At 67.2% G+C, this 41,953-nt stretch carries 31 protein-coding genes and 1 tRNA gene (1 of these 32 running past the window's edge); 17 read left to right on the top strand and 15 right to left on the bottom strand.

The window, feature by feature from the left end; translation table 11 throughout:
* Positions 1 to 488 (top strand): C40 family peptidase (locus IEY84_RS23870; protein ID WP_189129320.1); only part of this gene is annotated, 488 nt, incomplete at its 5' end.
* Between the two features lie 50 nt (positions 489 to 538).
* On the opposite strand, the gene acs is transcribed toward IEY84_RS23870, so the two are convergent.
* The 3 genes from acs to IEY84_RS23855 form a co-directional block, all read right to left on the bottom strand.
* Positions 539 to 2,509 (bottom strand): acetate--CoA ligase, encoded by a 1,971-nt coding sequence (gene acs / locus IEY84_RS23865; RefSeq protein ID WP_183543109.1) that lies wholly within the window; start codon positions 2,507 to 2,509, stop codon positions 539 to 541.
* Positions 2,510 to 2,633: 124 nt separating this feature from the next.
* A complete protein-coding gene (locus IEY84_RS23860; RefSeq protein WP_183543111.1) occupies positions 2,634 to 4,253 on the bottom strand; it encodes a monocarboxylic acid transporter in 1,620 nt (539 codons plus the stop codon).
* Positions 4,253 to 4,603: a DUF485 domain-containing protein gene (locus tag IEY84_RS23855; protein WP_183543113.1), complete on the bottom strand. Its 351-nt coding sequence runs from the start codon at positions 4,601 to 4,603 to the stop codon at positions 4,253 to 4,255. Before IEY84_RS23855 ends, IEY84_RS23860 begins: the two co-directional genes overlap by 1 nt.
* A 347-nt stretch (positions 4,604 to 4,950) precedes the next feature.
* Here IEY84_RS23855 and IEY84_RS23850 point away from each other — a divergent pair, with 347 nt between their 5' ends.
* Positions 4,951 to 5,454 carry a hypothetical protein gene (locus IEY84_RS23850; RefSeq protein ID WP_183543115.1) on the top strand — a complete coding sequence of 168 codons (504 nt, stop codon included), beginning with the start codon at positions 4,951 to 4,953 and terminating at the stop codon, positions 5,452 to 5,454.
* A 3-nt stretch (positions 5,455 to 5,457) separates the two neighbouring features.
* On the opposite strand, the gene IEY84_RS23845 is transcribed toward IEY84_RS23850, so the two are convergent.
* From IEY84_RS23845 to IEY84_RS23830, 4 genes are read right to left on the bottom strand one after another with little or no spacing between them, the layout of a single operon-like run.
* Positions 5,458 to 6,987 (bottom strand): sodium/solute symporter, encoded by a 1,530-nt coding sequence (locus tag IEY84_RS23845; protein ID WP_183543117.1) that lies wholly within the window; start codon positions 6,985 to 6,987, stop codon positions 5,458 to 5,460.
* Positions 6,984 to 7,352, bottom strand: coding sequence for a DUF485 domain-containing protein (locus tag IEY84_RS23840; RefSeq protein ID WP_183543119.1), 369 nt, complete (start codon positions 7,350 to 7,352; stop codon positions 6,984 to 6,986). The genes IEY84_RS23845 and IEY84_RS23840 overlap by 4 nt, the downstream gene beginning before the upstream one ends.
* A gap of 23 nt (positions 7,353 to 7,375) precedes the next feature.
* On the bottom strand, positions 7,376 to 8,158 hold the full coding sequence (locus tag IEY84_RS23835; RefSeq protein WP_308424466.1) for a LytR/AlgR family response regulator transcription factor: 783 nt from the start codon (positions 8,156 to 8,158) through the stop codon (positions 7,376 to 7,378).
* Entirely contained in the window at positions 8,155 to 9,303 is a 1,149-nt protein-coding gene (locus IEY84_RS23830; RefSeq protein ID WP_183543121.1) for a sensor histidine kinase, read from the bottom strand. The genes IEY84_RS23835 and IEY84_RS23830 overlap by 4 nt, the downstream gene beginning before the upstream one ends.
* Positions 9,304 to 9,401: 98 nt before the next feature.
* On the opposite strand from IEY84_RS23830, the gene IEY84_RS23825 reads away from it, so the two are divergent.
* The gene (locus IEY84_RS23825; RefSeq protein ID WP_183543123.1) at positions 9,402 to 9,875 is read left to right on the top strand and encodes a PNPOx family protein; all 474 of its coding nucleotides are present in this window, start codon (positions 9,402 to 9,404) and stop codon (positions 9,873 to 9,875) included.
* Between the two features lie 8 nt (positions 9,876 to 9,883).
* Here the strand turns inward: IEY84_RS23825 and IEY84_RS23820 are convergent.
* Positions 9,884 to 9,956: transfer RNA gene (locus IEY84_RS23820), tRNA-Pro, on the bottom strand.
* Between the two features lie 123 nt (positions 9,957 to 10,079).
* A complete protein-coding gene (locus tag IEY84_RS23815; protein WP_183543125.1) occupies positions 10,080 to 11,525 on the bottom strand; it encodes a glucose/sorbosone family PQQ-dependent dehydrogenase in 1,446 nt (481 codons plus the stop codon).
* 161 nt (positions 11,526 to 11,686) lie between these two features.
* Between IEY84_RS23815 and IEY84_RS23810 the strand changes: the two genes are divergently transcribed.
* On the top strand, positions 11,687 to 12,637 hold the full coding sequence (locus IEY84_RS23810) for a 5'-nucleotidase (RefSeq protein ID WP_183543127.1): 951 nt from the start codon (positions 11,687 to 11,689) through the stop codon (positions 12,635 to 12,637).
* A 115-nt stretch (positions 12,638 to 12,752) separates the two neighbouring features.
* A complete protein-coding gene (locus IEY84_RS23805) occupies positions 12,753 to 12,980 on the top strand; it encodes a hypothetical protein (RefSeq protein ID WP_183543129.1) in 228 nt (75 codons plus the stop codon).
* A gap of 24 nt (positions 12,981 to 13,004) precedes the next feature.
* On the opposite strand, the gene IEY84_RS23800 is transcribed toward IEY84_RS23805, so the two are convergent.
* Together IEY84_RS23800 and IEY84_RS23795 are read right to left on the bottom strand one after the other, a co-directional pair.
* Positions 13,005 to 13,604 carry a hypothetical protein gene (locus tag IEY84_RS23800; protein ID WP_183543130.1) on the bottom strand — a complete coding sequence of 200 codons (600 nt, stop codon included), beginning with the start codon at positions 13,602 to 13,604 and terminating at the stop codon, positions 13,005 to 13,007.
* Between the two features lie 79 nt (positions 13,605 to 13,683).
* Positions 13,684 to 14,553 (bottom strand): DUF4352 domain-containing protein, encoded by an 870-nt coding sequence (locus IEY84_RS23795; RefSeq protein WP_183543131.1) that lies wholly within the window; start codon positions 14,551 to 14,553, stop codon positions 13,684 to 13,686.
* A gap of 180 nt (positions 14,554 to 14,733) precedes the next feature.
* On the opposite strand from IEY84_RS23795, the gene IEY84_RS23790 reads away from it, so the two are divergent.
* The 4 genes from IEY84_RS23790 to IEY84_RS23775 all read left to right on the top strand — a co-directional run bounded on the left by IEY84_RS23790 (position 14,734) and on the right by IEY84_RS23775 (position 21,347).
* Entirely contained in the window at positions 14,734 to 16,629 is a 1,896-nt protein-coding gene (locus IEY84_RS23790; RefSeq protein ID WP_183543132.1) for a helix-turn-helix transcriptional regulator, read from the top strand.
* Complete coding sequence (locus IEY84_RS23785) at positions 16,629 to 18,296, top strand: class I SAM-dependent DNA methyltransferase (protein WP_183543133.1); 1,668 nt, start codon at positions 16,629 to 16,631, stop codon at positions 18,294 to 18,296. Before IEY84_RS23790 ends, IEY84_RS23785 begins: the two co-directional genes overlap by 1 nt.
* A complete protein-coding gene (locus tag IEY84_RS23780; RefSeq protein ID WP_183543134.1) occupies positions 18,289 to 19,353 on the top strand; it encodes a restriction endonuclease subunit S in 1,065 nt (354 codons plus the stop codon). The genes IEY84_RS23785 and IEY84_RS23780 overlap by 8 nt, the downstream gene beginning before the upstream one ends.
* Positions 19,354 to 19,592: 239 nt before the next feature.
* Positions 19,593 to 21,347, top strand: coding sequence for an ATP-binding protein (locus IEY84_RS23775; protein WP_221208554.1), 1,755 nt, complete (start codon positions 19,593 to 19,595; stop codon positions 21,345 to 21,347).
* 44 nt (positions 21,348 to 21,391) lie between these two features.
* On the opposite strand, the gene IEY84_RS26845 is transcribed toward IEY84_RS23775, so the two are convergent.
* Positions 21,392 to 22,735, bottom strand: coding sequence for a DUF2510 domain-containing protein (locus IEY84_RS26845; RefSeq protein ID WP_221208555.1), 1,344 nt, complete (start codon positions 22,733 to 22,735; stop codon positions 21,392 to 21,394).
* A gap of 39 nt (positions 22,736 to 22,774) precedes the next feature.
* Positions 22,775 to 29,209 (bottom strand): anti-phage protein ProA, encoded by a 6,435-nt coding sequence (gene proA, locus IEY84_RS23765; RefSeq protein WP_183543136.1) that lies wholly within the window; start codon positions 29,207 to 29,209, stop codon positions 22,775 to 22,777.
* Between the two features lie 304 nt (positions 29,210 to 29,513).
* Between proA and IEY84_RS23760 the strand changes: the two genes are divergently transcribed.
* Positions 29,514 to 32,693: a type I restriction endonuclease subunit R gene (locus tag IEY84_RS23760; protein ID WP_183543138.1), complete on the top strand. Its 3,180-nt coding sequence runs from the start codon at positions 29,514 to 29,516 to the stop codon at positions 32,691 to 32,693.
* Positions 32,694 to 32,817: 124 nt separating this feature from the next.
* Entirely contained in the window at positions 32,818 to 34,275 is a 1,458-nt protein-coding gene (locus IEY84_RS23755) for an alkaline phosphatase PhoX (RefSeq protein ID WP_183543140.1), read from the top strand.
* Between the two features lie 56 nt (positions 34,276 to 34,331).
* Here the strand turns inward: IEY84_RS23755 and IEY84_RS23750 are convergent, their stop codons facing one another.
* A complete protein-coding gene (locus IEY84_RS23750; RefSeq protein WP_183543142.1) occupies positions 34,332 to 35,441 on the bottom strand; it encodes a ScyD/ScyE family protein in 1,110 nt (369 codons plus the stop codon).
* 255 nt (positions 35,442 to 35,696) lie between these two features.
* Between IEY84_RS23750 and IEY84_RS23745 the strand changes: the two genes are divergently transcribed.
* A complete protein-coding gene (locus IEY84_RS23745; RefSeq protein WP_183543144.1) occupies positions 35,697 to 37,148 on the top strand; it encodes an MFS transporter in 1,452 nt (483 codons plus the stop codon).
* A gap of 100 nt (positions 37,149 to 37,248) precedes the next feature.
* Here IEY84_RS23745 and trpS read toward each other — a convergent pair whose 3' ends face one another.
* Positions 37,249 to 38,202 (bottom strand): tryptophan--tRNA ligase, encoded by a 954-nt coding sequence (gene trpS, locus IEY84_RS23740; protein WP_183543146.1) that lies wholly within the window; start codon positions 38,200 to 38,202, stop codon positions 37,249 to 37,251.
* A gap of 185 nt (positions 38,203 to 38,387) precedes the next feature.
* Between trpS and IEY84_RS23735 the strand changes: the two genes are divergently transcribed.
* The 5 genes from IEY84_RS23735 to IEY84_RS23715 form a co-directional block, all read left to right on the top strand.
* Positions 38,388 to 39,605: an acetoin utilization protein AcuC gene (locus IEY84_RS23735; protein ID WP_183543148.1), complete on the top strand. Its 1,218-nt coding sequence runs from the start codon at positions 38,388 to 38,390 to the stop codon at positions 39,603 to 39,605.
* A gap of 209 nt (positions 39,606 to 39,814) precedes the next feature.
* Positions 39,815 to 40,018, top strand: coding sequence for a helix-turn-helix domain-containing protein (locus IEY84_RS23730; protein WP_008356311.1), 204 nt, complete (start codon positions 39,815 to 39,817; stop codon positions 40,016 to 40,018).
* 186 nt (positions 40,019 to 40,204) lie between these two features.
* Positions 40,205 to 40,306 carry a 30S ribosomal protein bS22 gene (locus tag IEY84_RS23725; RefSeq protein ID WP_008356322.1) on the top strand — a complete coding sequence of 34 codons (102 nt, stop codon included), beginning with the start codon at positions 40,205 to 40,207 and terminating at the stop codon, positions 40,304 to 40,306.
* Positions 40,307 to 40,320: 14 nt separating this feature from the next.
* Positions 40,321 to 41,337 carry an NAD-dependent epimerase/dehydratase family protein gene (locus IEY84_RS23720; protein ID WP_183543150.1) on the top strand — a complete coding sequence of 339 codons (1,017 nt, stop codon included), beginning with the start codon at positions 40,321 to 40,323 and terminating at the stop codon, positions 41,335 to 41,337.
* On the top strand, positions 41,334 to 41,953 hold the 5' portion of the coding sequence (locus tag IEY84_RS23715; RefSeq protein WP_183543152.1) for a lysophospholipid acyltransferase family protein. It continues 337 nt past the right edge of the window; 620 of the gene's 957 nt are visible here — the first part of the coding sequence; its start codon is at positions 41,334 to 41,336; its stop codon lies off the right edge, out of view. The genes IEY84_RS23720 and IEY84_RS23715 overlap by 4 nt, the downstream gene beginning before the upstream one ends.

Genomic DNA, 41,953 nt, shown 5'->3' with positions numbered 1-41,953 from the left:
CCGCGACGGCTCCGCCTGGCACCAGCGCCCAGACGGGCGCCCACCCGGCCTCCATCATCAAGACCATCTCGGCCACCACGGCGACCACCGAGAAGAAGGCCAAGAAAAAGAAGAAGTCGCGCGGCATCAAGGCCCTGCGTCGCGCCAAGAGCCGCGCCGGCGCGCCCTACTCCTACGGCGGCGACGGCCCGCACTCCTTCGACTGCTCCGGCCTGACCCAGTGGGTCTACAAGAAGCTCGGCCGCAAGCTCCCGCACAGCTCGTCGGGGCAGGTCGGTCACACGTTCAAGGTCAAGAAGCCCCGCAAGGGCGACCTGGTCTTCTTCTACGGCAGCGGCGGCGTCTATCACGTCGGCATCTACGCCGGTAAGTACGACGGGCGCCGCTGGATCTGGCACGCGCCCCGGTCCGGCGAGACGGTCCAGAAGGACCCGATCTGGACCGACAGCCACTTCATCCGGCGGGTGAAGTACAGCAAGAAGCACTAGTACGTAGCGGCCCGGTCACCCGCGTGGGGCGACCGGGCCGCGGCGACCCGTCACTCGTCAGTCGACGTGGTCTTCCCGGCGGCGATCAGCTCCATGATCGTCTGGTCCGCCAGCGTCGTGGTGTCGCCGACGCCACGACCCTCGGCGAGGTCGCGAAGCAGCCGCCGCATGATCTTCCCCGAGCGGGTCTTGGGGAGCTCGGGCACGATCATGATCTGGCGCGGCTTGGCGATCGGGCCGATCTCCTTGCGGACGTGGTCGGAGAGCTCCTTGTGGCAATCCTCCGGCGATCCGTCACGCAGGATGACGTACGCCACCACTGCCTGCCCCGTGTCGGGGTCGGTCGCACCGACGACCGCCGCCTCGGCGACGTAGTGGTGCGAGACCAGCGCCGACTCGATCTCCGTCGTGGACAGCCGGTGGCCGGACACGTTCATCACGTCGTCGACCCGGCCCAGGACCCAGACGTCGCCGTCCTCGTCCTTCTTGGCGCCGTCGCCGGCGAAGTAGTAGCCACGGTCCTTGAAGCGCGACCAGTAGGTGTCGATGTAGCGCTGGTCGTCCCCCCAGATCGTACGCAGCATCGACGGCCACGGCTCGGTGAGCACCAGGTAGCCCCCGGCGCCGTCCGGCACGGACTCGCCGTTGTCGTCCACCACGTCGGCCGAGACGCCCGGCAGACCCTTCATCGCCGATCCCGGCTTCCCGTGAGTCACGCCCGGCAGCGGCGAGATCATGATCGCGCCGGTCTCGGTCTGCCACCAGGTGTCCACCACGGGCACCGAGGAGCCACCGATGACGTCGCGGTACCAGATGTAGGCCTCGGGGTTGATCGGCTCACCGACGGACCCGAGCAGGCGGACCGACGAGAGGTCGCGGCCGTCCGGGATGGCGCGACCCTGCTTCATGAACGTCCGGATCGCGGTCGGCGCCGTGTAGAAGAGCGTGACGCCGTACTCCTCGATGATCTGCCACCAGCGACCCTTCTCCGGGAAGTCGGGGGTGCCTTCGTAGAGCACCTGGGTCGCGCCGTTGGCCAGCGGTCCGTAGACGATGTAGGAGTGGCCGGTGATCCAGCCGATGTCGGCGGTGCACCAGTAGACGTCGGTCTCGGGCTTGAGGTCGAAGACCTCCCAGTGCGTGAACGCCGCCTGGGTGAGGTAGCCGCCGGTGGTGTGCAGGATGCCCTTCGGCTTCCCGGTGGTGCCGGAGGTGTACATGACGAAGAGCGGGTGCTCGGCGTCGTGGCCGACCGGGGTGTGCTCGGTCGACGCGGTCGAGACGACGTCGCCCCACCACTTGTCGACCGAGTCGTTCCACTCGACGTCCTGGCCGGTGCGCTTGACCACGAGCACGTTCTCGACCAGGCCGGGCTGGGTCGCCTCGACCTTCGTGACCGCCTCGTCCACCGCGGGCTTGAGCGCCGAGGGTGCGCCACGGCGGTAGCCGCCGTCAGAGGTGACGATCAGCTTCGCGCCGCAGTCGACGACACGGGTTGCGAGAGCGTCCGCGGAGAAGCCGCCGAAGATCACGGTGTGGATCGCACCGATCCGCGCGCAGGCCAGCATCGCGAAGACGGCCTCGGGGATCATCGGCATGTAGATCGCGACCCGGTCGCCCTTCGACACCCCCAGCGCCTCGAACGCGTTGGCCGCCCGGGAGACCTCGTCCTTGAGCTCGGCGTAGGTGATCGCCCTCTTGTCGTCGGCAGGCTCGCCCACCCAGTGGATCGCCACCCGGTCACCGAGCCCGGCCTCGACGTGACGGTCCACGGCGTTGTACGCCACGTTGATCTCGCCGCCCTCGAACCACTTCGCGAACGGCGGGTTGTCCCAGTTCAGGACACGATCGAACGGCTTCGACCAGGTCAGCCGCTCCGCGGCGGCGGCCCAGAAGGCGTCGCGGTCCGTGGCCGCGGCGTCGTACGCATCGGCCTTGACGTTGGCGGCGGCGGCGAGCTCAGCCGGGGGCTCGAACCGGCGCTTCTCGTGCAGCAGGTTGGACAGGGTCTCGTCGGTCACAGTGACTCCTACGTACGAAAAATTTTGTGGCTCAGGCCACAGGGTAGTGCGGGGGAAAGAACGATGGCGGGCCGTCGTACGACAAGACTCTTCAGTCAGGCGACGACGACCCGCCGTGGGTGGGTCAGTGCGTGATCGCCTTCTCGGAGCCGGCGCCGGTGAGGGCGCGCACCTCGAGCTCGATGTAGCGCTCAGCGGTCTCCGGCTCCTTCGACGTCACCGTGCCCAGCCAGCCCAGGAAGAAGCCGAGCGGGATGGAGATGATGCCCGGGTTCTCCAGGGGGAACCAGGAGAAGTCGATTCCGGCCGGGAACAGCGAGAGGCTGTCGCCGGTGGCGGGGTCGACCTTGCCGGAGACGACCGGGGAGAAGAAGACCAGGCCGACACACGAGATCAGGCCGCCGTAGATCGACCAGACCGCGCCGCGGGTGTTGAACCGCTTCCAGAACATGTTGTAGATGATCGCCGGCAGGTTCGCCGAGGCGGCGACCGCGAAGGCCAGCGCGACGAGGAACGCGATGTTCAGCGACTGCGCCGGGATGGCCAGCAGGATCGCGATCAGGCCGATGCCCGCCGCGGCCCAGCGAGAGACCTTCAGCTCGTCCTTCTCCGAGGCCTTGCCGTGCTTGATCACCGAGTTGTAGATGTCGTGGGCGACGGAGACCGACGAGGTCAGCGTCAGCCCCGCGACCACGGCGAGGATGGTGGCGAAGGCGACCGCGGAGATGAGCGCCAGCAGCACGGCACCACCGACCGAGCCCTCACCGCCACCGACTTCCTGGGCGAGCAGTGGCGCCGCCAGGTTGCCGGCCTTGTCCAGGGTCGCCGGGTCGACCAGGGCGGCCGCACCGAAGCCCAGGACCAGGGTGAACAGGTAGAAGACGCCGATCAGGCCGATCGCCCACAGCACCGACTTGCGAGCATCCGCCGAGGTCGGGACGGTGTAGAAGCGGATCAGGATGTGCGGCAGACCCGCGGTGCCGAGCACCAGGGCAAGGCCGAGGGAGACGAAGTCCATCTCGCTGGTGAAGCTCAGGCCGTACTTCAGACCCGGCTGGAGGAAGGCGTCGCCCTTGCCCGAGGCGTCGGCGGCGGATCCGAGCAGCTCGGAGAGGTTGAAGCCGAACTGGGCGAGCACCAGGATGACGATCAGCGCGGAGCCGGTCATCAGCAGGACGGCCTTGACGATCTGGACCCAGGTGGTGCCCTTCATCCCGCCGACGGTGACGTAGAAGATCATCAGCGCGCCGACGAACAGGATCACGATGTTCTTCACCGCCTGGTCCTCGACGCCGAGCAGGAGCGCTACCAGCGCGCCCGCACCGACCATCTGGGCCAGCAGGTAGAAGATGCTCACGACCACGGTGGACGTCGCCGCGGCCATGCGCACCGGACGCTGCTTCATGCGGTACGCCAGCTGGTCGGCCATCGTGTAGCGACCGGAGTTGCGCAGCACCTCCGCGACCAGCAGCAGCGCCACCAACCAGGCGACGAGGAAGCCGATCGAGTAGAGGAACCCGTCGTAGCCGGACAGGGCGATGGCGCCCGAGATGCCGAGGAACGACGCCGCCGACATGTAGTCGCCTCCGATCGCGAGACCGTTCTGGAAGCCGGAGAAGCCGCGGCCCCCGGCGTAGTAGTCGGCCGCGGTCTTCGTCTGCCGGCTCGCCCAGAAGGTGATACCGACCGTGATCGCGACGACCGCGAGGAAGAGGACAGTGGTGAGGATCTGGCTGCCGTCCATCAGAGCTGCCTCTTCTCGATCTCGTATTCCTCGTCGAGCTTCCGAGCCAGCGGGTCGAGGTTCTTGGTGGAGTAGTTGGCGTAGAGGTAGGCGATGCCGAAGGTGGTCACGAACTGCAGGAGCCCGAAGACCAGCGCGACGTTGATGTTGCCGAACAGCTTGTAGTTCATGAAGTCCTCGGCCCAGTTCGAGCAGAAGACATAGAGGAGGTACCAAGCCAGGAATGCCACCGTGGCCGGGAATACGAACTTCCGGTACGCCGACCGCAGAGCGCGAAACTCTGCCGTGGCGTGCAGTCTGTCGTAGACCGGGTCGTGCCGGTGGGCTTGGTCGTGCGCTTCGTCGCTCACGGTCTAACCCTTTCGTTGACGAGGCCGTCCTGATTTCTGGTGGTCGAGCCTGTCGAGACCAGGGACGGACGACGTGTGATCGCAGTCACATTAGGGGTCTGCTGGGTCGCCCGTCGCGGGGTAGCGGCCGGTCCCTCGGTAGACGGCATCGTCGCGCGACGAGCGGTCGATTTCGTACGTCGAGTGGCTGGTTCCCGTGGGGGTCTGCTCCTGCCGAGAGGGCGACCGATGGTCATGCGGTACGTCGCCCACCCCGCGGTTCCGAGAGCGAACGAACATTCGTTCGGCCCCGAAGTACGGCAGGGCGGCGGGCCCGTCGAGCCGACCAAGCGCTAACGTTCGCCGCCGTGATCTCCGACATTCCAGGCCTCGCCGCACGCTGGCTCCGGTGGGCAGCCTCGTCAGATGAAACGTCGTCGCCGATCGTGGATGCCACGGGAGCGTTCGCAGGGTCGAAGCAGCCGCCGGACGTCTGGTTCGTTGCGGGGAACTCCGGTGGGGTGTCATCCCGACGCTTCGACGTGCCGGTCGGCAGGCCTTTGTTCATGCCTGCCTTCTGTATGTGGTCGCGCAGCATGCTCACGAACGCGGACCTTCCCCGATCGTTCGGCTTCGTGAAGCTCGACGGCGAAGAGGTTCCAGTGTCTGCGAACTCTTCCGGACCGGTCAGAGTGCGAGGCGCACTTGGAAACCCGGTGAACGGGGTGTCGCTGTTCGGGACGAAGATGCAGGTCGCTGGCCATTGGGCCTATGTCGAGCCGATCGCCCCCGGACCGCACCTGTTGGAGATCCACGGCGGTGACGGTCACGGTTGGACCACGTCGGTTCGCGCCGAGATCACTGCCGTCTGAGAGTCAGCGCTGCGTCGAGGCCGCGACGGCGGGTTCGAGCGTCGGCTCGGGGGTGTGGAGGCGTACGAGCAGTCGGGTGGTGTGGGGCGGGACATGCTCTGCGGTGGCGAGGCTGACGAGGATCATCACGGCGAACGAGAGCGGGACCGCCCAGAGCGCGGGCTGGGTGAGGACGACGTCGGCCCAGGTGTCCGTACGCCACCCACTGATCGTGAAGACCACGGCGGAGCCCGTCGTGACCAACCCGGTGACCAGGCCCGCAGCGGCACCGTAGGCGGTCAGCCGGCGCGACCAGATGCCGAGCAGGAGGAGCGGGCAGAAGGTGGCGGCGGCCAGGGCGAAGGCGAGCGCGACGCCGCGGGCGACGCCGACGCTGGGGGTCAGCAGGGCGCCGGCGACGGGGACGATCACGGCGACCAGGGAGGCGATCCGGAAGGCGGCGACGCCGCCGTACCGACTGCCTCGGCGACGCAGCAGCGGCACGACCACGTCCTGGGAGAGCACGCCGGAGACGGCGATCGCGAGGCCGGACGACGTCGACAGGAAGGCCGCGAAGGCGCCCGCGCACACGAGTCCGGTCAGGACGTCACCCGCCCAGCCGGAGAGCATCAGCCGGGGCAGCTCGAGGACCAGGGTGTCGGCGGAGGCGGGGCGGGCGCCGTACACGCGACCGAGGACGCCGAGGATCGGTGGCAGCAGGTAGAAGACGCCGAGGAGAGCCAGCACGACCAGGGTGGTGCGGCGGGCGGCGCGGCCGTCGGGGTTGGTGTAGAAGCGGACCCCGACGTGCGGCAGCCCCATCGTCCCGAGGAATGTCGCTGCGATCAGCGAGTAGGTGGCGTAGAGGCCGGCAGGTCCGTCGGTGCCCATCGGCAGCGACCAGGTCTGACTGAGATCGTTGGCGCGGGGTGCGCCGTCGCTGCCCCAGACCGCGACCAGCACTCCGACCGGCACCAGCAGGGCGGTCAGCTTGAGCCAGTACTGGAAGGCCTGCACGAAGGTGATCGAGCGCATCCCGCCGGAGAAGACGCTGACCAGCACGACCGTCCCGACCAGCACCGGTCCCACCCAGCGAGGCGCACCTGCGACCAGCTCCAAGGTCAGGCCGGCGCCCTGCAGCTGCGGCAGCAGATAGAGCCAGCCGATGGACACGACCAGAAGCGAGCAGAGCCGCCGAACCCCGCGCGAGGCAAGCCGCTCCTCGGCGAAGTCAGGCAGCGTGTACGCCCCTGACCTGCGCAGAGGCGCCGCGACCAGGGTCAGCAGCACGAGATAGCCGGCGGTCCAGCCGATCGGGTACCAGAGCATCTCCGCGCCCGAGGTGAACACCAGCCCGGCGATGCCGAGGAAGGAGGCGGCGGAGAGATACTCCCCGCCGATTGCGCTCGCGTTGAGGCCGGGCCGCACCGACCGCGAGGCGACGTAGAAGTCGCTCGTGGTCCGGCTGAACCGCAGTCCCCAGGTGCCGATGGTCAGCGTCGCCAGGGTGACCAGGGTGACCGCGACGATCGCCGGGGCGGAGTCGAGCGTCATGGAGCCTCGTCGTCCGAACGGAGCAGGTCGGCGTAGCTGGCCTCGTTGCGTTCCGCGCCGCGCAGATACCAGCGGCCGAGGAGGAACAGGAACGGGTAGACCAGAACCCCGAGGAGCAGCCAGGGGAGCGGGATACCGAACGGCGCGGTGCGGACCAGCCCGGGGGCCAGCCAGAACAGCAGCGGGAGCGACCCGACGCCGAGGAAGAGCACCGCCAGGGTGCGGAGCGCGATCGAGAGCTGGGCGCGCATCAGCGAGCCGAGGTAGACCTCGCCGAGGCGGGTGTCCTCGTCGACGTCGACCCGACGGACGGCCGGGCGGCGTCGGGGCGGTCCGGTGACGCGTACGCGTTGTGGTTCTGTCATTGGGCTCTGCTGTCAGGAGGGGATCATGAGCGTCGGGCGAGCAGGTCCTTGAGCTGGCGCGTGTGCCGGCGGCTGACCTGCAGCTCGGTGCCGCGGGACGCGCCGCCGACGACGACCGAGCAGCGCCCGGCCTCCGAGCGGACCTCGGTGACGTGGGAGAGGTTGACGAGGAGCGAGCGGTGGATGCGTACGAACCGGGCGGAGGCCCATTCCTGCTCCAGCTGGGTCAGCGGGACCCGCACCAGATGAGACGCCCCGGCGGTGTGCAGCCGGGCGTAGTCGCCCTGCGCCTCCACGTGGGTGATCTGGGAGCGCCACACGAAACGGGTGACGCCGCCGAGCTCGACCGGGATCTGTACGTCGCCGCTCGGCTCCTCCTCCGGGACGCTGCCCATCAGCCGGGTGACGGTCTCGGCCAGACGTTCCGCGCGCACCGGCTTGAGGACGTAGTCGACCGCGCGCAGGTCGAAGGCCTCCAGCGCGTGCTCCTCGTGAGCGGTCACGAACACGACCGCCGGCGGTGTCTTGAAGCGGGCCAGCAGCCGCGCCACCTCGAGCCCGTTCAGGCCGGGCATCTGGATGTCGAGGAAGACCGCGTCCACGCCCGACCCCTGCAGCTGCTGCAGCCCGTCGGTCGCGTTCAGACAGGTGCGCACCTCTGCCACCCGAGCGTCCTGGGTGAGCAGGTAGGAGAGCTCGTCGGCGGCCGGCGGCTCGTCGTCGACGACCAGGACTCGCAGGCGCCCGCCCGGGGCTCCCTGTCTCGCGGCGAACGCCTGCGGCGTACGGCCGGTCATGCCGCTCATGTGTGCACTCCTGGGGCGAACTTCGGGATCCTGAGGATGACCTTCGTGCCGGCACCGGGGGCGGTCTCGACCACCAGGCCGTAGTCGTCGCCGTAGGCGTTGCGGAGCCGGGCGTCGACGTTGCCGAGCCCCATCGAATCGGTGGTCGGGGGCACGTCGCTCAGACCCGTCGGGAGCCCGCCGGCCAGCGCGTTGCGGACTTTCTCCGGATCCTCGCCGGCACCGTCGTCCTCGACCTCGATCACGCACTCGGTGCCGCTGTCGGCGGCTCGGATGGAGATGTGGCCGGTCTCTGCGTCAGCGAGGCCGTGGCGTACGGCGTTCTCGACCAACGGCTGCAAGCACAGGAACGGCACCGCGATCGGCAGCACCTCGGGAGCGACCGAGAGCCTGACCGAGAGTCGCTCGCCGAACCGGGCCTGCTCCAGGAGCAGATAGCGCTCGACCGAGCGGAGCTCCTCGGACAGCGTGGTGTATTCACCGTGGGTCCGGAACGAGTAGCGCGTGAAGTCCGCGAACTCCAGCAGCAGCTCCCGCGCTCGCTCCGGGTCGGTGCGTACGAAGCTGGCGATCGCCCCGAGCGAGTTGTAGATGAAGTGCGGGCTGATCTGGGCGCGCAGCGCGCGCACCTCGGCCTCCATCAGGCGCCGCCGCGACGCGTCGAGCTCGGCGAGCTCGAGCTGGCCGGAGACCCAGGTCGCGACCTCGTCGGTGGCGCGGATCATCATTGCCGAGGTGTCCGGGGCGTACGCCTGCAGCGTGCCGACCAGGTGGTCGTCGACGACCAGGGGGCTGACCACGGCGGAGTGCAGCGGGCATCCGGCCTGACCGCACTCCAGGTCGACCCGGTCGTAGAACCGGGTCGCACCGCGCTCCAGCGTCCCCTCGGCCAGCTTCGTCACGTGCTCCTGGTGGTGGGTGCCGATGCCTTCCCAGGCGAGCAGGCCGTCGGTATCGGTGATCGCGAGCGCGGGAGCGGCGAGAAGAGCCTGAAGATGAGGTGCGGCGCGCTCGGCGCTGTCCACGGTCAGGCCGCCGCGCAGCGCTGGGCTCGCCAGCGACGCGTTGTGGAGGGTGCGGAAGGTCGCCCGGTCGGCTTCGGTGCCCAGATGGGTCCCCGATGAAGTGCGTAGCCAGCGCCGCATCCGCCCTCCTCGGTGATCGAGATCCACTCTCCAGTGTGACGGCGCCCACGTTATCTGTCACCCGCGCCCTCTCTGGGGTGCGAGGGTAGGTTTGCCACATGCGACTGAGTCGAGTGATCCCGGGTCTGCTGGCTGCCGGAGTGGCGGGCGCGGGTGCCGCCTTCGTGATCGGGATGCGCAACAAGTCGCCCTGGCTGCAGGACCGCATCCGCATCTTCTCCAAGCGGTTCGCCTCCGAGGCGCTGAAGACCGCCGGCTCGACCGGCAACCTCAACGGCGTCGTCCTCCACGTCGGTCGCACGAGCGGCCGGGAGTACGCCACCCCGGTCACGCCGTTCCCGACGCCCGACGGCTTCGTCATCAACCTGCCCTACACCTCGAAGGTCGACTGGGCCCAGAACGTCCTGGCCGCCAACTCGGCCACGATCGTCCACGACGGCGTCGACCACCGCGTCACGGATCCGAGGATCGTCTCCTACGCCGAGGTCGCTCCCATGCTCCCCAAGGGCGCCGGGCTCTTCCGCGCCGTGTTCGACGTCCAGGAGTTCCTCCGCGTCACCAACGCGGACTGAGGTCAACGTCGGGTTGGCGGGACTCGAACCCGCGATCGCCTGGACCCAACCCAGGAGGGATAGCCGCTTCCCCACAACCCGTCTGTGCGTACACGTTCACGGGCGCGGTCGCTGCTGCATGACATCAACGGTAGACACGACCGGACCCCGGTCGCACACCATTTATCGGCGCACGCCCGGGGTCCGGGAGAGCAGGGACGTACGTCAGCTGCTGACCGGGAAGGCGAGCAGCGACCCCGGGTGGGTGAGGTCGGTCGTGGGGACGTCGCCCTCGCCGCGGACGAGGCCCGCGGTGTCGGTGATTGCGTAGACCGTCTTGCCGTCAGGGCTGACGATCGTGGCGCGGAACCGGTCCTGGTCGGTGTAGAGCGGCTCGACCGCGACCACGTCGGTCTCGGTCCAGTTGAGACCCAGGCGGTAGATCGTGCCGTCCTTGAGGCTGGTCATGATCACCGAGTTCTCCCAGCCCGGCATCGCCCGGCCGGAGGCCGGCTTGTAGTAGGTGAGGCTGGACGGCGCGATGGTCGGGTAGCAGATGTAGTAGAGACCGGACTCGTCGCACGGGGCGCCGGTGAAGTCGTGATCCCAGGTGACCGAGGTGCCGAAGGTGTCCAGGGGCTCGTTGAAGCGAGCCGTGAACTCCGACTCCTTCGTCGTCGGCACGTCCTCGTGGATCTCGAAGTCCGAGTGGGTCAACTCGGCGCACGGTGTCGGGGAGGAGGCGCTCCAGTCGGCGTAGACGTAGGCGGAGTCGTCGTCCTGGTAACCGGCGACGTTCGGCCAGCCGTAGTTGCCGCCAGGGCGGAGCAGGTTGATCTCGTCGTCGGTCTTCGGGCCGTGCTCGGCCTCGAGGAGCTGCCCGGAGGGGGTGAACGTGAAGCCCTGCGGGTTGCGGTGTCCGTAGGTCCAGATGTGGCTGCGTACGCCGCTGATCGTCGGGTTGTCGGTCGGGATGGAGCCGTCGCGGTTCAGCCGCAGGGTCTTGCCCTGGTAGGCGAACCAGTCCTTCGCCGCGACCTCGGCCGCGGTAGGCAGGGTCTGGGCCTGGTTCTGACGGCAGGCGAGGGAGTACTGGTTGGTGCCCTGGTCGCCGATCGCGTAGTAGAGCTTCCCGTCGGGACCGATCAGCAGCCGGCCACCCTGGTGGTCGATGCTCGCCGGCAGTCCGTCGATGATCGTGGTCGGGCTGACCAGCTTCTTCCGGTAGTCGTCGTAGCTGTAGCGCACGATCTTGGTGCGCCGGGTCTCGCCCGTGGACTCCTCGGCCTGGCCGGAGTCATAGGTGAACGAGACGTACGCATAGCCGCGGGCCCTGCTGACGATCGACGGCTCCACGGCAAGTCCGAGCACTCCGTCCTGGCCGCTGGAGACGGCCTGGTTGGAGAGATCGAGAAGGGTGCTCTTCGCGCCGGTCGCGGGGTTCACGCTGAGGACGGACTTGCCGCTCTTCTCGGTGAGCCACAGCTTGCCGTGGGCTCCCCAGGCGAGCGAGTAGGGGTTGTCGAGACCGTCGGCGACCACGTTCGGTGTGCCCAGCGCGGGCGCGGGCCCGGTGGTCCCGGTCGCCGCAGGTGCCGAGATGGTGGTCGCGGTCAGGGCTGCGAGAGCGGCGGATCCGGCGGCGAGACTCAGGCTTCGTTTGATGCTCATGAGACGTACTTCTCCTCCAGAGGAAGGGGGATCGAAGGAAAATGCAGCAGCGATCCTCCCCGAGAGGTGGCCGGTGCCACGAGGACGCTGGCCGGAACTATGGCGGAAGTGAGTTGATCTGGCAACGACCCCGTTCCGGCGAAGACCGGTAGGTTCCAGGGGTGGGATATGAGTTGGGGGACCGGTTGGTCGTCGGGATCGCGTCGAGCGCGCTCTTCGACCTGTCCGAGTCGGATGCGTACTTCCGAGAGCACGGCGAAGGGGCCTACCGCCGCTACCAGGACGAACGCATCGACGACCCGCTCCGGCCCGGTGTCGCGTTCCCGTTCATCAAGCGGCTGCTGAGCCTCAACGACCTGGTCGACGACGCCGACGACGGCCTCGTCGAGGTGATCGTGGTCTCCCGCAACGATCCCAACACCGGACTGCGGGTGATGCGCTCGATCGAGCGCCACGGCCTGCCGATGACCCGCGCGGTGTTCACTCAGGGTCGCTCGCCGCATCCCTACATCGGGGCACTCGGGATGTCGCTGTTCCTCAGTGGCAACCGCTCGGACGTGGTCGCGGCCAGCCGCGAAGGCTTCCCCGCCGGTCACGTGCTTCCGTCGGCCGCGACGTACGACGATTCTGATCGCTCCGTCGTGGTGGCCTTCGACTTCGACGGCGTGCTCGCCGACGACGGTTCCGAGCGGGTCTACCGCGAGGAGGGGATCGAGAGATACCAGGCGCACGAGGCGAGCCGGAAGGCCGAGCCGCTCGAGCCCGGACCGCTGCAGCCGCTGCTACGCGATCTCAACCGGATCCAGCAGGTCGAGGAGCAGCGCCGCCTGGAGGACCCGTCCTATGAGCCACGGCTGCGGATCGCGCTGGTCACCGCCCGTGGCGCCCCGGCGCACGAGCGGGCGATCCGGTCGCTGCAGTCCTGGGACGTCCACGTCAACGAGGCGTTCTTCCTGGGCGGGGTGGAGAAGGTACGCGTCCTCGAGGTGCTCCGACCACTGATCTTCTTCGACGACCAGACGACCCATCTGGACCCCGCGGTCGGCTCGATCGCCGGGGTGCACATCCCCTACGGCGTCGCCAACACGGACGACATCCCTGCTGGTCAATAGAGCCTTCACAGTTCACCCACAGGTCGTGCTCAACTGTGGGACGGGCCTGTGCCTGTGTCACCCTGGACGGCGTTGTACAGATTCTGTTCATGTAGAAGTGCGAGGAGTTCACTCGATGGCTTCGGCTATGTGTGCCAAGTGCACCGAAGACGAGGAGATCCGGGTTCTCTCGCGTACGGCGGGGGGCCGCCGGCGACTGATGTGCTGCAGGTGTGGGTTCGCGTGGGAAGGCGGGAGCTCCGGCTCCGCCCGGGGTGCCGGCCTGGCCGGCCTGTTCGGCGCTGCCACGGTGGGGATGATCGTCCTCGTCGCCTGCAGCGTCCGATTCGTGGCCGAGGTCTGAGCCGCTGTCGGCAGAGCGAGCGCGTCAGCTGTTGACGGCGTCGACCGAGATGCCAGCGAGCATGGCATCGTACGCCGCCTGGGCTTTGTCCTGAGCCGTGGACCAGTCGGAGTTGTCAAAGTCCGTGTCCGGGTCGCAGGTGTATTCCCAGATGCAGTCCTCCCACGTGCTCGCGGAAAGCGCATAGATGGTCTGGGCCTCGTCCGCAGCCTGATAGGCCGAGTCGCACTCGGGGCTGAGGGAGCTGGCATCGATCCGATTGCCGAGGACGGCTGCGTCGGAGATTGCCTCTGAGAGGTCGGCCTGGACGATGCCGACCTCCGCGCGCGACGAGGCGTCGAGAACGGCTTCGACGAACTCGCCGATCTCCGCTCTGCAGGTCTCGATCGCCTTGGCCTCTGCCGCATTCTCTCGCGCGGCGTCTGCCTGCTCGGCGCGATAGCTGAGCAGCAGGCCCGCGCCGAGCAGCGCGACGAGAGAAAGGACGACGGCGACGACGGCGCCGAGCACCCAGGGCCACCGCGGCCGAGGAGACTCCGAGGTGGGGGTGGGTGCTGCGTACGTGGGGTGTGCTGACCAATCGAGCTGGTCGTTCCAGTTGGGGCCTTCAGGACCGGTGGACATGAGAATCTCCTTCTGAGCTGATGTCTGATGCCGAGACGTGTCCGGGGCAGCGACGAGTCGCTGCCCCGGATGAGATGCGCTACTTCAGGCCGAGCGCGAAGTGGGTCTCGCCGCGGCCGAAGAGGTCGGAGACCTGGAGGATGCCGCCGGCGGCCTTTGCCGGAGGAACGTCGAAGACGAGTTTGCCCTTGGTGGCGAGGTCGGGCTGCATGTCGCGCAGGAAGAGCGACTCTTCGCCGAGGTAGAGCGCGGCGTCGGAACCCTCGTACTTCGTGCCGTCCTTGGCGATGAACACCGCGGCGGTGTCCATGAAGGTCTTGGTCTCGTTCTTGGTGTTCTCGACGGTGAGGTCGACCACCACGAAGACACCGTCGGCCTGCTCGCCGAACTCACCGCCGACGTTGCTCTGCGTGCTCGCGCCGGCCACCGTGTATGCGGTGCCCTCCAGCTTGGCGGTCTGACCGACCTTGAACGGGCGCTTGGCTGATCCCTGCTCCGGCTTGTCCGCCTTCGGCTTGTCGCCAGCGGCGCCGCTGGACGCGGCGTCAGTTGTGGCGTCGGTGGCGGTGCCGGCGGAGTCATCTGCGCCGCCACCGCCGCTGGCCGCACCGACGATGCCGCCGATGAGCAGCACGCCGGCGACTACGCAGGCGCCGATCAGGGCGCCCTTGGAGTCGGTCTTCTGGCGGCTGAAGTTGCCGTACTCATCGACCCTCAGCACCAGGCTCTGGCGGCGGTTCAGGTGGGCGATGAGCAGCCAGGCGAGCGACCACAGCCCGCAGGTGAAGATGGTCAGGATCAGATGCAGGACGTGGTTCGTACGCCCGCCCTTGGCCAGCACCGTGTGGTAGTCGGTCTGCGACTCGACCCGCCAGCCGCCGTCGGCGACCTCCTTGGCGACGGCCTGGGACATCTGCTGCCGGACGTTCGCGGTCGGCTCGTTGGACATCGGTTGCTCCCTCTGCGTGGCTGCCGGGTTGCAGCTCGTGATGAGAGAAGGTTGGAGCGAAGGCCGTTGTGTGACTACGGAGATCACCGATAAGGGGCATTAACAGCGATTCGCCCGCCGTGATCGAGCGCTTGACCTAGTGTGAGGCGAACATTCGGACGAGCTGGGAAGGAGCCCGACGTGGAGCCGGTAGCCCCGACGCTGACCATGCAGGACGTTGCCGACCTGGCGCACGTGAGCCGCCCGGCCGTGTCGATGTGGCGCCGCCGCCCCAACGTACGCGGGCGGGTGATCCCGTTTCCGGAGCCGGTCGACGTCGTTGCCGGCATCGAGCGGTTCGACCGCGACGAGATCGTCGCGTGGCTGGCGGAGACCGGTCGCGGGAACAACCCCGACCATGCGTACGACGCCCCCACTCTTGCGGCGCCGCTAGGTGTCGATCCGGAGACCGTGGTGACCTTGCTGTGCCTGCGCGCCCTCGGGGTAGACGAGCTGGGGCCGCTCACGCCCGCGGGCGTCGCCGCGGCTGCGGCACAGCACGATCCGAAGGACGCGCTGGTGCGGCGCGAGCTGACCGGCGCAGAGGTCGACGCGGCGACGTTGCGCTATGTCGACGATCTGGTCGAGGGGTCCTACGGCCTGGCCGACGCGCTGACCCGGGTCGGGTCCGGCAGGTTGCGCCGTGAGGCTTCGGAGCAGGGCCTGGCCGACGGGTTGCTGAGGCTGCTCCGCACGGTCGTCGAGACTGCCCGGCTCCACCTCGGTGAAGATGTCGCGCTGGACCCGGGTGGTGACGCTCAGGTGGCTGCCGCGCTTGGTGACGGGTTCATCGGCCTTCAGGTCGGCGAGGGCGAGGTCGCCCGACGGCTGCGCCGGCGTGCACTTGTCGCGGGAGTCGACGTCATCGAGCAGGCCACCAGCTGCGTACGTGTGGTGTCGATGCTCGGGCTCGCGGATCTCGAGGCACTGGAGGCGGTCGACGAGGTGACCCTCGAGCTCGGTCCCTTGGACGCGGCTGTCGTCATCGGCCCCTCGACACTCCTCTGCGACCGGCTCAGCGGCGACCTGGACGCGCAGCGCGCCCAGACCCTGCGTTCCGGAAACCTGGGGTTCGCGGCGCGGCTGCCACGAGGCATGCGCAAGGACGCCGCGCGACAGGGGCTGGGACTCTGGGTCCTGTCCGGCCCGGTCCACACGGATCGGGTCCGCGCGGCCGACCTGACCGGGGCCGACCTCGATCTCGCCGACCTGGCGTCGGACCTCAGCGGCGCCCTGGCTCAGACCGATGACCGTGCGTTCCGTTATGCGCTCGCCGTCGACCTGGCGCCGGTCCGGGCCGGCAAGGCGTCGTTGGTGCCGCGCGGTGCCGTGGCGCCACGCCTGGGCACATCGCATCAGCGCGACCACCTGGACCGGGTCCACGCGGCGACCCTGACGACGAGCGCACCGCTGACGGGTTTCGACGTCGACGTCGACCGGGCGCCGGGGTCGGTCGTGCTCCGCCAGCGTTCGCTTGCCGAGCTCTGCGACGCTGGGCAGCTCAAACGCATCCGCGGCGCTCGGATCGACCTCGATCACGCCGACCCGGGCGGGACCGTCCCGGTCCTCGCCGCAGACGGGTCGACCGACGGCGTACGCCTCGATCCGTTCGACGCCGAGCGGCACTACTCTCATGCCGTGAGAACCGAGCCCGGGGATGTCGTCTTCAGCGACAAAGGCACCCCGGCGGCAGTCGTGGACGAGACGGGCGGTGCGATCGTGAGGTCGCCGTCGCGGATCCTGCGGCCGAAGGCGGGTGCGCCGGTCGGCCCCTACGCGCTGGCTGCGATCATCAACCGGCAGCCCGGCGGCGAGTGGGAGACCTGGACCGTCCCGGTCCTGACTGCCGACGCCGCAGACGCGCTCGACCGCACCCTGGCCGGCATCGACGGCCACATCGACGAGCTGCGTCGGCGCCTGGCCGCAGCCCACGAGCTCCAGAACGCACTCATCGACGGAGTGGCCGCAGGCACGGTCGCCCTCGACACCGACCACCAGTCCGACAGCACGCAGAGGACCCAGAGGAGAGCAGGCTGATGCCACCACGCAAGAAGAAGGACCCGTCGACACCGTCGACGATGGACGAGCTCAAGGACATGCTCTGGAAGGCTGCCGACAAGCTCCGCGGCTCGCTCTCGGCGGGGCAGTACAAGGACATCATCCTCGGCTTGGTCTTCCTGAAGTATGTCTCCGACGCCTATGAGGAGCGTCGCGAGACGATCCGTACGGACCTGCTCGCGGACGGCTACGACGAGGACCAGATCGCCGACCTGATCGACGACGCCGAGGAGTACCAGGGCTACGGCGTCTTCCTGGTCCCGGCCCAGGCCCGCTGGCAGCACCTGGCCGAGAACGCCAAGGGCAAGCCCGCCATCGGCGACGAGCCCGGCCGCACCATCGGCTCGCTCGTCGACGAGGCCATGGACGCGATCATGAACGCCAACGAGTCCCTGCGTGGCACGCTGCCGCGGCTCTACAACAAGGGCAACATCGACCAGCGCCGCCTCGGCGAGCTGATCGACCTGTTCAACTCGATGCGCTTCTCCCGCCAGGGATCCCACCGCGCGAGGGATCTCATGGGGGAGGTCTACGAATACTTCCTCGCCAAGTTCGCCGCCGCCGAAGGCAAGCGTGGCGGCGAGTTCTTCACACCCCCATCGGTCGTACGCACCATCGTCGAGGTCCTCGAGCCGACCTCCGGTCGCGTCTACGACCCGTGCTGCGGCTCGGGTGGCATGTTCGTCCAGGCCGAGAAGTTCATCGAGACCCACGATGGCGACCCGACCGCGATCTCGGTCTACGGTCAGGAGGCCAACGAGGAGACCTGGCGCCTGGCGAAGATGAACCTCGCCATCCACGGCATCAACAACGCCGGCCTTGGTCCCCGCTGGGGCGACACCTTCGCCCGTGACATGCACTCCGATGTCCAGGTCGACTTCGTGATGGCCAATCCGCCGTTCAACATCAAGTCCTGGACCCGCAACATCGAGGACCCCCGCTGGCGCTACGGCGTTCCTCCCGCCAACAACGCCAACTACGCCTGGATCCAGCACATCCTCTCCAAACTGGCTCCGAACGGTAAGGCCGGCGTCGTCATGGCCAACGGCTCTATGTCGTCCAACTCCAACGGCGAAGGCGACATCCGCGCCCAGATCGTCGAGGCCGACCTCGTGTCGTGCATGGTGGCATTGCCCACCCAGCTCTTCCGCTCCACCGGCATCCCCGTCTGCATCTGGTTCTTCGCCAAGAACAAGGGCTCCCGCGCCGGCGAAGTCCTCTTCATCGACGCCCGCAACCTCGGCTACATGGTCGACCGCGCCGAGCGCGCCCTGAGCGATGAAGACATCCAGAAGATCGGCGCCACCTACCACGCCTGGCTCCATGGGCCGGACCGTGACGCAGCCGAGCCTTCGCCGTCGTCGGTCGAGCCCGCGAGCGAAGCGAGTGGTGTCGAGACCAACACAGTCGCTTCGGCGTACGAAGACATCCCTGGCTTCTGCAAGTCAGCCACGTTGGCCGACATCAAAGCCGCCGACTACGCCCTCACCCCCGGCCGCTACGTAGGCGCCCCCGAAGCCGAAGACGACGGCGAACCACTCGACGCCAAGATCACCCGCCTCACCACCGAACTCCTGGAGGCGTTCGACGAGTCCGCCCGCCTCGAGAAGGTCGTACGCCAGCAGTTGGAGCGCCTCGATGGGTGAGTGGATGCCGAAGTCGCTCGCCGACGTCATCGAGTTGCGCCGTGGCTTCGACTTGCCGCACCGCGAGCGCGAGGACGGACCATTCCCAGTTCTTTCAGCGGGAGTCACCGCTGGTTGGCACAGTGAAGGGCCCGTTAAAGGGCCAGGCTTCGTTGTGGGTCGCGCAACGAACCTGGGAGTGCCGACGTGGAGTGAGGGTGACTTCTGGCCGCTGAACACAACGCTCTATGCCGCGGACTTCAAGGGCAATGACCCGAAGTTCCTGTACCACCTGTTCGAGTTCATAGACCTCTCTGGGTTTGACTCGGGCAGTGTCCAGCCAATGCTGAATAGGAACTACATCGCCGGAGTAGAGGTCCGCGTTCCAGACCTGGCTACGCAGCGCTCCATCGCCGAGGTCCTAGGCGCCCTCGACGACAAGATCGCAGCCAACGACCGCGCCATTGCGTCGGCAAGCAGATTGGCCGACGCGATCATCTCTAGCGCGATGGCTACGGCATCCAAAGTGGTCCTCGTGGACGAGATCGCGGAGTTCCACAACCGACGACGCGTTCCGCTTTCTTCGAGGGATCGGGGGGCACGCCGAGGAACCGTTCCGTATTACGGTGCCGCGAGTCGGATGGACTACGTCGACGAACCTATCTTCGATGAGTGCCTTGTGCTGGTGGGCGAGGACGGGTCAGTCGTGCGCGACGACGGCACGCCGGTCGTCCAGTACATCTGGGGCCCTGCATGGGTGAACAACCATGCCCACGTCCTGACCGGTCGAGGCGTATCGACTGAGCTTCTCCGCCACATCGTTAGGCGGGCGAACGTCTCCCACCTGGTCACCGGCGCCGTACAACCCAAGATCAGCATGAGCAATCTGAAGAGACTTGAGGTTGAATTGCCCTTGCAACACGAGGATGTCGACAGCCAGATCCAGGAGCTTGCGGCCATCGAACGTGCCCTGACCGATGAATCGGCTCGGCTCGCCGCAACCCGCGACGAACTCCTCCCCCTCCTGATGTCCGGAAAGCTTCGGGTGACCGATGTCGGCGCGGGAGTACCAGCCTGACCTCGGGGCGGGCCGGCACTTCCGCACATTTGCGCGGAAGTGACGACCCCACAGCCGTCCGACGGCGCCATTTCCCCGCACATGTGCGATTCAAGGTGCCGAAGGGCGGTGGGATGCAGGCTCGTCGCACGGCTGCTCCTTCGCAACGGGGTGCGGGGTGACGAGCGTGTCGCCAGCTACTCGTGAACAAGTGTGACAAAGTCTGAGCAAGTGTGAGGAAGTATGACAAAGTAGTTGGGATGAGGATGGAGACCAGGGCGCTCGTTGAGCAGATGCGTCGCATCGACGCAGAGATGTCCGGCGTGGAGGTCAAGGCCGCGGTCGGAGGGCTTCCGACCACGACGGTCGAGACGATCAGCGCCTTCGCCAACCTCGACGGCGGCACGATCATCCTGGGTCTCAGCGAAGACGACGGGTTCGTTCCCGCCGCTGGCTTCGACGCCACGCGCATTCGCGATGCGCTCGCGAACGCCTGCGCCAACCTCGTCGAGCCACCGTGTCGGGCTCAGGTCGAGATCGAGGAGTTCGAGAACGCTGCGGTCGTCCGTCTCGACGTGCCCGAGCTCGATCCGGTCGAGAAACCCTGCTACCTGAAGAAGCCGGGCGCCTACGGGGGCTCGTTCATTCGCGGCGGCGACGGCGACCGGTTGCTGACCCACTACGAGGTCACGCAGCTTCTCTCCAACCGGACGCAGCCGACGCACGATCAAGAGGTCGTCGAGCGAGCGTCGGCCACGGATCTCGATACGGAGTTGGTCGCGGCCTACCTGGCGCGCGTGCGCCGGCGCTCTCCGCGTCTGCGCCGGGACGAGGACGAGCAGCTTCTGATCAAGCTCGGAGTGCTCGCACCCGACGCCGAAGGTGTGGTCAGGCCGACCCTCGCGGGCCTGCTTGCCCTTGGCGCTTACCCCCAGCAGTTCTTCCCGCAGCTTTTCGTGTCTTTCGTGGCTCTGCCAGGACTCAAGATGGGGGAGACCGACCCTGACGGGCGACGGTTCCTCGACAACGCCTCACTGACCGGGCCGCTCCCGGTGATTGTCGCTGACGTGATTGCGATGGCGATCCGTAACATGCGTGTCGGTGCGATCATCGCCGGTTTGGGCCGGCGGGATGTCTACGACTATCCGATCGACGTCATCCGCGAGATCGTCGTGAATGCACTGATGCACCGCGACTACAGCCCAGATGCACGCGGGAGCCAGGTCCAGATCGAGCTCTATCCGGATCGGCTGGAAGTGAAGAGTCCCGGAGGTCTGTACGGGACCATCACAGTGGCCGACCTGGCTGCCGACGATCACCACTCGACGTCTCGAAACCAGACCCTGGCTGCGATCTTGGCCGATGTCGAGGTCGAAGGCCAACCAGGTGAAGCGCTCTGCGAGAACCGCGGGTCCGGGCTCCACACGGTGATGACCGAGCTTCGGCGTGCCGGGATGAGTCCACCTGCGTTCGTTGTTCGTCCGGGCCGCGTAACGGTCCGGGTGCCGCAGCATGCACTGTTGGGGCCCGAGACGATCGAGTGGATCAGCTCGCTCGGGCAACGCGGTCTAACCGATGCCCAACACCTGGCTCTCGCCATGATGCGTACGACCGGTCGGACGACCAACGCGATGCTCCAGGCCTGGGGCATCGATCGCATCGCCGCTGGTCAGGCGTTGAAAGATCTCGTCGACCGAGGGGTTGCGTTCAGTCGTGGAGGTCGGCGCTACGCGGCGTACCACCTCATCGAAGAAGCCCTTCCGCTGGAGATCGTTGACGCCGAGCCAGACGACGCAGATGTGACGACTCAAGGGTTTGCTGGTGTCACCGCCGACCTCGATGCGGTCGTTCAAGCGATCCGGGCGGGCCACAACAGCAGAAAGGCGATCCAGGATCAGCTCCGCATGTCGCAGAGCACCGTTTCGAGGCGACTGAAGCAGCTGGAAGATGACGGAATCATCAGAAGGCTGCACCCCGGGCGGAGCAGTCGCCAGCGGTATCGGGTGGTCGAATAATCGGATGGCCAGTGGTGACAGGCGAGCGGGATAGATCGCCGGGATCACGACGAACTGACGTGTGACGTCCAGGCAGTCCCATCCCAGTAGCGAGATGCAGCGACCCCCTCAGGATCGGCATACCAGCCAGCGGGGACGTGGAGCGGCGGGACTGTGGTTACAGGATCGGCAGGATGGCTTGGGGACGGCCCTGTCCCGGCGTTGACCGCGTAGATGTGGTCCTGCAACCAGGCGTCGCTGAGCTCGCTGGCTCTGGCCGCGGATATCGAGATCTCGGCCTTCACCCGGTTGCCTTTGACCATCGCCCGGACGACACACCCGAGACCTCTGTCGTCGAGCAGGTCGATCACAGGGAGGAAGTTCTGGCCCATGGCCGGGGTCATGCGACCGACAGCGGCGCCGTCGATCCGGACCTCCACCAGCTCCTTCGTCGAGCGGGCCGTCACCTCTTCGACGCGGTGAAGAGTCGCGTGAACCCAGCCCTCGCCTTCGGGGCGAAGCCATGGTGCGCATGCCTCCTGAGCGCGTGGTCCGGGTGCGATCTTCACTGCGCGCCCAGTCGGCAGCTCGACACCGCTGGGTGCCGTGTTCAGGGGGAGGATGAGATGGGGCTCGGCGAGCTTCAGCGACACCCTGGCGTGGATATGGCCGGTCCGTCGCCCACTCTCCCAGTCGATCTCCGGACGCGCCCAGACGCGTGATCCGACGGTTGCGAGCAACCCCTGGTTCGCGAGCCTGCCCAGCCGAGGTTGATATGTCGCGGCCTCCTCCTTGGGGAGATAGCCGACGAGGTTCCCGCTGATGACCACCTGGACTGCGTTGGCGTCGTAGCGGTTGGTCGGCTCAGGAACGAGATCTGCCTCGAACGTGTCCTCGACGCCCTCCTCGGGAAGTCCATGTGGGAACAGCATCGCGATCTCGGCGGAGTGATGCCCCTCGCCGGCGACCTCGAAGCCGGCGTAGGACGGCTGACCCCAGAGCGCAAATCTCACCAGACCCGTTGTTCCCGAGCCGGCACGGGCACCGCGAGCTACGACAGCGGGCGCTGACGGATCCGCGCTGGAAGCACGGTTCTTCTCCACGACCGTTGCCAGCCAGTCGTGAAGACTTTGGAACATGGCGGCGTCCTTCTTCAGGAACATCACTGAGTCCGCACTGTCGATCGCCGGACGCTGCGAGGCTGCTGCTCCGTCGGTGCCGATCGTGAGGATGCCGTTGGTCAGGGCCGAGGCCGGCTTGAGGTTGACGCCGCTCAGAGCCGCCAGGTTGATGCGGCGTGGACTGTTCATCTGCATCCCGCCGGCCTTCGCAACGAATCCATGGTGGGTGATGACCATCTGATCGCCTTCGATCGCGATCGTCCCGTTGTGGCCGCGATACTCGACCATCTGCTACTCCCTTGATGTGCTCATGTTGTCGTGACCAACTCACGACGCGTTGTTGGCGCGCGTGGTCAGCGCGACGATGTGGTCGCCGTCGCGGCCCAGGTCTCCGGACTTGACCGCTGCGGTCAGAACCCCCAGCAGACGTTCGGCAACTTTGCTGCCGAGCTGCTGGATACCGAAGGTGCGAGCGGTGGCGCGCATCAGGTCCACGTCCCGCATGCCGTGTGCTGCACGAGCGTGAGCGATCATGGCGTTGCGCAACTCCTGGTAAGGAACGTCCTCGACGGATCGGCGGCCAGCTGTGGGCACCCGAAACGCCGTGTAATCGTTCTCGTCCAGATCCGATGGCCAGGCGACCTTGTCGCCGTTGGCAGCTCGCCGGATCATCCCTCGGGGGACCAGCGCGAGGATCTCATCGGCTCGGGTTTGGCGCACTCGCTCCAGGCCGAACCTGGCGGCAAGGACGCGGGCCAGCCGGTCGGCCAGGATCGGGCCCTCGGTGCGTACGATGTCCTGGATCTCGTGAGTGACGGTCCGCTTGTTGTCGGCGTACTCGAGGTGGTCCAACGCCCACCTCGGATGGCGAGCCTTGCCGTCCGCGGCCTCGAAGGGACCATCACTCTTCACCGTCGAGAAGAGCTGCACCTCCGGGACGTCGTCAACGCCGCGGATCAGCACCGGTGAGTCATCGTCGACGACCTCCGGAGGCTCCAGAACGACGACCGCGCGTGGCTCGGAGGTCCGAGCGGTGGCGACGATCCGTTCGACCACCGACTGCGGGTCACGCAGCCAGGTCGGAAGCCACACGCGCTCGACCCCCGACCACGACATCGCGTCGATCAGCACCTCGTGCGGCATCCCGTCGCGGTCACCCACCGTCGCCCGGTTGCGCCATCCCGGGCCGTCCAGGAGCACGGCTACCCAAGGCCTGGCGCCGGAGCGTACGCCGAGATCCACCGTGAAGTCGGAGAGTCCCACGGACTTCCGCGTCTCCAGCCCGGCCTCCTCGAGAGCTGCAGCGACGGCGTCGAGGTGCAGATCGACGGGTGGTCGCCGGTCCAGTCCCGCTGCCTCGGCACCGTCTCGTGCCTGGATCAGATAGCTCCTCAGATGCTGCAAGCCCTTCGAAGTGGTGCTGGCATCGAGCTGGTCGGCCTCGAAGGACGAGAAGAGGACGACCCGTTCCTTGGCGCGGGTGATCGCGACGTTGAGACGCTTCTCGCCGCCTTCGCGACTCAACGGTCCCCAGTTGTTGGTGACCTTGCCGGTCTTGTCGCTCACTCCAAACGCGAGGGTGAACAAGATGATGTCGCGCTCGTCGCCCTGGACGTTCTCGAGGTTCTTGACGACCAGCGGCTCGTCATCGCGTGCGAAGGCGTCCCTGATCCCTCGGTCGCCGTCGGCCGCAAGAGCCTCGAGCATGTCCAGGATCAGAGTCTGCTGCTGGTTGTTGAAGGTGATGACGCCCACGGACTTCTCGGGGGTACGTGCGAGGACAGTGCGGACCTCACGAACGACCGCCTCGGCCTCAGCCCGATTGACCCGAGCTCCCCGGCTACCGCCTTCCCAGGTGCCGTTGACACGGCGAAGCGACAGCCCTGTCGAGTCGCCCGAATCTGGTGGCGACGGGAAGCTTGCGAGCTGGTTCTTGTAGTAGTGAGCGTTGGAGAACGCGATCAGCGCCTCGTTCCGGCTGCGGTAGTGCCAGGTCAGCGGCAGGCTGGGTAGGCGTGATTGCGTGGCCTGTTCGAGGATGCTGACCTCGTCCTTGAGCGCGAAGATCTCCTCGCTCGGGGCGTCGGACGTGCCCTCGTCGTCGTTGGGTCCGCTGGACTGGAATGCGGAAGACGGCGGCATCTGCTGGGAGTCACCGACCACGACGACGGCCTTGCCGCGACCCATCGCGCCGACAGCGTCGGGCACTCGGATCTGAGATGCCTCGTCGAAGACGACGAGGTCGAAGTCGACGGCGCCCGGTTCGAGGAAGCGCGCAACGGATCCAGGGCTCATCATCACGCACGGGGTGAGCTCCGTGATGATCGAGCCGAAGTTGCGCATCAAGGCCCGTGTGGTCATCCCGCCACGCTTGCGGCCGAGTTGGCCGAGGAAGTCGGCAACCCGGCCCTGCGGTCGTCGAGGGTCGAAGCTACGAGCTGCGACGATCCTTGCCGGAAGCTCGCTGCGTAGCCGTTCGCGAAGGTCGACGCCGGTGGTCAGGAATCGCTCGACCTGGTGGGAACGGGCCTCCTCGTCGAAGAACCGAAGGCCGCTGCCGTCGAGCCGCTCGTCCAGGGATGCTCGAGCGAACGAGAGCATCGCCGCGTACTCGATGTCCTGGCCGGGGATCTCGCCTCGGAGCGCAGCTTCGGCGAGCCCGCCCATGCCGGCCTCTGCGAGCGTGCCAGCGGCGATCGACGCGGCAGTCCAACGAGCGAGAGCCAGGAAGTCGTCCTCCAGATCTTTCTCCCACGCCCGTCGAACGCGTGCCAGAGACTCGCTCAAAGAGTGGTCTTGCTGCCACTGGGTGATCGTCGAGTCCGTTGTCCTGAGCGCCGTGAAGACCTGAGTCCATGCGCGTGCCAGACGTCGAGCGACTTCGGGGTCGACCGGCAGACCGCGCGCGGCGGCCTCGATCATCGTCGACGTGGTGGCGTCGAGGAGAGCCTCGTTGTCGATGTTGTCGGCGAGCGCTGACGCCGCGAAGACGGCATCGACCTGGCGACGTACGACTTCGACCCCGTCGTCTTGGAGCGGATTCCATCGAAACGGGAGCTCGACGCCTGCAAGTCCGCTTACGAAGCGGGTGAGGTCCGCGGCTTCTTCCCGGACAGTCAGCAGCGTTCGAAGCTGCGCGGTGAGGGTCTTCGGATTGACGTTCGCGGCGGGCGAGAGCGTAGGAGAAAGTTCGTCGATCAGCGCCTGCCGTGGCTTCTTCTTGAAGAGCTTTCCGTCGACTTCGACCGATCGTGCGACCAGGCCGTCCAGATCCATCTCGATGACAGCTGGGGCGAAAGGACCGAGGCGCACCAGGTGAGTCGTGCGGAATCGGTCGATCGCGCTTGCCGTCTCTTGGACGCGCTGTCTCCACGCGGCGGTGACCACTGAGCGAGCCTCGGCAGTCGAACGACCTGACCCCAAGGTGACCGTCTGCAACCAGTCGGCGATCCGCTCGAAATCAGAGGGACGCATGGCGAGGTCGAGCAGCACTCGCCCGTGGTCGCCGTGCGCCGCTCGGTCTGCTGCTAGTAGCTCGGTGATCGCATGCCGCAGCGTCGGTGTGGTCTCGGCGCGAACAGAGATCTGTCCGGACAGCGTCCACGGGGAATCCAGAGGTGCACCAGGATGGGACATCACAGCTGCCTCGAGATCGCGCGCACGGCGGTAGAGATCCGGTTCGTTACCCTCACGGATCACGCGTCGGCCGACCTCGGGGAGCGCAGACAGTGGCCGCAGCGATGGCGTACCCCTCTTCTCCAGTTCGAGGAGTGCCTGGCGGACTCCCCAGGCGGACTCGCCTGTCGGTCCGGCTTCGTGGAGCTGGTCCGGATACTTGGAGAGCGACTCGACCACGGACCGGTAGGACTCTCGGAGGGTGGTGAACGACGCGCTGGTGCTCGTCCGGGTCTCGAGGGCCTCAGTGAGCTGGCGGCGTACGGCGGCTGCGGTCTGCTTCCGGCCGTGCAGGTCGAGGGTGAACGGGCCCAACCCGACGGCGTCGAGCCGTCGTTGCACAACGTCGAGCGCCGCTTGCTTCTCTGCGACGAAGAGGACCTTCTTACCCTCAGCGAGACAGTTGGCGATGAGGTTCGTGATCGTCTGGGACTTCCCGGTTCCCGGAGGGCCCTCGAGGACGAATGACTTTCCGGCGGCTGCCCATCGCACCGCCTTGAGCTGGGACCCATCTGCAGCGATCGGCAGGTATGTCATCGCCTCTGCGGTTGGCTCGTCGTCCGGGTCCTGAGTGTCGTCATCGAAGACTGACTGTGGTCGTTCGACGAGGTGCCTGACGACAGGACGCTCGACCAGCTTTCGCCAGTTGTCGGTGAGGTCTCGCCACATCTCCAAGGTAGCGAACTGGAAGACGCCGAGGTGTGCGTCCTCCTCCACATGGACTCCTTTGATGCCGTTCTTGTTGAGTGCGCTGCGGATCGCTTGCATCGAGGCGATCACGTCGATGCCGGAGTCATCCCGGTCAGGTGCGATCAGCTCCGGTACCTCGACGCCGAACTGAGAACGCAGCTTCTCAGCGAGGCACTGGTTGGGCATTGCCGTGCTATCGGCGTCCTCTACGACGATCTGGAAGCTGGTGTCCCGCTTACCTTCCAGCTTGACCGGCAGCAGGAAGATCGGTGCGGCTGTCTCGGTCGCCTTTGCTCCGAAGCGGGACGGGCCGGCGGTGGCTTCGGGTGAGAATACGACGGACCCGAGTGTCAGGTAGAGGTTGTTGGTACCTGTTTCCTCGAGTTCGGTGCGGGCTCGTCTCTGCAACCGCACCAGACGGTTCACATGCTCCTTGTCGCTCATTGTGATGAAGAGGGTGCGCTCATCGAGCATGAGGCGGCCCGCCACGTCAGCGTCGATGTCCTGAGCGAATCGCGCTCCCTGAAGCAGATGCAGCTCACTGAGGTCGTTGTGTGCCTGAAGCCGGAACGCGGTGCCCGCAGCGAGCCGGTCCTCGAAGTCGCCGATCCGACCTCTGGGCACGTGGATGCCGGCGCCCCCGGTGCGCCGGGGGCTGAGGTTGAGGAGAGGGTTCATGTTCGACAGGTCCAGCAACGATCGACGCCACTGGTCTACCCGTGGCGGGAACTCAGATGCGGGCATCTGGCTGAGTTCTTTGGGGACCCGCAGCTCATGGGTCGCCTCGATGGTCTCGACGACCTCGATCGTCCCGCCCTCTCCCGGGACGAGCACCGGGAGCGGCTTGACTCGCCGATGCGCGGCCTTGACGTCGAGCATCCAACGCAGATCCTCAGTGCGCCGGCTCCACCACAGCGATGTCTGTGCTGATGCGGTTGGGAACGGCACCGGCTCGGCCCGATCAGTGAGCGCGGTCAGTTCGACCGAGACGAAGTCGGCTGAGTCAGCGACCATCAGCAGGGTCGATCGCTCGGAGAGCGCGGTCGCCGGCAAGAGGTGGTTCTCCTGGGTCAGCCACCCGGCGAAGGCGTGACCGGTCGTCAGCACAAGCACTGGCGAGATTCCAGCTGCTTCAAGCGCTGCGGCGAAGGTGGTAGCGAGGTCCAGGCACGTGCCCCAGCGGTCCTCGAGCACCTCCTTGTGCGTACGGATCTTCTGTCCGGTCCCCTCGAACGACGCAGGCGGTTCGATGTATCGGATGCGCCGTGCCTGCATCGTCTCGTAGATGGCCTGGACGATGGCGTATGCACGGTCTGGGCCCCTCTGGTAACCGTCGATGTCTGGGCTGCCTGTGGTTGTCGCGAGACGCGTGCTCACCTCTTCGAGCAGAGCAGTGATCGAGGGGTCGCGTGGGCGAGCGAAGGCCGCGAGCGTCTCCGGAACGGAGGTGGCATCCCACTCATCGGCGGCAAGCAGGGTCACTGGTTCTGACGCTTCCGCGTCATGCGCATCGAGGCGGAGCCGCAGTCCTGCTGTCACCGCCTCTTGGAGATGTGCGAAGAGGGCCGGACTGAGGAACCAACGCAGCCGTTCGCTCGGAACCGACACTGACTGCCCAGGGCCGAGGGGCATGGTGTCCAGGACGAGCGGTCGAACATCGTCAGCAGAAGGCCATCCGTGGACGCCGATCTCGAGAGGGCCGGGATCGGTTTGCGCAGTCCCGACGTTGCGGATCTCGACGCCAAGGATGACCGGGATCTGATTGATGACCATGGCGTAGTTGAACGACGCCCGATAGGACAGCCGCACCTCGAGATCACCGATTGCCACCGCAATCTGAGCTACCCCGTCCGGAAGGCTGTCCTTCGGCAGTGCCCGAACAGCGCCACCCGACCGGGCGCGGTCACGGTCGGCTGGAGCATTCGGCGCACCTGTGTCGTACGTCGACTGGATCCGCTCGTCGGCCTTGGGGTCTTGGGCAGACGTGGTTGCGAGCAGCTCTTGGAACTGGGGTGTGTACCCCGAAGCCCCGATCGATTCGGCCAACAAGATCATCGTGTCGATGCCGCGGTCGGTGACGTGCGCGGTCATCTCGGGGCTGTGCGCCCAGCGGTTGGCAGTGTCATGGAGCTCGGAGGCATAACCGGTCTGGACTCGAGACAGGCTCGGCCTGAATCCGCGCCACTCGTCGCGCAGGACACGGAGCAACACCCGCGGATCGTCGGGGTCGATCTTGTAGGCGCGTCCGAGCCGGGCTTCGGTTCGTGCCGCGATCAGGTCGGGCCAGGTCGTGCCTGGTGGAAGATCGCGGCCGAGGTTCGCGTCGACGAAAGGGCGAAGGGCGTCGCGCAACAGGGCGAGTCCGCGGCCGAAACGCTCGTGGTCAGTGAGGTGCATGTTCATCCAGATCTACATCGAGTGCCAGGCGTACACCTGGCTGTTTGCTGCCCCTGGAGATTCGCCCAGGTGCTCGAGATTTGGTCTTGGTCCGGTAGCGCGACCCCAAGATTTGGTAGATATCCGCAAAGTTGAGGCTTGCGGGGGCAAGCTGTGGGTCGGTGGCCACAGGATCGTTGCGTCAATGTCGCGCAGGCACCTGGCGAGGTGGTGATAACCCCTGTTAACACCTGGTTCAGCCCACAGGCGGCCCTGGGCGGCGTACGTTTCCAGTCGAAAGCAAAGGTCTACGACAGGACGGGCGATGGTCAGCGAAGCGGAGTGGGAGCAGATCGCGGTCGAGGCGTTCTCCGATCAGGGGTGGGAGGCGCTTCGCGGATCGGAGGTGCTCCCGGGCACCCACGACGGGCGCAAGGAGTGGTCCGACCTGGTGATGCCCGAGCGGACGCTGGCGGCCATGAAGCGGCTCAACCCCGCGGTGCCGGCTGACTTCCTGGCCCAGGCGCTCGCCGAGATCGTTGCGCCGAAGTCGCAGGATGCGATCGCGGAGAACTACCGGCTGCACCGGATCCTCGTCGATGGCTACCGCGGACTGACGTACGTCGATGACGACGGGGTCGAGCAGAGCCCGACGATCCGGCTGGTGGGTCACCGGGTGACCGACAACGAGTTCAACGTCGTCAACCAGGTCACCATCCGCAACCGGGAGAAGGAGCGGCGGTTCGACTTCGTGCTCTATCTCAACGGCCTGCCCGTCGGGATAGGGGAGCTCAAGCGCGCGGGTTCGCAGCAGGCGGATCTGTCCAGCGCGCACGCGCAGCTGGAGACGTACCTTCGTGAGTTCCCGATGGCCTTCCGGTTCTGCGTGCTCGCGATCGTCAGCGACGGGATCACGGCGCGGTATGGCACACCGTTCACACCGCTGAACCACTACTCGCCGTGGAACGTCGACGACGACGGCCGGCCGATCAAGCCTGGAGCCGACGACGACGATCTCTCGATCGGGGTCGAGCTCGAATACCTGATCGATGGCGTCGGCAACCTCGAGCGATTCCTCCAGCTCCAGCGTGACTATGTCGCCTTCGACGAGGGCGCTGGTGGCTATGCCAAGAGGATCGCCAAGCCGCACCAGTACTTCGCGGTGACCAAGGCGGTCGGATCGACCGTCGCGGCTGTGGAGAGCAACGGCAAGGCCGGTGTGGTGTGGCACACCCAGGGTTCGGGCAAGTCGATGGAGATGGAGCTCTATGCCCACGCCGTCTCCCAGCAGCCCAAGCTGAAGAACCCGACGATCGTGGTCGTCACCGACCGCAACGAGCTCGACAGCCAGTTGTTCGAGAGCTTCAACAGCAGCCGCCTCCTGAGCGAAAGGCCGGTCAAGGTTGCCACTCGTGCTCAGTTGCGGGACGAGCTCACCCACCGGATGACCGGTGGCATCTACTTCACGACGCTGCAGAAGTTCGGCCTCTCACAACGGGAGAAGGAGTCGGGGCTCGACCACCCGTTGCTGTCCGAGCGACGCAACATCGTCGTCGTGGTCGACGAGGCCCACCGGAGCCATTACGACGACCTCGACGGGTATGCGCGTCACATCCGGGACGCGCTTCCGCAAGCTGCGTTCATCGCCTTCACCGGGACCCCGATCTCCTTCGACGACCGCAACACCGAGGAGGTCTTCGGTCGAGTCATCGACACCTATGACCTGACGCGGGCGGTCGACGACGGCGCGACGGTTCCGGTCTACTTCGAGCCACGCCTGATCCAGGTGAAGCGGGCCGGTGAGGTCAGCGAGGAGGACCTCAACAACGCCGCCGACGAGGCCACCGCCGGCCTCGACGACGTCGAGCGTGACCGGATCGAGAAGTCGGTCGCGGTCATCAATGCGGTCTATGGAGCTCCCGCCCGGCTCAAGGCGCTCGCTGTCGATCTGCTGGCTCACTGGGAGGCACGATCGACCGCGATCACGCCCTTCATCGAGTCGCCCGGCAAGGCGTTCGTCGTCGGTGGGACCCGGGAGATCTGCGCCCACCTCTATGAGGAGATCATCGCGCTGCGCCCCGACTGGCACGCAGACTCCGAAGCCGAGGGAGTGGTGAAGGTCGTCTACTCCGGATCGGCCTCGGACAGCGGCCTGGTCGGCAAGCACGTTCGCCGGGAGGCGCAGAACAAGGTCATCCAGAAGCGTCTCAAGGACGCTGAGGACCCGCTGCAGATCGTGATCGTCAAGGACATGATGCTGACCGGCTTCGACGCGCCCCCGCTGCACACGCTCTACCTCGACCGGCCACTCAAAGGCGCCCTGCTGATGCAGACGCTCGCCCGGGTCAACCGGACTTTCCGTGGTAAGCCGGACGGGCTCCTGGTCGCGTACGCACCCCTTGCCGACAACCTCAGCAAGGCTCTTGCGGAATACACCGAGACCGACCAGAAGGAGCGCCCTGTCGGGCGAGACGTCGATGAGGCTGCCAAACTCGCCAACGACCTGGTCGAGAGGCTCGACGCGCTCTGCGCAGGGTTCAACTGGCGTTCCAAGCTCGATGGCCAGCAGCGGGCGTGGGTGAAGGCTGCGGTCGGGCTGACGAACTACCTGCGCTCACCTGCGACGCCAGGCAATGTCGTAGGTGACGGGGAAGAGACCCTGTCCGACAGCTTCCGCAAACTGGCCAACCAGCTGTCCCGGGCATGGGCTCTGGCTGCCGGCAAGGAGACGCTGGAGGGACTACGCCAGACGGTCAGGTTCTACGAAGAGGTCCGCGTCTGGATGGGGAAGTTCGACGCCCAGGAACGACAGGCGTCGGGTCGCCCGGTGCCTGAGGAGATCCAGCGTCTGCTGTCGTCCCTCGTGGAAACCTCGACGGTGACCGGTGAGATCGTCGACATCTACGACGCCGCTGGGCTTCCCAAGCCGTCGCTCAGCGAGCTCGGGCCGGAGTATCTGGCCAAGGCGCAGAAGGCGGAGAACCCTCACCTGGCGATCGAAGCACTACGAGGCCTGCTCACCGAGGAGTCGAGCCAGGTGACCCGGTCCAACCTGGTCCGCCAGCGAGCTTTCGCCGAGCGGATCCAGGAGCTGATGAACCGCTACACCAACTCCCAGCTCACCTCGGCCGAAGTCATCGCCGAGCTGATCGAGCTCGCCCACGAGGTCGCTGCGGAGGCCAACCGTGGCCAGCACTTCTCCCCGCCGCTGGACTCCGACGAGCTCGCCTTCTACGACGCCGTCTCGAGCAACGAGTCGGCTGTGGAGCTCCAGGGCGAGGACGTACTTGCCCAGATCGCCCGCGACCTCGTCGCGATCATGCAGCGCGACGTCAAGACCGACTGGACGGTCCGGGACGACGTACGAGCGAAGCTGCGGTCCTCCATCAAGCGGCTACTGGTGAAGTACAAGTACCCGCCCGACAAGCAGGCCGGCGCCATTCAGTTGGTCATGGACCAGATGGAGTCGCTGGCACCGCGATATGCCGAGGTGTCCGGGGCGTAGGGGCGTACGTTTCACGCTGCTGTCGCCTGAGGTTCACCGCAGGCGGACGCGCGGGTGTTGCGGAGTGGCTTGGATGGAGGGCCTGTCTCGGGATCCCCTACCAAGCTCCGAGGAGTACCCACCCATGTCCGCAACTCGACGCTCTCTGCTCACCGGCGGAGCCGCGGCCGGGGTCGGCCTGGCCGTCGCCGGTGCCGTTCCCGCGCTGGCCGAGGCGAAGCCCGCCAAGCCCGGCACCCTCGGGCGCAAGCGCGCCCGCGAGCCGTTCCCGCCGCTGGTGGAGGACCCCAAGGGGATCCTCGCGCTGGCCGAGGGATTCACGTACGCCATCGTCACCTCGGCCGGTGAGACGACCCTCGTGACGGGGGAGAAGACCCCGTCCAACCACGACGGGATGATGGCTCTCGGCGGCAAGCGCGGGCGCTACACGCTGATCCAGAACCACGAGATCGAGCCCGGCGAGGGCATCCCGGTTCCGCTCGTGGAGGGCACGGTCTACGACCCGGGCGCACCCTCGGGCGGCTGCACCGTCATCACCACCGACGCGGGCGGCGCCAACTTCGGTGAGTTCGTCGCGATCTCCGGCACCTCGACCAACTGCGCCGGCGGCCCGACGCCGTGGGGGACCTGGCTGACCTGCGAGGAGACCGTCAACGACGCCGGCGAGGAGTGGGAGGGCGAGGACGGGACCAAGGGCGTCTACGAGAAGGACCACGGCTACGTCTTCGAGGTCTGGGCCGACGGCTCGGCCGACCCGCGTCCGATCAAGGCGTTCGGGCGCTACGACCACGAGGCGCTCGCGATCGACAAGACGTTGACCCAGGTCTACCTGTCCGAGGATGCCGACGAGCCGAACGGGCTCTTCTACCGCTGGACCGCCCCGACCGGGATGAAGCTCGGTCCTGGCGTGCTCACGTCGCTGGCTGACGACGCCGGCACCCTTGCTGCGATGCAGATCATCCTGCCGGACGGGTCGGTGCTTCCCGACGTGGCCTACCTGACCTCCGCGCAGATGGGTCAGCCGTTCAAGGTGAAGTGGACGACGGTTCCCGAGCGGGATGCGCAGACCACTCCGTGCCGCGAGCAGTTCGCCGACGGCGAGGTCACTCGCGGTCGCAAGTTCGAGGGTGTCTGGGGAACCGACGAGGGCGTCTACGTGGTCAACTCCTACGCCTGGGAGGAAGGCGACATGCCCGCCGACGCGTCCCCGCACGACGGCATGGTCTGGTTCTACGACTACAAGGCCGAGACGATCCAGCTGGTGACGTACTTCCCGCACCAGGCGCAGTCCGAGGACGGTGCCCCGGCTCCGCGCTTCGGTGACCTCACCTTCGACGGCCCTGACAACGTCACCGTCACCCCGTGGGGCTCGTTGGTGCTCGCCGAGGACGGGACCGGCGCCTCGCACGTGCTCGGCGCGTTCCCTGGCGGCCCGTCCTATGCGATCGCCCGCAACGACCTCAACGACTCCGAGTTCTGCGGCCCTTGCTTCTCGCCTGACGGCAAGGTGCTCTTCGTCAACATGCAGGACCCCGGCTACACCCTGGCCATCACGGGCCCGTGGGAGCGCTACCTCGGCTGAGGATCAAGACCCAGACGTACGCGGCGGGCGGCTCGGGCCGCCCGCCGCGTACGTCATCACCCGAGGTTGATCAGCTCACCCGCCGGCGCCGAGCTGCCGTCGGTGCCGGAGAGGACATCGGTCGTGACGACGACGCCCCACCTGGTCCACTCGACGGCGCCAGGAGTCGGCGGTGACGCCTTCGTCCAACGGTGGCCGTGGCGTACGGCGGTGATCTTGTTCCCGAACATCTCGGCCACATAGATCGTGCCGTGCGGGCTGACCGCCACGCCGGTGGCACCGAGGAAGCCGTCGGCGACCTGCTTCGTGTACCCCGTCCTGGCGTCGATCTTGAAGACGCTGCCGCGAGACCCGAGCTCAGGGCCCTCCGGCCCGCCCGGCAGGCTGGATACGTAGAGCCGCCCGTCAGGACCGGTCTCGACATCGGTGGGCACGCCCTCGAAGAAGTACGTCCGGCCGACGAAGCACGGGTCGAGCCCGAACCCCTCGACGACCTCGGCGGTGAACTTGTACGGGATCCCCGGCAGGGTCGCGACGGTCCTCACGTGACCCCGCGAGGAGACTGACAGGACGGTGTTACCGCCCGCGTCGGCGACGTACGTGGTCCCTTTCTTGATGGCGGTCGCGTAGGGGTGGGAGTCGATCCCGCCCTTGTAGGCCGCAGGTGCGCCGATCTCGGCCGGCCACTTCGCGTCACACGCGGGGTCGCTCTTGCGGAACCCGTAGGACGTACGCCTGTCGGGGTTGCGCTTCGTCTCGTAGGCGTGCAGGTCGGCGACCGTCCTGACCTTGCCGGAGGGGTAGAGCCGCTTGAGCCAGCTACCCGTGTTCTCGAACGTCTCGCGGTCGGAGCGGGTGACGACGAAGGTCACCACGCCACCGTGCACGGACAGCCCGCCGACCTCGTAGCCGTTGGGGTCGGTGTAGACGACCTTCGGCGACTTACCCGGCCGGACCTCGAGGATCTGGCCGGCGAAGTTCGAGGAGACGTACGCGGTCCCGTCATCGCCCACCGCCGCGCTGAGCGGGGAGAGCAGGCCGGATGCGAGTACGCCGGTGGGCAGCCGAGGCTTGGAATGGGCCTGTGCTGCCGGGGTGGTGGCGATCAGCGCTGCACCGAGTATCAGTGCGGCAGCCGCCGTCAGACACCTTGGAAGTCTGGACATGATGTGTCCCCCTTGTTGTCTGTGCTGACCGGCGACCGCGTCGTCGCAGGTCGTTGTTCAGTCTCATTGCCTCCGTTGAGGTTCGAATCGCCTTGTTTGGGTAACGCAGGTTCGCCGCGGAGGCGGTGAGGTCGTGAGGCCTGTGAGGACGTGAGCGGAAGTTGACGGGCAGGCATGCGAGGGCTGGCGGCCGTTGAAACGTGGCCTGGCGATGGTGGGTGTCATCCCGCCGACTGCCGTAGTAGAGGAGCCCCCATGAGCCGCCGCCACTGGATCGACGACTGGCGTCCGGAGGACGCCACCTTCTGGGAGGAGACCGGGGCGAAGACCGCCCGCCGCAACCTGATCTGGTCGATCTTCGCCGAGCACCTCGGCTTCTCGGTCTGGCTGATCTGGTCGGTCTCCTCGGCGTTCCTGGTCGCCCAGGGCTTCGACTTCACGCCGGGCCAGCTCTTCTTCCTGATCGCGATCCCGAACCTGGTCGGCTCGCTGCTGCGGGTGCCCTACACCCTGGCGGTGCCGAAGTTCGGCGGCCGCAACTGGACGATGATGTCGGCGGCGCTGCTGCTCGTGCCGACACTGGGCTTCGCGTACGCCGTCACCCAGCCGTCCACTCCGTACTGGGCGTTCTGTGTCATCGCCGCCACCGCCGGGCTCGGTGGCGGAAACTTCGCCTCCTCGATGGCCAACATCAACTTCTTCTACCCCACGGCCAAGAAGGGGACGGCGCTCGGGCTCAACGCCGCGGGCGGCAACCTGGGTGTCGCGCTGATCCAGTTCCTGCTGCCGATCATCGTCGGCGGCGCGGGAATCTTCGGGCTGATCAAGGCCTCGGCCGGAGGCATCCATCTGGAGCGGGCCGCGTTCGTGTACGCGGCACTGGCGGTCATCGCGATCGTCGCGGCCTTCTTCTTCATGGACAACATCACCTCCGCGAAGTCGCCGGCGCGCGAGCAGCTCTCGGTGGTGAGATCGCGCCAGACCTGGATCATGTCGTTCCTCTACATCGGCACCTTCGGATCCTTCATCGGATACTCCGCCGCCATGCCGCTGCTGATCAAGCTCAACTTCTGGGTGCCGGAGCCGGAGCCGCTCGGCACCGGCATCTACTTCGCCTACTTCGCCTTCCTCGGCGCGCTGATCGGCTCCGCCACCCGGCCGCTCGGTGGTTGGCTCGCCGACCGCTGGGGCGGCGCGAAGGTCACGCTCGGCGCGTTCTTCGGCCTGGTCGTCTTCACCCTCGCGGTGCTGTGGACCCTGACGCAGCTCACCCCGAACCCTCAGGCATCGCCCGCGATCGCGGCCGAGAACCAGGCATGGTTCCCGGCCTTCCTGGGCTTCTTCATGCTGGTCTTCGCCTCGACGGGCATCGGCAACGGCTCGACCTACAAGATGATCCCGGCGATCTTCCGGCGTGAGGCCGAGCTCGCCACGACACCTGCGACCCCCGAGCGGGACGCCGCCCTGGCCGCGGCGACCAAGAAGTCCTCTGCCGCGGTCGGCATCATCGGCGCCGTCGGCGCGCTCGGCGGATTCCTCATCCCGATCGCCTTCAACAGCCCCTGGGTCTCCAACCCCCTCGACGCCACCAAGTCGGCGTTCATCGCCTTCACGGTCTTCTACGCCGTCTGCGCCCTGGTCACCTTCGCCGTCTACCTGCGTCCGCAGCGTGCGCGGGTGGGGGAGCTGGCGGAGGTGCGCATCTGAGCGTCGCGGCCCCTGTAACACGTCGTTCGTAGTACTACTCGCCCTATCTGAACGGGCGAGAAGTACTACGAACAGCGTGTTACAGCGGGCGCGGCCGCCCTCAGGCCAGGCCGATCGCCGCCTCCGCAGCAGCCAGGACCGGGGCGGTCACCTCGCGACACCTGGCGGCTCCGGCGGCGTACACCTCCGTCACGTACGTCCGGTCGGCAGCGAGCTCGCGGTAGCGTTTCTGGATCGGCTCGAGCTCGGCGACGACGGCATCGGTGACCGCCGACTTCAGGGCGCCATAACCCGACAGCCCGGTAGCGGACCCACCGCAGGCCTCGAGGATGTCGATCAGGTTGGTGACCCCGGGGCGCTCCGGATCCCGGGAGACGTCTCCGGCCGAGTCGGTGACGGCGCGAGCGACCTTGCGGCGTACGACGTCGGGGTCGTCGAGCAGGAAGATCGAGCCCGGATGCGCGTCGCCGGCCGACTTCGACATCTTGCGGGTCGGGTCGGCCAGGTCCATCACCCGCGCCCCCGCCGATGGATGCACCGCCTGCGGGACCGAGAAGACCCGGCCGTACGTCGTGTTGAACCGGATCGCGATGTCCCGGGCGAGCTCGACGTGCTGGCGCTGGTCGTCGCCGACCGGCACCTCAGAAGCGCCGTAGAGCAGGATGTCGGCCGCCATCAGCACCGGATAGGTGAACAGCGAGGCGCGCACTGACGCCCCCACGCGGCGCGACTTCTCCTTGAACTGGATCATCCGCCCCAGCTCGCCGGTATGTGCGACGCACTCGAGCAGATAGCTGAGCGAGCGGTGCGCGGGGACGTGGGACTGGATGAACAACGCGGCCGGTTCGAGCCCGGACGCCATCAGCAGGAGGGCCATCTCCTCCGTCCGTGTACGCAGCACCGCCGGTTCGTGCGGCATCGTCAGCGCATGCAGGTCGGAGAGCCCGTAGAACGCGTCTGCGTCGGCCGAGGCCGCCATGGGACGCAGCGCGCCGAGGTGGTTGCCGAGGGTGAGTCGGCCGGAGGGGGTGATGAGGGAGAGTCGCCTGGTCATGGTGGACCTTTCGGGTGGTGAGGCCCACGGGTCAGCGACGATCACAATCAGAAAGGCCGCCCGCGGGCGGCCTGATGTGAGTGCTCAACAATCGGGTGGACCGCCTAGGAGGCGGACCACCACTGGGTCGAACGAATGCTGAACACCCCACCAGTGTCGCACACCTCACGGATACCGTGTGGCCCATGACGACTCCGCCGCTCGCCGGGCCGACCACCGGGCCGACCACCTGTCAGGGGCACTCGACGGTCGTCTTCGATGACAGCCTGGCCGACTACGACTTCGGTCCGACCCATCCGATGGCGCCGATCCGGGTGGACCTGACGATGCGCCTGGCCGGCGAGCTCGGTGTCCTCGACCGGCTGAAGGTCGTCGAGGCACCGATGGGGACCCCGGAGCAGCTGCTCACGATCCATGACGAGAGCTACATCGAGGCGGTTATCCGGGCCGGCAAGAGCGGCGACGCCGACCTCTCCCACGGCCTCGGCACCGAGGACGACCCGGTCTTTCCACACATCCACGACGCCAGCGCCCACATCGTCGGCGCGAGCATCGAGGCCTGCCGACAGGTCTACTCCGGCGAGAGTCTGCACAGTGCCAACATCATGGGCGGGCTGCACCATGCCATGCGCGGCCGCGCGGCCGGGTTCTGCATCTACAACGATGTCGCCGCCGGCATCCAGTGGCTCCTCGACCAGGGCGTGCAGAAGGTCGCCTACGTCGATGTGGACGTGCATCACGGCGACGGCGTCGAGCGGGCCTTCTGGAACGACCCGCGGGTGCTGACGATCTCGCTCCACGAGACCGGGCAGCTGCTCTTTCCGGGGACGGGCTTCGCCGAGGAGGTCGGCGGGCCGGACGCGGAGGGGAGCGCGGTCAACGTCGCGCTGCCGCCGGGCACCGCCGACCATGGCTGGCTGCGTGCCTTCCACGCGATCGTGCCCGACCTGGTCCGCGAGTTCCAGCCGGAGATCCTGGTCACCCAGCAGGGCTGCGACTCGCACACCGACGACCCCCTCGCCGACCTGGCTCTCAGCGTGGACGGGCAGCGAGCGGCGTACGTTGCCCTCCACGAGCTCGCGCACGAGGTGTGTGCCGGCAAGTGGGTCGCGTTCGGCGGCGGCGGTTATGCCGTGGTCGACGTGGTGCCACGCGCGTGGACCCATCTTCTTGCGCTAGTGTCGGGGAATCCCTTGGAGCCGACGCTCGACGTGCCAGGTGGCTGGCGCGAGCACGTGCAGACGCGCCTCGGGAGGGTCGCACCGTTGCGCATGACGGACGGGCGTGAACCGGCCTACCGCGACTGGGGCGGCGGATATGACCCTGGTACGTGGCTGGACCGGCAGGTCCACGCGACTCGCACAGCGGTGTTTCCGTTGCATGGGCTCGACCCGCTGCCGTAGCTCGATCACTAGTTTCGTGACGGTCTAGAAACCCCTGAGTCGTCGCGCCCAAAAGCAACTCGACACGCCGGTAGTATGTGAGATTCGTAGGGGTGTCCCCTTCCCCATCAGTCACATCAGGCTCTATTCTCACTTTGGGATCGCGTTTTGGACCAGAGGTGGGGAAGCCGCTGGCGTCGCGATCACTCGAGAGAGAACGGTGGAAGCAGATGGTTACTCCTTCTGGAGACATCTCTGACAGCAAGTTCCTGACCGTTGCCGAGGTTGCGTCGATGATGCGCGTCTCCAAGATGACGGTCTACCGGTTGGTTCACTCGGGCGAGCTGCCTGCGGTGCGTGTCGGTCGCTCCTTCCGGGTTCGGGAGGACGACGCGAACGAATACCTCAAGAGCTCGTTCTACAACGCGGGCTAGTTGTCGGACCCCGCGTCCGGGCACGATGGGCGCGGGGGCAACACCCTCTCTCGGCGGGTCACCGATTCTCTCTGGGTGCCCTGGCTTGGTTAGTCTTACCCCCTAGGTCTGTTTACCGCTCGCTGCGGTGAGTGGCCGCGTCGGCACCGGGCCGGCATTCTCTGCAACGATCGTGAAGGGTTCCCCGTGGGTTCTGTCATCAAGAAGCGTCGCAAGCGCATGGCGAAGAAGAAGCACCGCAAGCTGCTCAAGAAGACTCGCGTCCAGCGCCGCAAGCTCGGCAAGTGACGTACGTGGCGTAGGTGGCGGAACGCACCGGACCCGGCCGGGTCCTCCTGGTCACCGGGGTCTCGCGTGACCTCGGTCGCCGTTTTGCGCGCGCTGCCGCCCGCCACCCCAACGTCGAGCGAGTGATCGGCGTCGATGTCGCCCCGCCTCGCGGGGACATCGGCCAGGTCGGATTCGTCCGAGCCGACATCCGCAACCCGGTGATCGCCAAGGTGATCGCCAAGGAGGAGGTCGACACCGTCGTCCACCTCAGCGTCATCGCGACCCCCGGCACCACCGGGGGTCGTTCGACGATGAAGGAGCTCAACGTCATCGGGACGATGCAGCTCCTCGCGGCCTGCCAGACCGCGCCGTCCCTGCGCCAGGTCGTGGTGAAGTCGACGACCCAGGTCTACGGGGCGAGCAGCCGCGACCCGGCGATGTTCACCGAGTCGATGGAGCCGCGGCGCACCCCGTCCTCCGGCTATGCCCGCGACGTGGCCGACGTCGAGTCCTACGTACGCGGCTTCGCCCGTCGTCGCCCGGACGTGGCCGTCACGGTGCTGCGCTGTGCCAACGTCCTCGGACCGAGGGTGGACAGCCCGATCGCGGCTCACTTCCGGCGTTCGGTCGTGCCGAACGTGCTCGGCTACGACCCGCGCCTGCAGTTCCTCCACGAGCAGGACCTCTACGGTGTTCTGGAGCATGCCGTACGCGCCGGGGTCCCCGGGACCTTCAACGTCGCCGGCGACGGCGTACTGACCCATTCCCAGGTCGCCAGGCGGCTGCAGCGGATGACGGTGCCGATCCCGGAGCCGGTGTTCGGCCTGACCAGGTTCGGTGGCGGCGAATACCCCGCCGAGCTGAGAGCGCTGCTGACCTACGGCCGCGGTGTCGACACGACCCGGATGCGGTCCCTGCTGGGCTTCGAACCGCGATTCACCACCGAGGACGCTGTCCGCGACTTCGCTGACAGCGTGAAGCCCTCCGCCAACCGTGCCGACCGGGCCCTGGCCGCGTTGGAGAGCCGACTGACAGGAGCGCCTCGGTGACCGAGTCCGCCGCCCCGGGTATCACCGGCACCACGACGCGTGATCGCCACCCACTGCGGGCGATCCCGGCGGCCGACTGGGCCGCGGCCTTGGAGAGTGCCGCGAAAGAGGTCTTCGGCGCCGAGTGGGAAGAGCAGCTCGCTCGGTTCATCGTGTTCCTGCGGCGCCGGATCTCGGGCCAGTACTCCGTCGACGAGTACGGCTTCGATCGTGAGCTCACTCAACGCTTCATGCTCGCCGTTCTGCGTCCGATCAAGGAGAAGTGGTTCCGGGTCGAGGTGCGCGGGATCGAGAACATCCCGACCGACGGTGGCGCGCTGATCGTCTCCAACCACTCGGGCACGATCCCGATGGACGGTCTGATGACGATGGTCTCGATCCACGACGAGCTCGGTCGTGACCTGCGCCCGCTCGGGGCGGACCTGGTCTTCCGGATGCCGATCGTCGGCACCATCGCCCGCAAGGCGGGTGCCACCCTGGCCTGCAGCGAGGACGCTGAGCGGATGCTGCGCAACGGCGAGCTCGTCGGCGTCTGGCCTGAGGGTTTCAAGGGCATCGGCAAGCCCTACAGCGAGCGCTACAAGCTACAGCGTTTCGGCCGCGGCGGCTTCGTCTC

The sequence above is a fragment of the Nocardioides albus genome (assembly GCF_014648255.1).
Classification (GTDB): Bacteria; Actinomycetota; Actinomycetes; order Propionibacteriales; family Nocardioidaceae; genus Nocardioides; species Nocardioides albus.
Note: the sequence above shows the minus strand (reverse complement) of the source record. Positions and strands in the feature narration are given on the sequence as shown.

Bases quoted from the DNA above. Each gene is read 5' to 3' on its own strand.
- IEY84_RS23860 (WP_183543111.1), bottom strand. From the start codon at position 4,253: ATGGACGGCAGCCAGATCCTCACCACTGTCCTCTTCCTCGCGGTCGTC.
- IEY84_RS23845 (WP_183543117.1), bottom strand. From the start codon at position 6,987: ATGACGCTCGACTCCGCCCCGGCGATCGTCGCGGTCACCCTGGTCACC.
- IEY84_RS23840 (WP_183543119.1), bottom strand. From the start codon at position 7,352: ATGACAGAACCACAACGCGTACGCGTCACCGGACCGCCCCGACGCCGC.
- IEY84_RS23835 (WP_308424466.1), bottom strand. From the start codon at position 8,158: ATGAGCGGCATGACCGGCCGTACGCCGCAGGCGTTCGCCGCGAGACAG.
- IEY84_RS23830 (WP_183543121.1), bottom strand. From the start codon at position 9,303: ATGCGGCGCTGGCTACGCACTTCATCGGGGACCCATCTGGGCACCGAA.
- IEY84_RS23825 (WP_183543123.1), top strand. From the start codon at position 9,402: ATGCGACTGAGTCGAGTGATCCCGGGTCTGCTGGCTGCCGGAGTGGCG.
- IEY84_RS23815 (WP_183543125.1), bottom strand. From the start codon at position 11,525: ATGAGCATCAAACGAAGCCTGAGTCTCGCCGCCGGATCCGCCGCTCTC.
- IEY84_RS23805 (WP_183543129.1), top strand. From the start codon at position 12,753: ATGGCTTCGGCTATGTGTGCCAAGTGCACCGAAGACGAGGAGATCCGG.
- IEY84_RS23800 (WP_183543130.1), bottom strand. From the start codon at position 13,604: ATGTCCACCGGTCCTGAAGGCCCCAACTGGAACGACCAGCTCGATTGG.
- IEY84_RS23795 (WP_183543131.1), bottom strand. From the start codon at position 14,553: ATGTCCAACGAGCCGACCGCGAACGTCCGGCAGCAGATGTCCCAGGCC.
- IEY84_RS23785 (WP_183543133.1), top strand. From the start codon at position 16,629: ATGCCACCACGCAAGAAGAAGGACCCGTCGACACCGTCGACGATGGAC.
- IEY84_RS23780 (WP_183543134.1), top strand. From the start codon at position 18,289: ATGGGTGAGTGGATGCCGAAGTCGCTCGCCGACGTCATCGAGTTGCGC.
- IEY84_RS23775 (WP_221208554.1), top strand. From the start codon at position 19,593: ATGAGGATGGAGACCAGGGCGCTCGTTGAGCAGATGCGTCGCATCGAC.
- IEY84_RS26845 (WP_221208555.1), bottom strand. From the start codon at position 22,735: ATGGTCGAGTATCGCGGCCACAACGGGACGATCGCGATCGAAGGCGAT.
- proA (WP_183543136.1), bottom strand. From the start codon at position 29,209: ATGCACCTCACTGACCACGAGCGTTTCGGCCGCGGACTCGCCCTGTTG.
- IEY84_RS23760 (WP_183543138.1), top strand. From the start codon at position 29,514: ATGGTCAGCGAAGCGGAGTGGGAGCAGATCGCGGTCGAGGCGTTCTCC.
- IEY84_RS23755 (WP_183543140.1), top strand. From the start codon at position 32,818: ATGTCCGCAACTCGACGCTCTCTGCTCACCGGCGGAGCCGCGGCCGGG.
- IEY84_RS23750 (WP_183543142.1), bottom strand. From the start codon at position 35,441: ATGTCCAGACTTCCAAGGTGTCTGACGGCGGCTGCCGCACTGATACTC.
- IEY84_RS23745 (WP_183543144.1), top strand. From the start codon at position 35,697: ATGAGCCGCCGCCACTGGATCGACGACTGGCGTCCGGAGGACGCCACC.
- trpS (WP_183543146.1), bottom strand. From the start codon at position 38,202: ATGACCAGGCGACTCTCCCTCATCACCCCCTCCGGCCGACTCACCCTC.
- IEY84_RS23735 (WP_183543148.1), top strand. From the start codon at position 38,388: ATGACGACTCCGCCGCTCGCCGGGCCGACCACCGGGCCGACCACCTGT.
- IEY84_RS23730 (WP_008356311.1), top strand. From the start codon at position 39,815: ATGGTTACTCCTTCTGGAGACATCTCTGACAGCAAGTTCCTGACCGTT.